This window comes from Nonomuraea pusilla, from assembly GCF_900109355.1.
Classification (GTDB): Bacteria; Actinomycetota; Actinomycetes; order Streptosporangiales; family Streptosporangiaceae; genus Nonomuraea; species Nonomuraea pusilla.
The window spans coordinates 221,436-277,786 of record NZ_FOBF01000011.1; the positions used below are offsets into that span (position 1 = coordinate 221,436).

The following is a 56,351-nucleotide window of genomic DNA, read 5'->3' on the forward strand; positions in this document are numbered from 1 at the left end:
CAGGGCTGCCCGATAGAGCTCATCGCGGCGGGCATCGCCGAGACGTACCGGCTCGCCGAGGAGATCAACGCCACGCTGGGCGTCAGGCAGGTGACGAGCATCGACATCGGCGGCGGCCTGCCCGTCAACTTCGACGGGGACGAGGTGCGGCCCACCTTCGCCGAGTACGCGCGGGCGCTGCGCGAGGCCGTCCCCGGGCTGTTCGACGGCTCGTACGCGCTGGTCACCGAGTTCGGCCGGTCGCTTCTCGCCAAGAACGGCTTCATCGCCGCGCTGGTCGAGTACACCAAGGACGCGGGCGGGCGGCGCGTCGCGATCACCCACGCGGGCGCGCAGGTCGCCACCAGGACCGTGCTCATGCCGGACGCCTGGCCGCTGCGCGTCGGCGCGTTCGACGCCGACGGCCTGCCCAAGGACGCGCCGGTGCTCCCGCAGGACGTCGCGGGGCCGTGCTGCTTCGCGGGCGACGTCGTGGCGCACGCGCGCGAGCTGCCCGAGCTGGAGGAGGGCGACATCGTCGTGCTGTACGACACGGGGGCCTACTACTTCTCCACCCCGTGGGCGTACAACAGCCTGCCCTACCCGGCGGTGCACGGCTACACGGTCTCCGGCGGCGGCGAGGTGCGGCTCGCGCCGGTGCGGCCCGCCCAGACGCTCGACGAGATCGCCGCCGCCAGCGGCCTGGCGCACGCGGGAGCGCTGACCGGTCTCCTCGCGCCCGCCTGACGTGCTCGGGAACGCGCGCCGGGGCCACCGGCGCGCGTCCTGTACAGGGGGCCGTCCGCGATGCTGTCGTGGGAGCGGCCGATCATGGCGCGAGCAGAGGAGGGACGACCCGTGCCGTACCCGAACCACGACGTCCTCATCAGGGGCGGCACCCTGGTGGACGGCACCGGCGGGCCGCCCCGCCGCGCGGACGTCGCCGTGCGGCAGGGCCGGGTCGTCGCGGTCGCCGAGGCGGACGCCCGCGGCTCCGGCGCGCTCCCGGGCGGCGACGGGAGGGTCGCATCCGGCGGGCGGGCCGCACCCGGCGACCAAGGCGGGCCCGACGGGCGGGCCGTGCTGGTGATCGACGCGGACGGGCTCGTGGTCGCGCCCGGCTTCGTGGACCTGCACTCGCACGCCGACTTCACCGTCCTCGACGCTCCGGAGGCGGAGGCGTGCCTGCGCCAGGGGGTCACCACCCTCGTCACCGGCAACTGCGGCATGTCGCCGTTCCCGGCGCACGGCCCCGCCTCCCAGGGGTCGCCCCTCGGGACCGGCAGGGACGCCTGCCTGCCCGGCATGGACGCGTTCGCGGCTGCCGTGGACGCGGCGCGGCCGGCCGTGAACATCGCGCCCCTGGTCGGGCACGGCGCGCTGCGGGCCGCGGTGCTCGGCCAGGACCGGCGCGCGGCGGGGCGGGACGAGCTGGCCCGCATGCTGCGGCTGCTCGCCGAGGCCGCGGAGCAGGGCGCGTTCGGCCTGTCCAGCGGCCTGATCTACGCCCCCGGGCGCTTCGCGGCCACCGGCGAGCTGGTGGCGCTCGCGGCAGAGGCGGCCCGCCGCGGCCTGCTGTACGCCACCCACCTGCGCGACGAGGGCGACCACCTGATCGAGGCGGTGGAGGAGGCGCTGAGCGTCGCCGCGCGGTCGGGAGCCCGCCTGCAGATCTCCCACCTGAAGGCGATGGGCCCGGCCAACCACGGCAGGGTGGCGTCCGCGCTCGGCCTGCTCGACGCCGCCCGCGCCGCCGGCGTGGACGTCGCCTGCGACGTCTACCCCTACGCGGCGTCGTCCACGACGCTGACCTCGCGGCTGCCGGCGTGGGCGCTCGACGGCGGCGTCCCCGCCCTGCTCGACCGGCTCGCCGACGCGGCCGTCAGGCGGCGCGTCCTGGACGGCCTGCGGCCCGCCGTGGGCCGCACGTTCCTGCCCGAGGGCGTGGTCATCGCCTCGCTTCCCCCGGGGCCGTACGCGGGGCGGGTGGGCGACAGCATCGCCGCCATCGCCGCCGACCTGGGCGTGGAGCCTGCCGCCGCCGTGCTGGAGGTGCTGGCCGCGCACCGCGGCCAGGTCATGATCGTCAACCACGCCATGGCGGAGCGGGACGTGGACGCCGTGCTCGCCCACCCATCGACGGCCGTGGCGAGCGACGGTTGGGTGCTGCGCGCCCCGGGCGACGGCCACCCGCACCCGCGCAGCTTCGGCACGTTCGCCCGGGTCCTCGGCCGCCACGTCCGTGAACGCCGCGTGCTCGGGCTGCCCGAGGCGGTGCGCAAGATGAGCGGGCTGCCCGCCGCCCGGCTGGGGCTGACCGGCCGCGGCACGGTCGCGCCCGGTCAGGTCGCCGACCTGTGCGTCTTCGACCAGGACGCCGTCACGGATCTCGCCACCTACGCCGACCCGTGGCGGTACGCGGACGGTGTGCGGCACGTTCTGGTGTCCGGCGAGCCGGTGCTCCTGGACGGCGAGCCCACCGGCCGCCGTCCGGGCCGCGTCCTGCGCCGCCCCGCCTGACCGGGGCGGCCCCGGCGGGCAGCCGTACGCTGCTGGTGAAGGACCCCCGGCGGCCGAGGAGTGGTCATGTGGCATGACATGCTGACGATGCAGGTGCCGATCCTGGAGAAGGTGGCGCGGACGGTCCTCGTCTACGCGCTGATCGTCGTGCTGTTCCGGCTCGCGGGCAAACGGGGCCTGGCCAACCTCAACACCTTCGACTTCGTCGTGATCTTCCTGCTGTCGAACGTCGTGCAGAACGCCGTCATCGGGCCGGACGACAGCCTCCTGGGCGGCGCGGTCGGCGCGGTGACCCTGGTCGTGGTCAACGCGGTGCTGACCCGCTGGCTGGCGCGCGACGAGCGCGCGGAGCGCATCCTCGAAGGCACGGCCACCGAGGTCATCAGGGACGGACGCGTCGTCGAGAGCGCGACCAGGCGGCTCTCCCTGCGCCGAGGGCAACTGGCGACGGCCGTCCGCCTGCAGAACGGCGAGACGATCGACGACGTCGCCGTGGGCAGGCTCGAACCCGACGGGCACCTCGTCATCGTCCTGAAGCCGGAGGAGACGGGCGCCACGCGGGCCGACGTCCACCGGCTGGAGGAGCGGCTGGCCGCGATCGAGGCGCTGCTGCGGGACCGTCACGCCGGTCACGGCCACGCCTCCTCCTGAGCCAGCCGCCGGCGCCGCCCGACCCCGGTCAGCCGGTGGCGGGGCGGCTCCAGACCTCGGCGTCGGCGAGGAAGGCGTGCGTCGCGTCCCCCGCCACCGGCGCGCCGCCCACGGTCAGCGTGCCCGAGGGGCACGGCATGTAGACGTTGGTCAGCAGGTGCGCGACGCCGCCGAGGTCGAAGTCCTCGACCCGGCAGGCGCGGCGCTCCAGCGGCGGCCCGTCGATCGTGACGGTCACGTCGGCGGCGGACGCCCGCAGGCCGGCGGTGAGGTCCAGCTCCATGTCCACCGGCGCGACCGTCACCTCGGGGTCCGGCCAGGGCAGGCCCGCCACCTCCGGGAAGTGCCTGGTGAACTCGCCGGCCAGCCAGCGGGCCAGCTCCGCGTCGGGGCCGACGGCCCTGGTGCGGCCCTCGTGCCACAGCACGACCGCCCTGCCGCTCCCGGCCTCCGACCAGTCGGCGCGCCAGACGGAGGCGAACGCCACGCGCCGCCCGCCGCCGGTCACCGTCAGGCCGGGGTTCGCGCCGATCAGCCGAATCGCCATCGCTGCTCCGTCCTCCCGCGTCGCCAGGCGGCCGCCGGGCCATGACCGGCCGGGCGGCCCCAAGGACGCTACAGCGCCCCGGCCTCACGGGGGAGGCCCAGCGCCCGGAACCTGCCCACGCCTGCGAGACCCCGAGGCCACGGCGGCAGAGACGTCCCCGGAGACCCCGGCCCCTCACGCGCCTTGCCGAGAGCGGCCGTGAGGCGGCCGGTTTGTTTCGTGATAACGGTGTTGATAATCGTTTTCATTAGTGTTAGACATGACATCGCCTGTTTGGTCGGCCCTCGCGTCGATTCCCCCGCCCACGTTCGTGGAGGTCTGGTGACCCCTTTTCCGCTGGCTGATTCGTCGTGCCCGTCCCTTGGCGAGGTCGTCTCGTGCGTGGCACAGGTGCTCGGTGTCGAGGAAGGGGAGGTGGACCCCGACGCCAGGCTCACGGAGCTGGGCCTGGAGTCGTTCACCGCGGTGCGCCTGCGCCGCAGACTGCGTGAGCGCGTCGGCGCGGACCTGCCCATCGCGTCCTTCCTGGGGGCGGCGTCCGCGCGTTCGATCGCGCGGCGGGTCACGCCGGAGGACGCCGCCTTCCCCCTGACCGCCGCCCAGTCCGCGTACTGGGTGGGCCGGGACCGGGCGTTCCCGCTGGGCGGCGTGGCGACGTTCTTCTTCCACGAGTACGACCGGCGCCCCGGCGACCCGGAGGCCGATCTCGACCGGCTGGAGCAGGCGTGGAACGTGCTGGTCGAGCACCATCCCATGCTGCGCATGGTGGTCGGCGACGACGGCAGGCAGCGCGTGCTCGCGTCGCAGGGGCCGTACCGTGTCGGGCGCACCGACCTGCGGGAGGCGTCCGCCGAGGAGGTCCGGCAGGCGCTCGACCGGCTGCGCGCGGAACGTTCGCACCAGCTCCGCCCGGCCGATGTCTGGCCGCTGTTCGACATCCACGCCGCGCTGCTGCCCGACGGCCGGACACGGCTGTTCGTCGGCATGGACATCCTGGCGCTCGACATGGCGAGCTGGCTGCTCCTGATGCGCCAGTGGGGCGAACTGGTCGCCGACCCCGCGGCCCGGCCCCGTCCGTGCGCGACCGACTTCCCCACCGTGGTCAGGGAGCGGGAGTCGGACCCGGAGGAACGCGAGCGCCGGGCGCTGGCCGCCGCGTACTGGGCCGAACGCGCGCCGGACCTGCCGCCCGGGCCCACGCTCCCGCTGGCCGCGCCGATCGAGGAGCTCGGCGTGCCCAGGTTCGCCCGGCACGAGGGCCGGCTCACCGCCGAGGAGTGGACGCTGCTGCGGGCCCGCGCGGCCGAGCACGGGCTCAGCCCGACGGGGGTGCTGCTCGCCGCCTTCGCGCTCACCCTGCACCGGCGAGGCGCGTCCGACCCCTTCTGCCTGAACGTCACGCTCTTCGACCGCCCCGACCGTGAGGAGCTGCGCGACGTGGTGGGCGACTTCACCACGACGGCCCTGGTCGGCGTCCCGGTCCCCGACTTCTCGCGCCCGTGGACCTTCTCCGCGTGGGCGGCCGAGGTGAACCAGCGGTTCTGGACCGATCTGGAGCACCGCGCCGTCTCCGGCGTCGAGGCGCTGCGGGCGGCGGGACGCACGAGCGGTGCGCCGACGCATCCGGTCGTCTTCACCAGCGGTGTCGGACTGGCCGACGAGGAGGCCACGGCCTGGCTGGGGGAGGAGGTGTTCGGGGTGTCGCAGACCCCGCAGGTGCTGCTCGACCACATCGTGCGCGACGACGGAGGCCCGCTGAGGATCGCCTGGGACGTGGTGGAGAGCGCGCTTCCCCAGGAGTGGGTCCAGGGATGTCTCGCCGCCGAGGTACGTCTCCTGCGCAGGCTGATCGACCCGGCCGCCTGGACGTCCGCGACCCTGGCCGCCGATCCGGGCTTCCACGCGGACGAGCCGCTGGAGTGCGTGCCGTTCCCCGACGCCGGGCCCCTGCTCGACGAACCGTGGGCCGAGGCGGCCCGCCGTGACCCCGGAGCCCGGGCCCTGCTGGGCCCCGGCGGCGCGATGACGCACGGCGAGCTGGCGGAGGCGGCCCGCGGGCTGGCGGCGGCGATCAGACCGGGGGAACCGGTCGCCGTCGCCCTCGACAAGGGGTTCGACCAGATCACCGCGGTGCTGGCCGTCGTCGCCGCCGGCGCCTGGTACGTGCCCGTCGAGCCGTCCTGGCCCGCCGCGCGGGTCGCCTCCGTGTGCCGGCAGGCGGGCGTCGCAGCCGCGATCGCCGCCGGCGGCAGCCCGGTCACCTGGCCCGAAGGCGTGACCGTCCATCAGGTCGGCGACCGCCCGTCCCCGGTCGACGGCTGGGTCCCGGAACGGCCCGCGCCGGACGAACTGGCGTACGCGATCTTCACCTCGGGCTCCACCGGAACGCCCAAGGGGGTGGCGATCGAGCACCGGGCGGCCCGCACCACCGTGGACGACATCGTCGACCGGTTCGGGATCGGCCACCACGACCGCGTGCTCGGGCTGTCGGCGCTCAGCTTCGACCTGTCGGTCTTCGACGTCTTCGGCGTGCTGGGCGCGGGCGGGGCGCTGGTGCTGCCGGAGCCGGCCCGCCAGCGCGACCCCGAGCACTGGCTGGAGCTGGCCGAGCGACACGGCGTCACGATCTGGAACACCGCGCCCGCGCTGCTGGAGATGCTCGTCGAGTACGCCGAGCTGGACCCGGACGCCGCCCGCCGCCAGTTGCGCTCGCTGCGCCTGGTGATGCTGTCCGGTGACTGGATCCCGGTCACCCTCCCCGAACGGCTGCGCGCGCTCGCGCCCCAGGCCCGGCTGTTCAGCCTGGGCGGGGCCACCGAGGCGTCGATCTGGTCGATCTGCCATCCGGTGGAGGAGGTGGACCCGGCGTGGAAGAGCATCCCGTACGGCCGGGCGCTGCGCGGGCAGAGCTTCCGCGTCCTCGACGAGGACGGCGTGCCGGTGCCGCTGGGCGAGCCAGGGGAGCTGTACATCGGCGGAGACGGGCTGGCCCGCGGCTATCTGGGGGATCCCGAGCAGACCGCGGCCAGGTTCTCCGTGCACCCGGGCCTGGGCGAGCGGCTGTACCGCACGGGCGATCTCGGCCGGTGGCGGCCCGACGGCACGATCGAGTTCCTCGGCCGGGTGGACCGGCAGGTCAAGATCCGCGGGCACCGGATCGAGCTGGGCGAGATCGAGGCCGTGCTCGCCCGCCAGCCCGGTGTCAGGGCGTGCGTCGCGGCCGCCGTCCCCGGGCCGGACGGGCGGCCGAGGCTGGTCGCGTACGTGGTGGGGAAGGAGCCGCTGTCCGAGGAGCCGCTGTCGGAGGAGCGGCTGACCGCGGCGCTGCGGGAGCGGCTGCCGTCGTCCATGGTGCCCGCGCGGCTGGTGATCCTGGACCGGTTGCCGGTCACGGCCAACGGCAAGGTGGACCACGCCGCCCTGCCCGGCCCGTACGCACGGACGGGCCACCCCGCCGCCGAGAAAGCCGCCGGGCAAGGCACTGGGAAAGCCGTTGAGCAAGCCGCTGACGAGCACGCGGACGTGCGGCCGGACGGCGGGCGCGACCTCGCGGACTGGGTGGCGCGGGTCCTCCGCGAGGCCCGGGAACGCGGCCTGGAGCTGGCCCTGACGATACGCCCCGGCGCGCCGGAGCCGTCCGCGGTGCTGCGCCCGCCGGGCCCGGAGCCCGCACAGAGCGCGCCGGGCGTGGAGCCTGCACCGAGCGCGCCGGGCCTGGAGTCCGTACCCACCGCGCCGGGCGTGGAGCCCGCACAGAGCGCGCCGGGCGTGGAGGCCGCACCCACCGCGCCGGGCGTCCCGCGCGCACCCGGCGCGCGGAGTGACGTCCCGGCTGATCCCGAGGTGCTGCGGTCCATCGCCTCTGTCTTCGAAGAACTGCTGGGGCACCACGTCGATCCCGACGCCACCTTCTTCGACCTCGGGGCCACGTCGATCACCCTCGTCCTGGCCCACCGCGAGCTGCGCCGCCTGGCTCCCGCGCTCTCCGTCGTGGACCTCTTCGACAGGCCCACGGCCCGTGCCCTGGCGGCCCACATCGCCCGCCGCGAGGCGCCACCGGAGCCTGCCCGCGTCGCCGGCTCCCAGCCTGCCCGCGACACGGGCCCGGTGGCGGGCCGGGCGGCGGGCCGGGTGGAGGGCCGCGGATCGCGGCTGCGGGCCCGCGCGCACGCCGAGGAGGTGTCCCGTTGAGCACCGCCATAGCGGTCGTCGGCCTCGACTGCCGCTTTCCCGGGGCGCCCGATCCGGAGTCGTTCTGGCGCATGCTGGTCGAGGGCAGGCAGGGCCTGACCCGTTTCGACAGGGGCGAGTTGCTGGCCAGGGGCGTGGACCCCGCTCTGCTGAGCAGGCCGGGATACGTCCCGGTCGGCGGGCTGATCGAGGGCCTGGACCTGTTCGACCCCGACCTGTTCGGCATGACCGAGGCCGAGGCCGCGGTCGCCGACCCGCAGCAGCGGCTCTTCCTGGAGTGCTGCTGGCGGGCGCTGGAGTCCTCCGGTCACGGGGGCGGCGCGGGCGCGGGCACGGTCGGCGTCTACGCCGGGGCCGCGCACAGCTCCTACCTCATGGCCAACCTGCACGATCGCTACGACCCCACGGGCGGCGGCGCCGACCCGGTCGGCAGCCTGCAGACGGCGATGGCCACCGTCGGCGACTACCTTCCGCTTCACGTCGCGTACCGGCTGGGGCTCACCGGGCCGGCGCTCGCGGTCAACACCACCTGTTCGACCTCCCTGGTCGCCGTGCACGTCGCCGCGCAGGCGCTGCTCAACGGCGAGTGCGACACCGCGCTCGCGGGCGGGGTGTCGCTGACGGTGCCGCAGGGGCACGGCTACCTGCACGTGCCCGACGCGATGTTCTCCGCCGACGGCCGGGTGCGGGCGTTCTCGGCGGAGGGCAGCGGCATCGTCTTCTCCCAGGGCGTGGGGGCCGTCGTGCTGCGCCGCCTGGACGACGCGCTCGCCGACGGTGACGAGGTGCTGGCCGTCCTGCTCGGCTCGGCGGTCAACAACGACGGCGCCGACAAGGTCGGCTTCACCGCCCCTTCGGTGCGCGGTCAGGCCAGGGTCGTCGCGGAGGCGCTGTCCGTCGCCGGGGTCGAACCCCGCGCCGTCGGGTACGTGGAGGCGCACGGCACCGCCACCCGCCTGGGCGACGCCGTCGAGGTGGCGGCGCTGCGCAAGGTGTTCGGCGCGGAGGGGCCGGCGTGGTGCGCGCTCGGCTCGGTCAAGGGCAACATCGGGCACGCCAACTCCGCGGCCGGCGTCGCGGGGTTCGTCAAGGCCGTGCTCGCTGTCCGCCACGGTGTCATACCGGCCTCGCTCGGCGCCGAGCCGCTCAATCCGGCGCTGGAACTGGACGGCTCGCCGTTCGAGGCGGCGGTGGCGACCCGGCCGTGGGAGGGGCCGCGGTACGCCGGCGTGAGCGCGTTCGGCATCGGCGGCACCAACTGCCACGTCGTGCTCGGAGAGGCTCCGGACCGTCCGCCGGCCCCGGCGGACGACCGTCCCCAGCTGCTGCTGGTCTCGGCTCGCTCCGCCCCGGCGCTCACGCGGGCCGTCGAGGGGCTCTCGGCGTCCGAGCTCAAGGATGTCGCCGACGCCGCGTACACGCTGCACACCGGGCGCGAAGCGTTCGCGCACCGCCTCGCAGCGGCCGTCACCGGTCCTTCCGACTTCGCGGGCGCGCTGCGCGCCGCGGTGCCCGTCACCGTGCCGGAGAGCCCGCCCCGGGTGGTGTTCGCCTTCCCCGGCGGGGGCGCGCAGTACGCGGGCATGGCCTCCGGCCTGTACGGCGACGAGCCGGTCTTCGCCGAGACCGTCGACCGGTGCGCCGAGGCGCTGGCGCCGCTCCTGGGCGCTGACGTGCGCGAGCTGATTCTCGCCCGCCGCGACGACCCGGCGGCACGGACCGCCGCCCGGGATCCCGGGGTCGGGCTGCCCGCGCTGTTCGCCGTCAGCGTGGCCACCGCGGCGCTGCTGGAGTCCTGGGGCGTCGTGCCGGACGCCGTGCTCGGCCACAGCCTCGGTGAGTACGCGGCGGCCGTGGTCTCGGGCGCGCTGTCGACGGAGGACGCGGCGTCCCTGGTGGCGGTCCGGTCGACCGGCATGGCGGCGGCCGCGGGAGCGATGCTCGCGGTGTCCCTGCCCGAGGAGGCGGTCGCCGAGCTGATCGGCCGCCACCCGGACCTCGACCTGGCCGTCGTCAACGCCCCCGGCTCGTGTGTGCTCTCGGGGCCGGCCGAGGCGGTGGAACGCCTCCACGAGGAGCTGCGGGCGGAAGGCGTCGACGCCACGCGGCTGCGTCTGGACGCCGCCGCCCATTCGCGGTTGATCGAGCCGGTCATGCCCGCGCTGCGCCGGGCCGCCGAGCGGCTCACCCCGCGCCGGTCGAGGGTGCCGCTGGTGACGACGCTCACCGGGGACTGGGCGGGCGACGCGCTGTCCGATCCCGAGCACTGGGTACGTCACCTGCGCTCCACCGTGCGCTTCTCCGGCGCCCTGCGGACCGCCGTGGGGGACTCGCCCACCGTCCTCGTCCAGGTCGGCCCCGGCAGCGGGCTGGTCAGCGCGGCCCGCCGCCACGGCCTGCCCGCGCTGCGCGCCGCCCTGGCCACCTTCCCGGCGCCCGGCGACGACCAGCGGGACAGGGCCACCGTGCTGTCGGCCGCAGGACACCTGTGGACGCAGGGCGTGCCGCTCGACGCCGCGGCCCTGCACCGGCCGGGGCGCCGCCGCGTCGCTCTGCCCGGCCACCCGTTCCGGCGCCGCCGCCTGTGGACCGGCCCGCCCGCTCGGACCGCGGCGCCAGTGCCGTACACCGGGGACCTGCTGCAGATCCCGGTGTGGCATCGGGCGGTCCCGGCTCCGGCTCCCCGGCTCCCGGCCGGGGAGCGGTGGCTGGTCGTCGGCGGGTCCGCCGAGCTGGCGGACGCCCTCGCGCGGGCCGGGGCCGAGCCCGTCACCGCCGCGGATTACCCCGGCGCGAGCTGTGCCGGAGCCCTCTACGTCCTCGATCACCAGGACCAGGGGGAGAGCCTGGACGGGCGGGTCCGCGACGCCGTCGCCGGCTTCGCGCGCTTCGCCGCCCTGCTCGCCTCCCACCCCGACCCGCCGCGACGCCTGCTGCTGGTGACCGCCGGGGGCGAACGGGTGGAGAGCTCCGACGTGCTCGACCCGGCAGCGGCGGCGGTGCGGGCGCTGCCACGCGTCCTCGCCCAGGAGAGCCCCGGCTTGACCTGGCGGTCCGTCGACCTTTCCCTCGGTCCCGTGGACGCGTGCGCCGTGGTCGCCGAGGCCGCCGACCTCGTCGCCGCCGAGACCCGGCAGGCCGGGGGCGCGGCCGAGCCCGGCCCCACAGCCGCGGAGATCGCCGTGCGGGGCGTGACCCGATGGCTGCGTTCCTTCGCGCCCTGGCGGCCCTCGACGGCCCCGGACGCGGCCCGCCAGGGTTCGGTGGCGGTCATCCTGGGCGGTCTGGGCGACGTCGGGTTCACGATGGCGGAGCACCTGGCCGGTCAGGGGGTCGAGGTGGTGCTGACGTCCCGTACCGGGGTGCCCGCGCAGGCCGCTCCCGGCAGCGGGGACGCGGGGCGGCTGGCCTGGCTCCGGCGGCTGGCCGGGCTCGGGCTGGAGGTGGAGATCGAGGTCGCGGACGCCGCCGACGCCGGGGCGACCCGCGCGCTCCTGGACGGCGTGGCGCGCCGGCACGGGCGGCTCGACCTCGTCGTGCAGGGCGCGGGCGTGGTCGCCTCGGCCGGGATCGGTCCGCTGCGAGAGGCCGACGCCGGCGTCGCCGACGCGCACGCCCGCGCCAAGATCGGCGCCGCGGTCGCGCTGCGGGAGGCCGTCGACGCGCTGCCCGAGCGGTTCAGGCCGCGCACCGTGCTGCTGATGTCGTCGGCCACCGCCGCGGTCGGCGGGCTCGGCCTCGGCCCGTACGCGGCGGCCAACCGCGCGCTCGACGCCGTCGCCGAGCAGACGGGAGCCGGTGCCGGCACCCGGTGGGTCAGCGTGGCCTGGGACGGCTGGCGGGTCGGCCCGGCCGGGCGGGAGCGCACGGTCGCCTCGGCGCACTCCATCGGCGCCGCCGACGGCATGCGTGCCCTCGACCGGATCCTCGCCGCCGTCGCGGACGGCAGCGCGCCGCCCGTGGTGGCCGTGTCACCCGCCGACCTGGCCGCCCGCCTGGCTTTCGACGCCGCGGCCGTCCCCGGGGAAGCGCCTTCGGAGGAGGAGACCGGTGACTGGCGCCCGGCGGAGCGGCTCGTGGCCGCCCTCTGGTCCGAGCTGCTCGGCTTCCCCGTGAACGACCGCGACGCGGACTTCTTCGCGCTGGGCGGGCACTCCCTGCTGGCCACCCGCATGCTGGCCAGGCTGGCCGACGACCACGGCGTGCCTCTGCGGCTGAGCGACCTGCTGGCCAGGCCGACGGTGGCCGCGCTCGCCCAGCTGCTGCCGGACAGCGTGTCCGGCGGCCCGGTCCAGGTCTCGGAACCCGCCTCGACGGGGGAGACCGACTTCCCGCTGACCCGGGTGCAGCACGCGTACTGGGTCGGCGGCGGAGGCGGATACCGCCACGGCGGCACGGCCTGCCACTTCTCCCTCGAGTACGACTGCCCCGATCTCGACATCCCGCGATATCAGCGGGCGTGGAACCGGGTCATCGCCCGTCACCCGATGCTGCGCGCCGTCATCACCCCCGAGGGCCGCAACCGGATCCTGGACCGGGTGCCCGAGTACCGCATCCGCGTGCACGACCTGCGCGAGGAGGCCGATCCGGCGGCCCGGCTGGCGGCGCTCAGGGAGCAGCTGTCGCACCGGGCGCCGCGTCCCGACCGCTGGCCCCTGGTCGAGCTGCGCGCCGCCCTGCTGCCTGAGGGCACCGTCCGCCTGTTCGTCGGCGTGGACGTGCTGATCTGCGACACCGCCAGCTACCTGCTGCTCGACCGGGAACTGAAGCACTTCTACGAGCACGACGGCGGCCCCGACCTGCCCCCGATCGGCACGGATTTCGCGGCCTGCGTGCGCGCGATGCAGGAGAGAGCGTCCGGACCGGCGGCCGGGTACTGGCGGGCCAGGCTCGACGACCTGCCGGGCCCGCCCGCGCTCCCCGTGCGGGACGGCGACGCGGCGACCCCGAGGTTCGCCAGGCGCAGCGCCACGCTGCCCGCCGAGGCCTGGGAGCGGCTCAGGCGGCGGGCCGCCGGCCACGCGGTCACCCCCACCGCCGTCCTGCTCGCCGCGTACGGCGACGCGCTGCACGCCTGGTCGGGCAGCGACCGGTTCTGCGTCAACCTCACCCTGTTCGACCGGCCGCGCATCCATCCCGACGTCGGCAAGGTCGTCGGCGACTTCACCTCACTGCTGCTGCACGAGGTGGACCGGAGGACACCGGCCACGTTCGCCGAGCGCGCGAGGACGGCTCAGCGCAGACTGTTCCAGGACCTCGACCACCGCGACTTCTCCGCCCTGGACGTGCTGGCCGAGCAGTCGGCCCGCACCGGAAGGCTGGCCCAGGCGCCCGTCGTCTTCACGAGCGCACTCGGCCTGGACGACACCCACGACCTGGACTGGGTCGGCACCCCCGTCCACGGGGTCAGCCAGACGCCGCAGGTCGTGCTGGACCACCAGGCGTTCGTCCAGCACGGAGAGCTGCTCCTGCAGTGGGACGTGGCCGAGACCGCGCTCCCCGCGGACGAGGCCGACGCCGCCTTCGAACGCTACGTGGCCGAGGTGCGCCGCCTGGCCGACGACGCCTCGGCATGGGAGAGCACGTACGGCGACCTGACCCTGCTGCTGCGCGAGGGCGCCCACCCGCGCCCGCTGTTCCTCGTCCATCCGTCCGGCGGCGACGTGCTCTGCTACGCGGAGCTGGCCCGCCTGCTCGACACCGACCGTGCGGTCGTCGGCCTGATCGACCCCGTCTTCGCCGGAGTCTCGCCGCCCGGCGACATGGAGGCCCTCGCCGACCTGTACGTGCGGGCGGTGCGCGCCTGGCAGCCCGCCGGTCCGTACGCGCTCGGCGGCTGGTCCATGGGCGGCACCCTGGCCCAGCTCATGGCCTGCCGCCTGGCGGAGGCGGGCGAGCGGGTCGAGCTGCTGGCGATGCTGGACTCGAACGTTCCCGACCGGATCCGCCCGCTCCCCGCCGAGAGACCCGACGCGCACGCGGCCGCCCGCTACGTGCGTTCCCTGGAGGCGTTCCACGGCGCGGACCTCGACCTGTCCCCGCCGGACCTGGAGACGCGCCTGGCGGCGCTGCCCGAGGCCGACCTGCCGGACGAGGTCTCCGGGATGCTGCGGCGGGCCGGACTGCTCGGCGCCCGTGACTCGATGGCGGAACGGCTGGAGGTCTTCACCCGCCACCTGCGCGTCCTCGGCGAGCACCGGGCCCGCCGCCTCGGCGGCGACACCCGGGCCCTCCTCGTCCGCGCCGCGCTGCCGTCCCCGCTCAACGGCGGGATCGGCATGGGCGTCGACGACGTGCCCGGCCACCACGACCTCGGCTGGGGCCCGTTCCTGCCCGGGCTCCGGACGGAGCCGGTCGACGCGCACCACTACTCCCTGCTCCGCGGGCCCGCCGTACGCCGGGTCGCGGAACAGCTCGACGAGCTCCTTCGCGAGCCCTGACCCTTCAGAAGAGGAATCCATGACCCTCAAGCAGCGACGCCCCGTCCTGCTGATCGCTCTCGCGGCGCTCGCCGCCGGTTGCTCGGCCCCGCCGCCGCCCACCTCGGGCAGCACCAGCACGCTGCGGTACGTGGCCGCGGGCAGCCCCGCCGCCGCCAGTGACGACCCGCACGGCGGGCTGGCCAACGAGTCGGACGCGCTGCGCTTCTCCCTGCTCTACGACGTCCTGACCGTGCCCGGGGACGACGGCACGGCCAAGCCCCGCCTGGCCGCCTCCTGGGAGCCGGACCGGACTCTCACCCGGTGGACGTTCCGGCTGCGCCCGGAGGCCACGTTCACCGACGGCCGCCCCGTACGGGCCGCCGACGTGCTCTACTCCCTGCGGCGCATCGAGCGCAAGGCGGCCGAGAACTACGGCAGGCTCGCGTCGTTCGACACCCAGGCCTCCACCGCGCCCGACGACCACACCGTCGTCCTGGTCAGCAGGACCCCGAACGCTCTGGCGCCGGAGGCGCTGGAATCGGTCACGTTCGTCGTCCCCGAGGGCAGCGAGGACTTCGGCAGGCCCGTGCCGGGCTCAGGGCCGTACCGGATGGCGGGCGGGGACGCGCGGACCGCCGTGCTGATGCGCAACCCCGCATGGTGGGGCCCCCGCCCGAGCCTGGACGGCGTCGAGATCCGGGCCATGGCCGACCCGCAGGCCAGAGCCGCCGCCGTCACCTCCGGCCAGGCGGACGTGGCGGGCAGCGTGAGCCCCGCCGCCGCGAAGGCCGCCGGCACGGGCGTCCGGGTGGTGCGCCGCGCACCCGTGACCGAGTACCCGTTCGTGATGCGCCTGGACCGCGAACCCTTCGACGACCCCCGCGTCCGCGAGGCGTTCAAGCTGGCCGCCGACCGCCAGGCCCTGGTCGACACCGTCTTCCTCGGGTACGGGAAGGTCGCCAACGACCTGCCGACGCCGTACGACGCCTCCTATCCCGAGGACCTGGCGCAGCGGCCCCGCGACGTGGCGCGGGCCAAGAAGCTCCTGGCCGCCGCCGGACACGCGGACGGGCTCGAGGTGACGCTGCGCACCACCACGTCCTACCCCGGCATGGACGGCGCCGCCGCCTTGTACGCGCGTCAGCTCGCCGACATCGGCGTCACCGCCACCGTCCGCAACGAGCCCCCGGACACCTACTGGACCGACGTGTGGGGCAAGGCCGACTTCTACACCGGCTACTTCGGGGGCATCCCCTTCACCGACGTGGCCAGGGTCGCGCTCCTCTCGGCGTCCCCGGCGAACGAGACCGCCTGGAAGCGGCCCGCGTGGGACGAGGCGTTCGCCGCGGCGCTCGCCGTCCGCGACGCCGCCGGCCGCAACGGCCGCCTCGGGGCGCTGCAGAAGGAGCTGTGGAAGGACGGCGGCTACGTCGTGTGGGGCCTCGGCGAGGGACTCGAACTGACCTCGCCCGCCGTCCACGGCCTGCCCACCGGCCCCGGGTTCCAGCGCTTCCTCCTCGACGGCGTCCGGCTCGGCGACGCGGGCTGAACCGGTGATGCGTCTCTCCGCGCCGGCGGGGCTGTCCCGCGCCGTCCTGGCGCCGTTAAGGGCGGTCGTCCTCCTGGCCGTGGTCTCGGTCGCGGTGTTCGCCGCCACCGAGCTGCTGCCGGGGGACGCCGCCGACGCCGTGGGCGCCGGCCGGGCCTCGGCGGCGCAGCTCGCCGGCCTACGCGCCGAGCGCGGTCTCGACCGGCCCGGCTGGGAGCGCTGGGCGAGCTGGGCCTCGGCGCTGCTCCACGGTGACGCGGGCCGGTCCCTGCTGACCGGCCGCCCTGTCGTGGACGTGATCGGCGGGCGGCTGCCCGCCACGGCCGTGCTGGCCGGGTCGGCGTTCGCGCTGACCGCGCCGCTCGTCCTGCTGGGCTGCGTCCTCGCCGGCCGCCGGGCGCTGCGCCGTCCGGGTGACGCCGGCGGCGGCCTGGCGACGGCGCTCACCGCGGTGCCTCAGGTGGTCGTGGCGGCAGCGCTCGCGGCCCTGCTCAGCGGGGTCCTGCGATGGGTGCCGCCGGTGTCCCTGCTGCCTCCGGGCGGCGGCCCGCCGGATCCGTCGATCCTGGTCCTTCCCGTCCTGACGCTGGCCCTGCCCTCGGCCGCGTTCGGCGTGGCGCTGCTCGGCGGCGTCGTGGCCGACGCGCTGCGCAGGCCCTACGTGACGGACGCGCTCGTCCGCGGCGTGCCGGCCGGCCGCGTCCTGCGGCGTCACGTCCTGCCCGTGCTCGCCGCGCCCGCGCTGCGGGTGCTGGCCGTCGTGGTCGGCGGCCTCGCCGCGGGCGGCGCCCTGGTCGAGACGGTCTTCGGCTACGCGGGAGCGGGCGAGCTGCTCGTCAGCTCGGTGGCAGCCCGGGACACGCCCGTGGTGCAGCTCCTGGGGCTCGGCTCGGCCACGGCCGTCCTGGCGGTGCTGCTGCTCGCCGACCTGGTCCCGGTGCGGTCGTGAACAGGGTCTCCCTCGCGTTCGCGTTCGTCGTCGTCGCGGTGACCCTGCTGGGACCGGCCCTCGCCCCGTACGACCCGGCCGCACCCGTGACCGCGCCGTGGCAGGCGAGCTCCGTCGGCCACCCCCTCGGAGGCGACGTGCTCGGCAGGGACGTGCTCTCGCGCCTTCTGGCGGGCGGGCGGCGCCTCCTGGTCCTCTCGCTCGTGGCGGCGGCGGCCGCCACCCTCGTCGGCACGCTCGGCGGGCTCGCGGCCGGGTGGGGCGGGTCCCGCGTGCTCGCGGCCGGTGCCGACCTGCTGCTCGCCGTCCCGGTGCTGCTGCCCGCGCTGGTGCTGGCCGTGTCCCTGCCGGGGGACGCGGCCGTCGTGGCCGCCACCGTCGTGGCGGGAGCGCCGCTGACGCTGGGCGTGGTCAGGGACGCCACCGCGGGCGCACGGGAACGCGGGTACGTCCGCGCGGCGCGGCTGCGCGGCGAGCGCACCCTCGCGGTGCTGCTGCGCGAGGTGCTCCCGGCCGTGGCCGGAGTGCCGGCCGCCGACCTCGGGCTGCGCTTCGTCACCGCACTGCAACTGGCCTCGGCGCTCGCCGTGCTCGGCCTCACCGACGCCCCCGCCACGGGGGACTGGGCCGCGATGCTCCGCGAGAACCTGGCGGGCGCCGCGCTCAACCCCGCCGCCCTCGCGGCTCCCGCGCTGCTGCTCGCCATGCTCTCCCTGTCCGTCGCCGCCGCCGCGCACGCGGGGCTCCGCCACGCGTTCGGAACGGGAGACGCCTCGTGACGGCGCACGAGGGGGCGCACGAGGGACTGCGCGCCGACCGGGTCCGCGTCACCGGCCCTTCGGGCCGCGTCGTCCTCGACGGTCCTGGCGTGCACGCCGCGCCCGGCCGCGTCCTCGCGCTGACGGGACCCTCGGGCAGCGGGAAGACCACCCTGCTGAGGGCCCTGCTCGGCTGCCTGCCGCCGGGGCTGCGGCGCACGGCCGGCGCGGTGCGCTGGCGCGGCCGCCCGGTGCCCACCGGGCGGGCCGGTCGCCGCTGGCGTCTCACCCAGGTCGGCTGGCTGGCCCAGGACCCCGCCTCCACCCTCGACCCCTGGCGGTCCGTCCTCGACCAGGTCGCCGAGGCCCTCACCGACCGCGGCGCCACGGGAACCGCCGCACGCGCCGGCGCCGCCGCGCTGCTCGAACGCCTCGGCCTCGATCCCGCGCTGCACGCGAGGACGCCGGGTCGGCTCTCCGGCGGGCAGGCCCAGCGGGCCGCACTGGCCCGCGCCCTCGCCGGCGACCCGCCCCTCCTGGTGCTGGACGAGCCCACCAGCGGCCTGGACCCGGACTCCGCCGGGCTCGCCGCCGAGGCCGTGCGCCGGCGGCGGGGCGACCCGTCGCGGGTCACGGTGCTGGTCTCACACGACCTGCGGCTGGTGGAGGACCTCGCCGACGACGTGACGCAGATCGGCGCCGTGGCCCCGCCCCCCGTCCCGGCGACGGCACCCCGGCCGGCGGGCACGCCGGCGGTCCTGACCGTGCGCGGGCTCGTCCTGGACCATCCGGCGGGCGGCCCGCCGCTCCTCACGGCCGACCTGACCGTGCACGCCGGAGAGCTCGTCGCGCTGCTCGGGCCGTCCGGCAGCGGCAAGAGCACCCTGCTGCGCGCCCTCGCCGGGCTGCACCCGCCCGCCGCGGGAACCATGGTCCTCTCGGCGGCCGGCACCACGGGACCCCTTCCGCACCTGGCGAGCGAACGCGGCCACGCCCAGCTGCGCCGCGTCCAGCTCGTCGGCCAGAACCCCCGCGACGAGCTCAATCCCGCCCACCGGGCCGTGACCGCGGTCGCCCGCCCGCTGCGCACGCTCGCGGGCCTGGGCCGCGCCCCGGCGCGGGCGCGGGCCCTCCGCCTCCTGGCGGACCTCGGCGTGGACGCCGAACACGCCGAGCGCCGCCCGGGACGGCTCTCCGGCGGCCAGCGGCAGCGCGTCGCCGTGGCGCGCGCGGTGGCCCCGGGCGCCGCCGTCCTGCTCGCCGACGAGATCACCTCGGCCCTGGACGCGGCCACCGCGACGCGGCTGCTCGACGTCCTCGACCGGCTCCGCGCCGACGGTCTCGCCGTGCTCCTGTCGACGCACGACCCGGGCGTGGCGGCCCGCGCCGACCGGGTCCTGCGCCTGAGCGCCGGAGCCCTGCACGAGCAGGACGTGAGCGCGCATCCATGAACACCATCCGGACGGAGGACCGGCCTTGACCGACGAAGCCATCCTTGACCTGCTGCGCGACCACCCGTGGGTGGCCACCGCGCGCCGCACGCCCCAGGGCGTCCTGGTGCGCCCGCGACCCGAGACGCTCGCCGTACGCCCCCGCCCCGGAGCGCTGCTGCGCGAGTTCCTGGAGCACTGGGGAGACGTCTACGACTGGGTGTACGAAGCGTCTCCCGAGCCCGGCGAGCCGGACTTCTCCGGCTGGCGCGCCTCCGACACCGGCCGGCCGTTGCCGGAGGAGCACATGGCCGACTGGCTCCGGTGCACCGTGGACCTGGTGCTGAGCCGCCGCCCGTCACGCGTGCTCGAACTCGGCTGCGGCAGCGGCCTGCTGTTGCACGCCCTGAGAGAGCGACTGACCGCCTACGTCGGCACCGACGTCTCCGCGGCCGCCGTCGAGCGGCTCGGCCCGATGACCACAGCCGGCATCGCGGTCGTCAGGGCCGCCGCCCACGAAGCCCGGTCGGACCAGGTGACGAGGGCGCTGGCCGACACCATGGGACCGCGGGCCCGGCCCGACTGCGTCCTGCTGAACTCCGTCACCCAGTGCTTCCCCCACCTCGGCTACCTGCGCGCCGTGCTGCTCGACGCCCTCGACCTGGTCGCCCCCGGTGGCACCGTGATCGTCGGCGACGTCCGGCACGCCGGGCTCCTCGGCCACTACTGCCGCTGGGTCGAACGTGCCAAGGACCCCGAGGCCGACCCGGCCGAGATCGAGCGGCGGGCGGCGCGACGGGCGGCCCAGGAGGAGGAGATGCTGCTCGACCCGCGTGCGATCGCGCGCGTCGCGCTGGAGGCGGGCCGTCCCGTCGCGGTGTCGGCCCACGCCCGCACCATGGCCGCCGACACCGAGCTCACCCGCTACCGCTACGACCTCGTCCTGCACGCCGACGCCGACGAGGCCCCCGCCTGGCCGGGCTCCGGACCGCGCGACGGCATCCCGAACGCGCTCCTGGACGACTCCCCGGACGCGAGCACCCCCCACGCCCTGCGCCCGCGAGGACCGGTCCTGCTCGATCTCGCCGATCCGACCCGCCTCGCCGTGGCACGACCCCCATCGACGGGGCGGTTCACGGCGAAGAGCGTCGCCCTCCTGGCCGAGGGCGTCGAACCCGGCCTGCTCGCGCACGAACCCATGACCGCGTTCGTGGCCCGGCGGCTGCCCGAGGTGCTGCACGACCACCTGCGCGCGGCCCTGCCCGGGACGCCGCTTCCCGTCATCGGCGTGGAGGAGGCGGCAGGCGATGCCCGTTGAGCCGCCCTCGCGCGACGATCTCCGCCTGGTCCGCCGCACCCTCGAAGCGCTGCCCGGCGTGGCGGAGGCGGAGGTCCTGCTCATCGGCGACGGCCCCGGGGCGGCCGTGTCGGCCCTGGTCTCCGACGGGCGCCCGCTGCCGGAACCCTCGGTCGCCGCCCCGCCTTCGGCCCGGCTCGACGACGGCGAGACCCGCGTCGTGCCAGGCTGCCTGGCGGCCATGGAACGGGCGGCCGTGCTGGCCATCGCGCACACCGTGCACACCGTGCAGACCACCGGCCTGTTCCGCCACGGCGCGGAGGAGGTCGCGGACGCGCTCCGGGCCGCCCCACGCCACCGGTGGATCGTCCGCCGCTGGCTGGCCGCGCTCGCCTCCGAGAACCTGCCGGCGCCTCCGTCCCGCCAGGAGCTGGCCCGCGCCATGCGGGACCTCGACGCCGCCCGGCAGGAGCTGGGCTACCCCGCCGAGATGGGCCGCTTCTTCCAGACGGCGCTGCGCAGCCTGCCGCGGCTCGTACGCGACGAGATCAGCCTGCAGTCCCTGCTCTTCGCGGGCGGAGGCATGACCGCCGCCCGGGGCAACTACCGCGACAACCTGATCAGCCGCCGGCTCAACAGGGCGGCGGCCGAGGCCGTCGCGGCACGCGCCCCCGCCAGGGTGCTGGAGATCGGCGCGGGGGTCGGCGCCACCACCGACGCCGTCCTCGCCGCCGTGGGCGAGGTGGACTACCTGTTCACCGACGTCTCCGCCTTCTTCCTGGACGCCGCCCGCGAACGCTTCGCGCACCGGACGGGGCTGCGCTACGCCCACCTGGACGTCAACGCCCCGATGGCGCTCGACGAGCAGCCGTTCGACGTCGTCCTGGCCGCCAACGTCCTGCACAACGCCCGCCACGCCGGCCGCACCCTGGCCGCGATCCGCGAGCTGCTGGCACCCGGCGGCACGCTCGTGCTGATCGAGTCGTGCGTCGAACACCACCTGGTGTCGGCCTCGATGCACTTCCTCATGTCGCCGCGGGCCGACGCGCTCCTGCCCGGCTTCGCCGACGTCCGGCAGGGTCAGGACCGCGTGTTCCTGACCCGGACCGAATGGATCCTGCAGCTCGCGGCGGCCGGATACCGGGACCTGCGCGTCGAGCCCGCTCCCGACGGCCCGCTCGCCGCCGCCGGACAGCACGTCTTCACCGCCGTCCGCGGCGAGCGCCACCCGGCCCCCGCCCCGCTGCCGCCCGAGGCGGCGGAGGCGCTGCCCCCACACCTCGTCCCCCGCGAGATCCACACCGTCGACGCCCTCATCACCGATCGGAGCCACCGCCCGTGACCGTAGACCCCGAACCCACGCTGCGCCGGATCTGGGCGGACATCCTCGACCTGCCCGAGAGCGACATCTCTCCGGGCGACAGCTTCCTCTCCCTGGGCGGCGACTCCGTGCTCGCCGTCCGCACCGCCGCCCTCGTCCGCAGGCGGCTGGGGGTGGTGCTGGCGATGTCCGACCTCCCGGTGCAGCACACGCTCGCCGACCTCGCCGCCGTCGTCCGGGAGCGCGGCACCGTGCGCGCCGCCGACGTGCCCGACCTCAAGGTGACCCGCCGGGACGACCCGCTCGCGCCGTTCCCCCTGCTGCCGCTCCAGCAGGGCTACTTCGTCGGCCAGCAGGACGGCTGGGAGCTGTCGTACGAGTCCGCGCACCACTACGCGGACCTCGGCCTGACCGGCGTGGACGGCGACGAGGCCCCCGAGGCGTTGAGCGACGCCCTGCACCGGCTCGCCGCCCACCAGCCCGCGCTGCGGGCGCGCGTCCTGCCCGACGGCAGCCAGCGGATCCTCGACCTGGACGCGCCCGGCGCGATCCCGTCCCTCACCGTCCACGACTGGCGCGCGCTCGACCCCGAGGAGGCCGCCCGGCGACTGGCCGGGCTGCGCGCCGACATGCGCGCGCACGGCCCTGACCCCGCCGCCGGACCAGGCGTCGACCTGCGCCTCAGCCTCCTGCCGGGCGGGCGCGGCAGGCTGCATTCCTCCATGAGCCTGCTCCTGGTGGACGGATGGTCGTCCGGCGTCTTCCACCGCGACCTCTTCGCGTTCGCCGCCGACTGGAACGCCGTGCTCGCGCCCCTGGACATCGACTTCGGCGACTACGTCACCGCCGTCCAGCGGCTGCCGGAGACCCCGCAGTGGCAGGCTGACCGCGACTGGTGGTGGCAGCGGCTCGACGCCTTCCCCCAGCCGCCCGCGCTGCCGCTCGCAGCCGAGCCGGACGCCGTACGGGCCGACGTGATGCGCAGCCTCGAAGCGCGGCTGGCTCCCGAGCGCTGGGCCCGCGTCCAGGAGCTGTGCCGCGCGCACGGGGTGACGCCGTCCGCCGCGGCGCTGGCCGCCTACGCCGTCGCGCTCGCGCGTACCGCGGGGCACCGGCGCTTCCTGCTCAACAGCCTCCAGCTCAACCGGCTGCCGCTGCATCCCGACGTGCACCGCATGGTGGGCGCCTTCTCCTCCACCGTGCTGCTGCCGGTCGAACTGCCGGGGCAGGCCTCGTTCGCCGCCCTCGCCCGCGACCTTCAGACCCTCACCGGCGAGGCGCTCGCGCACAGCCTCGTCTCAGGCGTGGAGGTGTCCAGGGAACTCGCCCGCCGATGGGGCACGACCCGGCCGGTCGCGCCCGTCGTCTTCCAGAGCACGCTCGGGGTGGACGCGGCCATGGGCAGCTCGATCCCGGAGGAGGCCGGGCCACTGGGCCGCATCGACCTGGCGGACCACCGGCAGGAGCTGCGCACCCCGCAGGTGGCCGTGGAGGGGCGCCTGTACGAGGCCAGGGACGAGCTGGTGATCGTGCTGTCGCTGGTGGAGGAGCTCTTCCAGGCAGAGGACGTGGAGCGGCTGTTCGCCACCTGGACGACGCTCCTGCGATCACTGGAGACCCGGGAGGGCTGGGAGAGCGCCTGCGACCTGCCGGGGGCGCTGGACCCGGACGGCGGCCTCCGGCTCGGCGCCCGGCCCCGCGCGACCACGGGGCAGGACGGCGGGGCGCCGCGCGACGAGCTGGAACAGGCGGTGGCCGGCTGCTGGCGCGAGCTGCTCGGCCTGCCGGAGCACCATCCACTCGACCGGGCGGCGGAGTTCTTCGCGCTCGGCGGGGATTCGCTCGTCGCCATCAGGATGCTCACCCGCCTGGCCCGCTCAGGACTTCCGCAGGTCACGCCCCGGGCCTTCCTCACCGCGCCCACGGTCGCGGGGCTGGCCGCGGCCATCCGCGCGAAGCGCTGACCTGACGGCCCCGGCGGCCGCGCGCCGCCGGGGCCGTGTCGTGCTCCGGTCCGCGCCCGGGGCGGCCGGGAGCCGGGCGAGCGTGCTCCTGCCGGAGCCGCGTGCTTCAGCCGGCGGCCAGTCCGGCGTCCTCGCGGAACAGCTCCTGGTCCACCCAGATCGCGGCCCTGGCGCCGTCCGCCGCCCCCGTGACCACGAACGTCATCGCGTCCGGCAGCGCCTCCAGCCGGGCCATGTCGCCCGCCGCGTACACCCCGCGCACCGAGGTCTGCTGGAACTCGTTGACCCGCACGCACCCGTCCGGCAGCAGCTCACACCCCAGCCGCTCGGCGAGGTCGGAGTGCTGCCTGGTGCGCGTCCGGTGGAACACCGCCCCGCGGAGGAGCGGCGTGCCGCCTTCGAGGCGCAGCTCAAGGGCGCCCGGCTCGCCGCGCAGCTCCGTGACCCGTTCCTCACGCACCCCCACCCCGGCCTTCTCCAGCCGTTCCCGGTGCTCGTCCGGCGGTGCCTCGCCGTTGCCGCACAGGACGACGTCGTCGCTGAAGCGGTCGGCGACGTACAGGGCGAGCATGACACTTGGGAAGTCGGAGCCCAGAACGGCGATCGGCTGCTCCCTCGCCTCGTAGCCGTGGCAGAAGGGGCAGTGGAACACGCCGCGGCCGAACCGCTCGGCCAGGCCGGGGACGTCGGCGAGGACGTCGGTCTGACCGGTGGCGAGGACCACTTTCCGCGCGTGTTCCCGGCCGCCGTCCGCCAGGGTCAGCTCGAAGCCCGAGGCGTTGCCCGACGTGAGGGCCGACGCGTCGACGACCTCGGCGGAGCGGGTCTCGACCGTGGGATAGGCCCGCAGGTCCGCCTGCCCCGCCTCCCTGAGCGCCGTGGGTGAGAGACCGTCGCGGGACAGCAGCATGTGCGTCTCCTGCGCGGGGGCGTTGCGCGGCGCGCCGCTGTCCACCAGCAGCACGCGCCGCCGCTGCCGCCCCGACACCAGCGCCGCGTTCAGCCCCGCGGGTCCTCCGCCCACCACGACGACATCGAACATCGCGTACGCATCCCTTCTGTCACGATGATCAGTTTCATGTTTGCGTTGACCGCGCGCGACTTGTCAGGCGGGCGATCGGGTGATGCACCACAGCCCGAGGCCGGCTGGGCCGGTGGGGCGCAGGTGCAGGCCGTGTTCGGCGAGTTCGGCCCTGAGCCCGTCATGGCCGAGGACCCACCAGGTGTACTCGACCTCCACTTCCTCGGTCGGTTCGCCGTCCTGGAAGGCGCGGTAGGTCATGCGCCAGGTGACCTGCTCGGGTCCGGCGGGTTCGGCCCGGCCCCAGCCCTCGTACCGGCGCCGCCCGATGCGCAGTTCGGAGAAGCGGGTGCGCGGCACGGCGACGGGTTCGGCCGGGGGCTGGAGGTTGAGGACGGCCCGGCCGCCGGGCAGCAGGCGTTCCGTCAGCAGCTGCCAGGTCATGCGGCGCTCGGCGGGGTCGAGGTGGCCGATGACGTTCATCATGACGAGCGTGCCCAGGCGGGGCGGGAGCGCGGCGCGGCGCAGCTCGCCGGGCAGCACGGTCACGCGGTCACGCAGGTCCGGGTCCTCGCTGACCCTGGCGAGCAGGACCGCGCGCAGACCTGGCGACGGCTCCACGGCGAAGATCTCGGCCTGGGGCACGGCCCGCGCGATCACCCGGGTGCCGTGGCCGCCTCCGGCCCCGACGTCCACGACGGGTCCGGGGGCTCCGCGCAGCGCCTCGGCCAGCACCGGCTCCAGCGCCGTCCAGGCCGGGGCGAGCATCACGTCCACGTACTCGGCGGAGCGTTCGTACGGGTCCGTCCCGGTGGGGAGTCGCCGCTGCCGCCGTGCGTGGTGAGGCTTCACGCGCTCTCCTCCGTGTTCACGCGCTCGGGCGCGAGGCGTAGGGGAGCAGGGCCATCTCGCGGGCGTTCTTGACGGCCCTGGCGATCAGGCGCTGCTGCCGTACGGTGACGCCGGTGACCCGGCGGCTGCGGATCTTGCCGCGGTCGGAGATGAACTTGCGCAGCAGGGCGGTGTCCTTGTAGTCGACGTGGTCGACGTGCAGGAGCGGGTTGGGCTTCTTGCGCGGGGCGCGGCGGGTCTTCATGCGCTCTCCTTGACGAGGATGGGGGCGAACGGGTCGTCGTAGCGGCTCCAGGCGTCCTGCCCGGCCTGTTCCTCCTCCTCTCTGAGCAGGCAGGAGTCGAGGAGCGTGCGGAAGCGGGCGGCGTCGAGATCGGGACCGGTGAAGACCAGGTGCTGGACGCGGTCGCCGCGGGCGGGGTGCCAGTCCAGGTCGGCGGCCAGACGGCGGGCCGGGGACACCAGGTCCCAGGCGGCTCGGGGCAGTGCGGCCAGCCAGGGGCCCGCGGCCTCGACCGAGACGACGCCGGCCACCGCGTCCCAGGCCAGCAGCTCGTCCGGGCGGTTGGCCAGCCAGAAGCGGCCGCGCGAGCGCACCGACTCGGTCACCAGCTCGTCGACGGCCTCGAACAGGCGGGCCGGGTGCAGCGGGCGGCGGCTGCGCCAGACGGCGGTGACGATCTCGTCGGTCTGGAGGTCGCCGGGCAGCTGGGCGGTGGCGGGGTCCACGCGTTCGGCCAGTTCGCCGGCGCACACCCGTGCCCCCATGACGGGAGGCAGGGACTCGACGGTGTGGACGGAGGCGAAGGGGGCGAGGTGGGCGAGCACCGCGCGGGACAGCTCCCGGTCGTCCTCGTCACCGCCGTGCAGCACGAGGGTGGCCGGGTATTCGAACTGCCGCGCCAGCACCTCGGCCAGGTGACGCCGGTCACCGGCGGCCGCGGCCCTGCCGACCTCGCTGAGGCGTTCGCCGCGGGTGATGTCGTCGGGCAGGGCCGCGGCGTCCAGCGCGGTGAGTACGGCGGTGAGCCGCAGGGTCTCCCGGGCCTCGGCGCAGTCGATCGCCTCGGCCACCGAGCGGGGCTCCACCGAGTCCCACAGGTCCACGATCAGGAGTGCCGCACCGGGCGCCAGCATGACGAGCTGGGGGAGGAGGTCCTCTCGCACGGTGCAGGTGACGCAGCCGTGCGCGAGCCGCACCTCGGCCGTGTCGAGGACGCCCGTCCTGTCCCGGACGCCGCGGCGGACGCGCCCGTGGGTGACCTGGCTCAGGTCGTGGTGGATGGCGAGTGAGCCGGGATGCGCGGCGAGCAACCGTTCGACGGCGGCGGTGCGAGCCGTGGCGTGCAGGCCCGCGACGAGGACGACCGGGGTTGGCACGAAACCTCCAGAAGTTGGTATGAAAACCGTTTTCGTTATCATGGCATACTGCCGCAAGTGGAAAGGAACTGTTTTGGCCAGAGATGAGGTGCGCCCCGTGATCAAGCTCAGATCCACGGCCGGCACCGGCTACACCTACGTGACCAGGAAGAACCGTCGGAACACCCCCGACAGGCTCACCCTCCGCAAGTACGACCCGACCATCCGCCGGCACGTGCTCTTCAGGGAGGAGCGATGAAGAAGGGCGTCCACCCCGACCACCGCCCGGTCGTCCTCCACGATCGCGTCGAGCGGTTCGACCAGCGTCACGGGAGGCTCTGATGTCCACGCACTGCCAGCTCACCGGGGTCAAACCCGCCTTCGGCAACAACGTCTCCCACTCCCACCGCCGCACCCGGCGGCGCTGGAACCCCAACATCCAGCGGCGCCGCTACTGGCTGGAGAGCGAAGGCCGCCACGTCCGGCTCACGCTCAGCGCCCGTGCGATCAAGACCATCGACAGGATCGGCATCGACAAGGCCGTCGCCCAGATCCGTGCGAGAGGAGAGCGGGTCTGATGGCCAAGAAGAGCAAGATCGCCGCTAACGAGCGGCGCAAGGCCGTGGTCCGGCGCTACGCCGAGCGGCGGGCCGAGCTGAAGGAGGTCGTCCGCACCGGCACGTCCCAGGAGCGGGCGGAAGCCGTTCGGGCGCTGGCTCGCCAGCCGCGCGACGCCGGCGCCACCCGCGTCCGCAACCGTGACTCCGTCGACGGCCGTCCTCGCGGGCACCTGACCAGGTTCGGGCTCTCCCGGGTGCGCTTCCGGGAGATGGCCCACCGCGGTGAGCTGCCCGGCGTCAGGAAGGCGAGCTGGTAGCCATGGCCGTCCCCAAGCGGAGAACCTCCCGCGGCAACACCCGGCACCGCCGCAGCCAGTGGAAGGCGACGGCGCCCGACCTCGTCCCGGTCACCGTGAACGGACGGCGGCTGCTCGTGCCCCGCCGCCTCGTCCGCGCCTACCAGCGGGGTCTGATCGCCGTCGAGTGAGCCGGCCCGGCCGCCGGGCTCCTGCCTGCCCCGCGTGGCGAGCCCCGCGCGATGGCACGGCGGGATGCCCGGTGGCCGGGAGACCGCCGATTCGCAGGCGCGGGGTCAGGCGGGGGCAGGGGCGGGGCGGGGCTCGCCGAGGCGGGCACGGCGGTCCAGGCGGCGGAGCGCCGCCGCCGAGGCCAGGCCCGCGCCCGAGAGGAGCAGCCACGGCAGGCTCGCCCACCCCGACGCCCTGGCCGCGTCCAGCGTCACCCCCGCCAGCAGGTTGCCCGCCAGGATGCCCACCCCTGACAGCAGGTTGTACAGCCCGTAGTAGGTGCCGATCAGCCGGTCGCCCGCCATGTCGGCGATCGTGGCCATCTCGAACGGGAAGGCCACCAGCGTGCCCGCCGTGAGCAGCACGACGCACGCGGCCACCGGCAGCAGGCCCCACGGGGGCGGGAGCGCGAGGTGCGCCGCCGCCGCGACCGGCAGGAAGGACAGCCCCATGAGCGCCATGCCACGGGTGACGGCCCGCCCGCGGCTCCAGCGCGCCGAGCACCAGGACGTCACGCGGACCTGCCCCGCGATGCCGAGCAGGGCCGAGACGACGTACAGCGCCGTCACGCCCGCGTCGCCGCCGCCGAGCCGCTGCACCTCCAGCGGCAGGCCCAGGTACATCTGGTACGACAGCGCGTACGAGGCGGCCATGGCGGCGGCGAACGAGACGAAGGCGCGGTCGCCGAACGCCTGCCGCCAGTCGCGCAGCACCGGCGGCGCGGCGTCCTCCGCCGGGGCGCGCCGCGCCGGCAGGTGGACCGCCTGCAGGACGGTCAGCGCGGCGAAGATCCCGGCGGCGGCCAGGCACACGGCGGTGAAGCCGGCGTCGAGCAGCGCCACGCCGACGACCGGACCGAGCAGGATGCCGCCCTGGTAGAACACGTTGAACACGGCGAACGCCTCGACCTTGCGCTCGCCCGCCTCGGCGGCGAGGTAGGCGCGGGCCGCCGGGTTGAACAGGGCCCCGGCGAACCCGGTCACGACGGCGGCCACGACGAGCAGCGGCAGCGACGTCGTCAGCCCGAACAGCGCGAAGCCGAGCGTCCGCAGGGCGCAGCCCGCCATGATGAGCGGCTTGGGCCCCAGCCGGTCGGACAGGGTGCCACCGATGAGGAACAGCCCCTGCTGGCTCATGTTCCGCAGGCCCAGCACCAGCCCGATGGCCCACGCGGCCAGCCCCGCCCCGGCCGACAGGTGGTGGGCGAGGTACGGCATCAGCATGTAGAAGCCCAGGTTGATGCCGGCCTGGTTGACCTGCAGGACCTGGATCGGGCGGCCGAAGGAGCGGAACTGCCGCAGCGCGCCGGTCATCGACCGGCCGCCGGGGTCGCGATCAGCGGGTCGACGACGGTGCGGCAGCGCGTCCAGCGGAGCACCTCGCGCTCCCCCGGGTGCTCCAGGACGTCGGGCTCGTCGGCAGGGACGGCGTCGAGCAGCCCGTGCGCGTGGCAGTAGTCGTCGTCGAAGACGGTGTTCCAGTACCTCCACGGGCCGTCGGGGAACACCGCGACGACGGTGTGCCCGGGGCCCCGCACGCGCGCCAGCCAGCGGGCCACGAGCGCGACGGCGCCGGTGCTCCAGCCGCCGGAGACGTAGTGCCTGGCCGCCAGGTCCCTGCACGCCCACACCGCCTCGGCGGGCGCCACCCAGTGCACCTCGCTGAACGACCCGTACGCCACGTTGCGCGGATGGATGCTGCTGCCCAGCCCCCGCATCAGCCGGGGCCTGGCGGGCTGGCCGAAGATGGTGGACCCGACGGTGTCGACGCCGACGAGCTCCATGTCCGGGAAGTGGCGGCGCAGCTCGCCCGAGATGCCGGCGCTGTGGCCGCCGGTGCCGACCGAGCAGACCAGCGCGTCGATGTGCGGCACCTGGGCGAGCAGCTCGTGCGCCAGCCCGGCGTAGGCGCCCGCGTTGTCGGGGTTGTGGTACTGGTCCGGCCAGTACGCCCCCGGGATGCGCGCAACGAGCTCGGCGACCCGGCGGCGGCGCGCCTCCTGCCACCCGCCGACCGGGTCGGGCTCGGTCACCAGGTCGAGACGCACCCCGTACGAGACGAGCAGGCTGCGCATGAGCGGCTCCATGCCGGGGTCGCCGACCAGGACGACGGGGTGGCCGAACACGATGCCGGCCAGGGCCAGGCCGAGCCCGAGCGTGCCGCTGGTCGACTCGACCACGGTCGCGCCCGGCTTGAGCTCCCCTCTGGCCCTGGCCCGCCTGAGCATGTGCAGGGCGGGCCTGTCCTTGATCCCGCCCGGGTTGAAGCCCTCCAGCTTGGCCCAGAAGCCGGTGCCGCCGGGCTCGGCGACGAACGTCAGCGGCGTGTTCCCGACGGCCAGGGAAAGGGAGGGCCGCCCGGCGGGAGGAGCGCCGCGAAGGCGTGTGGAAATGGTGTGCGATGACATGAGGAATCTCCGATGTGAATGCTTTTGCGGGCGCGGCGGAACGGCTCGCCCCGCGCCGGGAAAAAGGGACGTCGATCTCGCTTGTCGTCCTATATGCGAATCACACAGAGAAGGGCGCGGACGGGCCCGGAGAAAAGGATCGCGGAGGGAAATTCCAGCGGGGCGGCGCCGGCCGTCACGGCGGGAACGACCCGTGCGGCGGCGGGCGTGCCGGCCTCGGGGCGCGGCGCCTGACCGGCGTCCGAGCCGCCGGGCTCGGTGCCGTGGTGGTGCAGTTCGGGCAGGTCGCGGTGCGAGCAGTGCCCGTAAGCGGCGGTGAGCGGCCCGCTCACCGGCCCGCTCACCGGGGCGTTCACCGGCGCCTTCATCGGCGCGGTCGTCGGCGCTGCCTGCGACTTCGTGCCGGCGTGCGCGGCGTGGCCGGGGTGGACGGGGTGGGCGGGGTGGGCGGGGTGGGCGGCGGCCATGTGGGCGCGGTGCGCGCCCGCCTCCGACAGCACCACCGCCGCGCACGCGCCGCCGTGGGCGAACACCGCTCCGGCGAGCAGGGCGAGCGCGAGCGCCGCGTTCACCGCCCACCCGTGTCCCGGGAAAGGGGCCGGAACGCGGAATCGCATCCGTCCTGTCGCGCGCATCACCGCCGATGATGCCCGGCGAAAAGCAGGACGCGCCCAGCGAAACTGCAGTTCTTTGCAAAACGCGCCGCCTGCCGCCCGCGCGGCGCGGGCCCGGGGCGGAATGCTTGGCCTTCGGCCGGGCGCGGAATGCCCGGCCCTCCGGCCGGGACGGACGGCCGGAAAGAGTAATCGGAGACGTACGGGGGAACTTGCCATGGCCCTGCCCAGGCGCATGATGCTCACGGGATTCGGCGGCCTGGCCGCGGCGCTCGCCGGCGCGGCGGCCAGACCCGCGGCGGCCTGGCCGGGCGAGGAGGAGCCGCCGCGCCGGGCGCCCGCGGCGCCTCCCGGCGTCACACCCGGCGAGCTCGCCCGCGACGAGCGCTTCTGGTCGTCGGTCGCCCGGCAGTTCCGCGTGACCGACGAGTTCGTCAACCTGGAGAACGGCTACTACGGCATCATGCCGGAGCCGGTCAGGCTCGCCTACCACCGCAACGTCGACCACCTCAACGCCTGCAACTCCTACCTGCTGCGCACCTCGTACAAGGAGCGCGCCGACCGGGTGCGCGACAGGATCGCGGCGCTGCTCGGGGCCTCCGCGGACGAGATCGCGCTCACGCGGGGCGGCACCGAGGCGCTGCAGAACCTCATCTCCTGCTACCGGCGCCTGCGCCCCGGCGACACCGTCATGTACGCCGACCTCGACTACCCGACCGGCCGGCAGACCATGGACTGGCTGCGCGGGCGGCGCGGCGTGGACGTCGCCCAGGTCGTGATCCCCGAGCCCGCCCACCGGCAGGCGGTGCTCGACGCCTACGAGCGGGCGCTGCGCGCGCACCCGAGGGTCCGGCTGCTCCTGCTCAGCCACATGAACAACGTGACGGGCCTGGTCACCCCGGTGCGCGAGATCGTCGCCATGGCGCGCGAGCGCGGCGCCGACGTCATCGTCGACGCCGCCCACTCCTGGGGCCACCTCGACTTCACGATCGGCGACCTCGGCGCCGACTTCGGGGTGTTCTCGCTGCACAAGTGGATGGGGGCGCCGCTCGGCTCCGGGTTCCTCTACGTCAGACGAGGGCGGCTGGACGACGTCGAGCCGGTGTTCGGCGACGCCTCCACCCCGGATCCTGACATCCGCACCCGCGTCCACTCCGGCACCATGGACGTCGCCCCGATCCTCACCGTGGACACCGCGCTCGACTTCCACGAGGCGCTCGGCGGCGCCGTCAAGCAGGCCCGCCTGCGGTACCTGCGCGACCGGTGGGTGGGGCGGGTGCGCGACATCCCCGGCACGGCGATCCTCACCCCCGACGACCCCGCCGCGTACGGCGCGATCACCGCGTTCCGGCTGCCCGGCCGCACGTCACAGGCCGACAACCTCGCCGTCGCGAGGACCCTCATGGACAGGTACCGCATCTTCACCGTGCAGCGCAGCGGGCCGGTGGGCGGCGACTGCGTCCGCGTGACCCCGGCCCTGTTCACGTCGTCGGCCGACGTCGACCGCCTGGCCTCCGCGCTCCGCGACCTGTCCCGCACCTCCTGACCCCCGCGGACAGGAGGCCTTCCCCGGGCGGGGGGCTCGCCGGGCGGCCCTCCTGCCTTCCCCGGGCGGGGCTTGCCGGGCGAGCGAGAATGTGTCATCAATGGGTAATCAATCACATACGAAGCGTAAACATCGCAGGTCCTGCCCCCCGCCCTCGGGTCCCGTAACGGAACGAAGGAGAGGCCCATGCCGATCGCCGAGCTCCGCGGGCGCGCCGCCCCCGCCGCCCGTCCCGGGGACACCCGCCGGGCCCCGGCGGGGAGGTGACGTCCGTGACCTCCCCCGCCCCGGCGGCCCGCACGCGGCGGCGCATCGTACGGGGCACGCTGGCGGGCTCGCTGCTCATCGTCCTGTCGCCGGTCGGGGTCGCGAGCCGTCCCGCTCCCGCGGGCGCGGCGCCGAAGCCGGGGGCGGGCCGCTGCCTCCTCCCGGCGCCCGTGTCGCACCGGGGCTACGACAGGGGGATGTCCGAGAACACGCTGGGCGCGTTCCGCCAGGCCCTCGCGGCCGGCTCGCGGCGCGTCGAGTTCGACGTCCGCTTCACCAGGGACCACCATCCGGTGCTCATGCACGACGCCACCGTGGGACGCACCACCACCGGCTCCGGCGCGGTCGCGGGCATGAGCCTGGCCCGCTTCCTCTCCCTGCGCACCGAGGACGGCCAGCGTCCTCCGACCCTGCTCCAGGCGCTGTCCATGCTGCGCGGCAAGGTGGCGGAGGCCCTGGTGGAGCTGAAGGTCGTCCCCGGCCCCGCCGACCTGCGCGCCCTGAAGGACGCCTACCGGCGCGCCGACGCCTACCGCTGGGCGAGCCTGACCTCGTTCTCCCCGGCCGCGCTGCAGGCCGCCCGGTCCGTCCCGGCCCGCAAGGGGCTGCTGTCGGCCACGCCGCCGCCGAACGCGCTCGCCCGGCGGTTCGGCTTCGTCGCCGTCCGGTACGACCACCTGAGCGGGGCGCGGCTGCGCGCCTACCGGGTCGCCGGCCTGCCGGTCTACGCGTGGACGCCCGACGACCCCGCCGACTGGCGCCGCCTCGCCGACGCGGGGGTGACCCGCATCGTCACCGACAGGACCCCCGCGTACCTGGCCTGGGCCAGGCGCACCTGCGCCCGCGGCGCCCCGGACACCTGACCCGCCCGGCGCTCAGCGCGGCACGGGTGAGAAGAGCCGGTCGAGGTGGGCGGTGAGCAGGGCGACGGCGGTGGGGCCGCTGTGGCGGCCGGCCAGCACCGCCGACTGCAGCCCGGTGACCAGGGCCAGCGCGACGGAGGCGGACGTCCGGGGGTCCTCGTCCACGGCCAGCTGACCGGCCTCGCGCGCCTCGCGGAACCGCTCGGCGAGGAAGTCCAGCAGGGCGTTGGCGTACGCCAGGCCTTCGGGCGCGAGGTGGGGCTCGGTCAGGGTGAGCGTGTGGTGCGCGGTGTAGGCGAGCACGACGCGGTGGCTGTCCTCGTCCACGGGGATGAGGGCGGTGAGGGCCGCGTACAGGACCTCGCGGGGGCCGGCGGGGCGGGGGAGCGACTCCACGCCCCGCGCGACGCGCGCGGCGATCCGCCCGCCGAGGTGCTTCAGCACGCCCCGCAGCAGGTCCTCCTTGGAGTCGAAGTAGTACTGCACCAGCCGGAGCGACACCCCGGCCTCGGCCGCCACCTCGCGCATGCTGGCGGCCCGCAGGCCGCGTGAGGCGGCGACGCGCGCCGCCGCCTCGGCGATCTGCCGCCTCCGCTCTTCATGATCGACGGTCTTGGGCATGGTTCGACCATACGCATCCGCCGGGACGGCGGCAGGGCGACCGGCGGGTCGCGGGGCGGGTCAGGGGGCGGTGGTGGTGTCCTGCCCGGCGATCCAGCGGTCGAGTTCGGCGTTCTCGGCCCGCAGGCGGGCCTCCAGGACCGCGAGCCAGGCGTCCACCTCGCGGGGATCGTGCCCCCGCAGCTCGCGCACGGTCTCGTCCCACTCCTGGACGGCCCGCCGGACCGCCTTCCCGAACGCGTCCTCCAGCCTGCGGCGGGCGGCCGGCAGGGCGGCGGCCGCCACCGGACGGGCCCAGCCGCGCCCCCGGACGGTCAGGGTGACGACCACCCGCCACCGCCCGTCAGGCGCGGCCGCCGGGGAGAGCCGCAGCACGCCCTCGCCCAGAGGATGGCGCAGCGCCGCCGTGAACGCCTCCGCCCGGCGCCGCCCGCGGCCGTTCGCGGATCGGCCGAGCCGCCCCGGGCCCTTCGCCCAGGACGGCCAGGACCAGCCGAGCCGCCCCCGGCCCTTCGCCCAGGACGGCCAGGACCGGCCGAGCCGTTCCCGGCCCTCCGTCGCGGTCCACCACCGGCCGGCGTCCAGCCGCGCCGCCCAGGAGAGCCGCTGCCACCGCTCGACGCCCCGGTACGAGCCGCCCGCCCGGACGGTCTCCGCCCTGGCCGGGCTGTGCAGGTGCGCCGTCCAGGTGGCCAGGCCGCCGTCGTCGAGCCAGGTCTCGCCCTCGGCGCTCACCGGTCCGTGCCGCTCCCAGGACCTCAGCACGACCTCCGTCGTCGTGCCTCCACGGTCCTGCGGCTCGCCGTCCTCGCCCACCCGGTCCACGTGCCACTGGTAGCGCGCGCCGGCGGTCAGGTGCTCGCCCTCGACCAGAGCGACGTCCGCGTGCCGCTCGATGTCCCGGATCCAGCCGTCGCCGTCCAGCTCCAGCCGCCCGGCCCGCTCGTACAGCGCGTCGACGCACTCCTCGAACCACCGGCGCGGCAGCGCCTCGACCACGACCTCGCACCGGAATCGCGCCACATCGTGATGATCCACGAGAAGACCGAGGGGGTCCAGTCCTGCCCCGGACCACCCCCGTACGGTGTATCGTACGTCGTACGGACCAGAGGAGGGGCGTGATGGAGGTCATCCGGATTCGCGGCGCGCGGGAGAACACGCTGAAGAACGTGGATCTCGACCTGCCGAAGCGGCAGCTCACCGTCGTCACCGGGGTGTCGGGCTCGGGCAAGTCGTCCCTGGTCTTCGACACGCTCGCCGCCGAGTCCGGGCGGCAGCTCAACGAGACGTTCTCCGCCTTCGCCCAGAGCCGCCTGCCCACCTACGGGCAGCCCGATGTCGACCACCTGGAGAACCTGCCCGCCGTGATCGTCGTCGACCAGAACCGGCTGTCGGGCGGTCCGCGCTCCACCATCGGCACGGTCACCGACATCGGGGCGCGCCTGCGGCTGCTGTTCTCCCGCGCGGGCACGCCGTCCGCCGGGCCGTCCAACGCCTACAGCTTCAACGACCCCGCCGGCATGTGCCCCACCTGCCAGGGCCTCGGCGTCGCCGCCACCGTGGACGTGGCCGCACTGGTGGACGACGACAGGTCCCTGGCCGAGGGGGCGATCACCTTCCCGCCGTTCGCCCCCGGCCAGTGGATGTGGAAGGCGTACGCGCGGTCGGGCTTCTTCGACGTCGAGAAGAAGATCCGTGACTACGGCCCGCGGGAGCGCGACATCCTGCTGAACGCCCCCGCGGGCAGCCTCAAGCCGCCCGCGGGCGTCGACGCCGCGGGCAGCGCGTACGAGGGCCTGCTGCCCCGCTTCACCCGCCTCTACCTGCACCGCGAGCCCGAGTCGTTCAAGGGCGCGCAGCGGGAGGCGTTCGAGCGGATCGTCGTACGACGCCGCTGCCCCGACTGCGACGGCACCCGGCTGGCGGCGCCCGCCCGCGCCTGCCTGGTGGAGGGCCGCTCCATCGCCGACTGCAACGCGATGCAGGCCGACGAGCTGCTCGCCTTCCTGGAAGCTCTCGACCGGCCCGAGGTCGCCCCGCTGCTGGCCGTGCTGCGCGGCCAGCTGCGCCGGCTGGCCGCCCTCGGCCTGGGCTACCTCAGCCTCGACCGGGCGACGTCCACGCTGTCCGGCGGCGAGTCGCAGCGCGTCAAGATGGTGCGCCACCTCGGCAGCGCCCTCACCGACCTGCTGTACGTCTTCGACGAGCCCACCGCCGGCCTGCACCCGCGCGACGTGCGCGCGCTCGGCGCGATGCTGCTCGACCTGCGCGACCGCGGCAACACCGTCATCGTCGTCGAGCACGACCCGGAGATCATGTCCATCGCCGACCACTGCGTCGACATGGGGCCGGGGGCGGGCGCGGCGGGCGGCCAGGTGGTCTACAGCGGCGACTACGCCGGGCTGCGCCGCGCCCCGACCCCCACGGGCAGGGGCCTGCGGGCCGTCAGGGCCGAACGCCCCGCGCCGAGGCGCCCCGCCGGCTGGCTCGTCATCGAGCACGCCCGCACCCACAACCTGCGCGACGTCACCGTACGCATCCCGCGCGGCGTCATGACGGCCGTCACCGGCGTGGCGGGATCGGGCAAGAGCAGCCTCGTCCTCGGCCACCTGCCCGCCGCCGAGCCAGGCGCCGTCGTCATCGACCAGAAGCCGCTGCGCGGCTCCCGCCGGTCCAACCCCGCCACCTTCACCGGCCTGCTCGACTCCGTCAGGCAGGTCTTCGCCAAGGCGACCGGGCAGCCGCCCGGCCTGTTCACCCCGAACTCGTCCGGCGGCTGCCCCGGCTGCGAGGGCGCGGGCGTCGTCTACACCGACCTGGCGTTCATGGAGGGCGTCACCACCCGCTGCGAGACCTGCGAGGGCAGGCGCTTCACCGCCGAGGCGCGGCGCCACACGGTCGGCGGCCGCAGCATCGCCGACGTCTTCGAGATGAGCGTGGACGAGGCGCTGCGCTTCTTCACCCAGCGGCCCATCCTGGCCACGCTCGGCCGCCTCGCCGACGTCGGCCTCGGCTACCTCACCCTCGGCCAGCCGCTCAGCTCCCTGTCGGGCGGCGAGCGGCAGCGGCTCAAGCTCGCCGCCGAACTCGCCTCGCCCGGCCGCACGATCGTCCTGGACGAGCCCACCACCGGCCTGCACCTCGCCGACGTGGACCACCTCGTCGGGCTGATCGACCGGCTCGTCGACTCCGGCTCCACGGTCGTCGTCATCGAGCACAACCTCGACGTCGTCCTCGCGGCCGACTGGATCGTCGACCTCGGGCCGGAGGCGGGACGGGACGGCGGCAGGGTCGTCTTCGAGGGCACCCCGCACGAGATGATCAAGAACGCCTCCACCCACACCGCCGTCCACCTGCGCGGATACGTGTCAGCGAGCGCGGAGGCGTCCGGGGCGGCGTCCAGGGACGAAGGGGCACCGGCCAGGGACCTTCGGCCCTGACGGGCGGCCCGCGCCGCGCCGCACGATGGAGGGTGGCGTCCAGGTGCCGAGGATCCGTCCACGGAGGAGGCGTATGCGGCTCGTCCAAGAGACCCCTTACCGGTTCCGCCTCGACAGGACCGGCCCCATGCGGGTGCCCGGGGTCGTGTTCGCCTCCGCCACGCTGCTCCTCGAGGACGAGGCGCTGCGGCAGGTGGCGAACGTGGCCACGCTGCCCGGCATCGTCCGCGCCTCCTACGGCATGCCCGACCTGCACTGGGGCTACGGCTTCCCCATCGGCGGCGTCGCGGCCACCGACGTGGAGCAGGGCGGCGTCGTCTCGCCCGGAGGCGTCGGCTTCGACATCTCGTGCGGCGTCCGGCTGCTCGCCTCCGACACGCGCCGCGACGGCCTGCCGCTCCACCGGCTCATGGACCTGCTCGGCGACACCGTCCCGCGCGGCGCGGCCACCGGCGCCCTCTGGACGCTGTCCGGCCGTCCCGAACTGGAGGCCATCCTGCGCGACGGCGCCCGCCACGCCGTCGGACAGGGCAGAGGCGTGCCCCGCGACCTGGAACGGTGCGAGGACTTCGGCGCCCTGCCGGGAGCCGACCCCGCCCAGGTCGGCGCCCGCGCGATGGAGCGCGGGCTCGGCCAGGTGGGCAGCCTCGGCTCCGGCAACCACTTCCTGGAGCTGCAGACCGTCGAGCAGGTCTACGACGAGGCCGTGGCCGCCGCGTTCGGGCTGCGTGCCGGGCAGGTGTGCGTGATGATCCACTGCGGGTCACGGGGGCTCGGGCACCAGATCTGCACCGACCACGTCCGCGCCATGGACAAGGCGATGGCCGGGTACGGCATCGACGTGCCCGACCGGCAGCTCGCCTGCGCGCCCGTCGAGTCGCCCGAGGGGCGGGCGTACCTGGGGGCGATGGCGGCGGCGGCCAACTACGGCCGCGCCAACCGCCAGGCCCTCGGCCAGGCCGCCAGGGACGCCTTCTCCTCCATCGCCGGGGCCCGGCTCGACCTCGTGTACGACGTCTCCCACAACCTGGCCAAGATCGAGGAGCACGACGGCAGGCTCCTGTGCGTCCACCGCAAGGGCGCCACCCTGGCGCTGCCCCCCGGGCATCCCGGCCTGCCCGGCGACCTGCGACTCGTCGGGCAGCCCGTCCTCATCCCCGGCACCATGGGCACCGCCTCGTACGTGCTGGCCGGCGTCGCGGGCGGGGAGGCGTTCCACTCCACCTGCCACGGCGCGGGCCGCACCCAGAGCAGGCACCAGGCCGCCCGCGCGATCAGCGGCAAGGAGCTGCGCGCCCGGCTGGAGTCGCGCGGCATCGCCGTACGCGGCCTGGGCTGGCGCGGCCTGGCGGAGGAGGCGCCGAGCGCGTACAAGGACGTGGACGCCGTGGTCGCCGCCAGCGAGGGCGCCGGACTGTGCCGCAGGGTCGCCAGGCTGGTGCCCATCGGCGTGGTGAAGGGCTGAGCCGGTGCGCGGGCACCGCACCCTCCCGCACACGGCCGACAGCCGCGTCCAGGCGTGGGCGCCGACGCGGGACGAGTGCGTGGCCGAGGCCCTGCTCGCCGTGACGGACAGCTTCCTCGACACCGCCGGCGCCGTCCCCGTCGCCGGGCACCTGCTGCGCCTCGAACCGGCCGAGCCCGAGGACCGCCTGGTCGCCGCCCTGGAGGAGATCATCTACCTCATGGACACGACCGGCCGTGTCCCCGTCCGCGCCGCCGCCGAGGATGACGTCCTGCGGCTCGGCATGGCCGACACCGGCGCGCTGCCCCAGATCGGCGCGGTGCCCAAGGCGGTCGCGCTGAGCGGGCTGTCCTTCACCGAGGGACCGAACGGCTGGACCTGCGAAGCCACCCTCGACGTCTGAACCCACCCTCCGGAGTCACCGCGGCAGGCGGTAGGCGCGGCCCTCCACGCCCCACTCGCCGAACGGCAGCGGCTCGCCCGCGTCGATCGCCCGGATCGACGGCCTGCCGACGTGCGCGAACACCAGGCGTCCCACGCCGAGGGCGCGCGCCCGCGCCGCGGTGTCTAGGACCGCCGCGTGCCCGCCCACGCCGCCCGCGAACCTGATGGGCCTCCGCCACCCGGCCGCGTCGGCGAACATCACGTCCACGCCCGCCGCCCAGCCGGGGAACTCCCAGAACTCCGGCGCCCACGCCGCCGTCCCGCCGCCGTACTCCAGCAGGTAGCCGTACGCCGGATGCGAGGTGTGCGCCACCGGCAGCGGCGTGACCGTCAGGGCGCCCAGGCGCAGCGCCTCCACCGCCGGACGCAGCCCCAGCGCGCCGGCGCGCCGCCGGATGTCGGCGATCAGCTCGCACCGCGGGTCGCACACGAGCCAGGCCGCCACCGGGCCGGACGGGCTCGCGTCACCGCCGCCGTCGAGCATCACCGCCCGGCCGCCGGCTTCGACCAGCAGCCCGGCGGGCCTGAACCGCGGCGACGCCGCCGCCCCGACCCCCAGCAACGTCATCCGCACGCCACCACCCCCCGCACGGGCCACCACCGGCCTGCGCGCACCGGCGAAGGGCTCGCACGCATCGCCGGCGCATCGTCAACGTATCAACGGCCGGTCCCAGACTCCGGAGACATGAGGGACGCACGCGAAGGAAAGTTCCGCGCCGGCGTCCCTGTCCGCGAATGATCAGGAGGAATCGCCATGTTCACCGCTCACGTCGTCATCACCGTCGTGGCCGCCGTCTGGGTCGGCTTCTCCGGCTTCTCGCTGCTGCGCAGGGCCGACTTCGTCGCCAAGCCACTGATCGAGTACGGCGTGCCGCAGTCGTGGTGGCTCTGGCTGGGTGCGGCCAAGGCCGCCGGAGCGATCGGGCTGCTGGCCGGTCTGGCGGTTCCCGCGATCGGCGTCGCCGCGGGGATCGGCCTGGTCCTGTACTTCGCCGGAGCGGTCGTCACCGTGCTGCGGGCCCGGTCGTACAGGACCGTCGTGTTCCCGCTGCTGTACCTGGCACCCGTCATCGCCGCCCTGGCCGTGGGCGCGGCGGCATAGGGCGAGGACGTCACCTGGTCCAGACGGCACGGGCCCCCGCCGCTCCGACACGGGTGCGGAGGGCGGGGCCGCCGCCGGGTCAGGTGCGCCGGCAGCCGGGGAGCGTCGTCATGCCGCTCTCCGTGTGGTGGATGGCAGTGGATCGTCCACAGGCCCGGGTTGTCCGCGTCGATCTCGACGCGGACCCGGCCCGAGCGGCACCGCGAGGACCCTCATGCCCGCCGCCCGCCGTCGACCGACATCGCGATCCCGGTGACGTAGGACGCGGCGTCCGAGCAGAGCCAGACCGCCGCCGCCGCGACCTCCTCCGGCGTGGCCAACCGGCCGAGCGGCGTGATCCGCCGGCTCTCCTGACCAGCTCGGTGGTCTCGGCCGCCGTGCTCGCGTCGATGTCGAGCACGGCCACCGCGGCGTCGCCGCGGGCGCACTCCAGCGCCGTCGCGCGGCCGATCCCACTGCCGGCGCCCGTGACCAGCCCGACCTTTCCGGAAAGGTCGCTCATGCCAGCGGCTCATGGTTCGCCCAGGCGACCCTGTACGGGTGCCGCGACTGCCAGTGGTCGATGACCTCGTGCAGGCCGGGCGCCGTGAACGCCTTCGCCAGCGCCTCGATGTCGGCCACGGCCACCTGCACGATCGCGGTCGCGATCAGCGCCGGGATGGCCTCCTCTCCGGGGACGGGGATGTGGCGCCGGGCCGCGACCGACTGCGCGAAACCGGTGTCGAGCATGACCCGTTCGATGTCTGCAAGGTACTGATCGAGCTCACTCGCGGGCAGCGGACGCTCGAAGGAGACCATCATCGTGTGCGTAATCATGCAGCAATTCTCGATGGCGTACGCCGCTGAAGTCCAAGACCCGCTCACTCTTCGGCGATAACCTGGAGGCATGGTTGAACTGGAGACCAGAGAGCTCGCGTACTTCATCGCGGTCGCCGACGAGCTGCACTTCGGCCGGGCCGCCGCCCGGCTCTCGATCGCCCAGCCGGCACTGTCGAAGGCGATCCGGCGCATCGAGACCCGGCTCGGCGTCCCGCTGTTCATCCGCTCCAGCCGGCACGTCGAGCTCACCCCGGCAGGGGAGGCGCTGCGCGAACACGGGCGGCACGCGCTCAACGCGGTGAGCGTCGCCGTCCGGAATGCCCGGCGCGCCGGCGACCCCCAGGCCCACCTGCGGCTGGTGATCAAGCCCGGCGGCGACGCCGGCCTGTTGTCCGGGATCCTGGCCGCATACGCCCACCAGCCCGACGCCCGCCAGGTGGACATCCTGTTCAGCGGCCCCGCCGACCGCGCCGACATCCTGCGCGACGGACGGGCCGACGCCGGCCTGCTGTACGCGCCGTTCGACGACCTCGACGGCCTGGCCCACGAGACACTGCTCGTGGAGGACCGCGTGGTCGTCGTCCCGTCCGGTCACCGGCTGGCCGGTCACGCTTCGGCGCGCATGTCCGACCTGGAGGGTGAGACGCTGCCCCGCTGGAAGGGGATACCCGGGGGCGACGGCAGCGGTCCCGAGGTCGCCGACGTGGTCCAGATGCTCCAACTCATCACGGTGGGCCGGATGGTCGGGGTGCTGCCCCGCTCGCTGGTCGAGCCGGTCCCGGCCGGCCTGGTCTGCGTCCCGGTGACCGACGCGCCGCCCAGCCGCCTGGTGCTCGCCTGGAACGAGCAGGACCGCCGGCCGCTGGTCGCCTCGTTCGTGGCCGCCGCGCTCAGGCCGCGCCGGCACGCGACCCGATCAGACCTCGACGGACCCGACGCGCCACCCGGTTCGGACGGCGAGCGGCTCGTGCCGGAGGGCGAACGCCGGGAACCTTCGTGAGGTTCTGGGCGTCCTACGTGTCATGCGTATGATCGTTACTGCGGCCGTCACCGGGGCCGGCATCCTCGTCTTCCCGTCCGCCTCGGCCGCGACCGCCGTATCGGCTCCGCAGAAGGCGTGTACGTTCACCTGGTTCAACATCGACGACCGTGACGTGCTCACCGCGGTCTCCGAGGCGAAGACGTTGGCCAAGGGCGAGACGTGGGTGCCGTCCATGCAGGTGTTGCGGTCGGGCGTCGCGCAGGTGACCGGGGTGAAGCTCGACCAGCCGCAGGCGGCGATCACGTCGTTGGGCGAGCAGATCCGCCGGCCGTTGGCGCCGATCGGCGGGACGTACCCGTCCAGGGGGCGTCACGGTGAGAACTCCTTCGGCGGCGCCGGCCGGTATGTCGTCTACCAGATGGTGTCCCGCCTGGTGGACGCCGACTTCGTGGTGGAGTGCGGCGGTAAGCGGCTCGGCGCGGGACACGCCACCTCCTGGCAGCCGGGCGACGCCGGCGGGACGGCCCAGTGCGGCGTCAAGACGGGGGACAAGACGCGCATCGCGGACCTGGCGCTCCGGCTGGCCTGCTAGCAGCCAGAGCCGATCCCCGCGAAGCAGGTGACGTTCGTCGCGCCGGCTGTCGCTCGGCGGCGTCTGTCAGCTTGGGGCGGCGGCCTCGGCCGTGACGGCGGCCATCCGAGGTCGGCATGATCGGCCCTTCTCGTAGGGCCTGGAGATCATATGGAAGGGCCGGGCGTCCTCGGCGAGCATGCCAGGACGGGTCGGTCACCCGGGTGCCTGATCGTCCTGCGCCGGGACCGGCAGGACGTTCTCGGCGCGGCAGGACCGGCCGGTGAGCAGGTTGGTGGTGGCGCCGGTGATGACCGAGTCGAGCCGGTCACGGGTCTCGGTCAGATCGGCGATCCGCTTGTCGATGTTGTCACGCTGAGTCGCCGGCCGGGCGAGCGGCTCGGGCGTGGCGCGACCGTCGGCGACGCACGGCATGAGCTCGACGATGACCGCGGCGACCGGCATCATCAGCGGCCTCGCCGCAACGCCGGTCGTCTCGGCCGAGCCGATCGTGCTGCCTGCCCGCGAGCGCGGCGACGACCTGCGCGTACGCGTGTCCGCGCCGGTCACAGGACACGACCTGCTGATCATCTGGTTCGCGCACGGGTTCGGCTCGAACCCGGACGGTTACGCGCCCCTGACCGACTACTGGGCCGCCCACGGCTTCGTGATGATCCAGGCCACCCACCTGGCCCCAGAAGGCTGAACCTCGCCGCGGACGACCCGCAAGCCCCGGCTGTGGCGGTTCCGCGTCGCCGACATGAAGCGCGTTCCTCGACGACCTCGACGTGCTGGAAGCAGCCGTCCCAGGCCCGGCCGGGCAGCGTGGACCGCGGTCGCGTCGCCGCGGCCGGGCACTCCTTCGCCGGCCAGACCGCCGCGGTCCTGCTGGGCCTGCGCGTCGCCGACCCGCGCACCGGAGTCGCGGAAGACCTGTCCGACCCGCGGATCACCGCCGGCCTCCTCCTGGCCACGGCCGGAAAGGGCGGCGACCATCTGTCGCCCTTCGCCGCCGAGAACCTCCCCTGGCTGCGGGAGATGGACTTCTCCCACGTCACCGCGCCGGCGCTCGTGGTAGCCGGCGACAAGGACGCCCTCCCGCCGACCACCCAGGGACCGGAATGGACCATCGAGCCCTACGCCCTCAGCCCTGGCCCCAAGAGCCTGCTCACCCTCTTCGACGCCCAGCACTCCCTCGGCGGCATCTCCAGGTACGAGGCCGCTGAGACCACCGATGAGAACCCGGCACGCGTCGCCCTCGTCCAGCAGGTCACCCTCGCCTGCCTGCGCCACGTCCTCGGCATCGACGGCTCCGCCTGGGCCGCCGCGCAGGCGGCCCTCGCCGGCACCCGCCATCCGACGGGACGACTCGAATCCAAGTGAGGCCTGCACCCGTACGACGGCAGCCTGCCAGGGACGGCCACCCAGGCGAGCACCGGCCGGTTCCGTCGGTAGGGGGCGACGAACGTGGAAGAAAAACTTCAGTCGCCACAGTAGATATTCGTGCCGCGGGCGGCTAGAGTTCCTGTCATCGCAAGGAACGGATCCACGAGGGCAGCGCAGGACTAGCACCACGACGGGGCTGCCCGGACGGACGTGGACAGCAGTACGGAACACCGCAGTACAGAACGGAGTGAAGGCAGAAGGTCGGACTGCCGGGGCCGGCGTAGTGGAACAGGGCCCGGGCGGTGGACGCGCTGCCTGTCGCACGAAGCCGGCACCACATGTCGAGGTGCCGGGGTATCAGGTAACCGGAAGGGAGTGTTGAACGCCATCGGGATCGCCCGTCGCCGGCCGCACTGGGCCGCACGGGTACCGCAGCTCCATGAACAGGATGGTGGTCTACGGTCACGCTTACGCGATCCCCGCATCCTGCCCCAGGCGGCAGGTGTATGCGGAACAAGTGAACCGGCCTTCAGAGCCGGTGGATGGTGTTGAACCTCATTCGGGCCCCGGCGCATCATGGCGCCGGGGCCCCTGTCCGCATTCAGGAAGGTTGTATGGATCAAACACATCAGGCTCCGGCATCGAGCACCGTCAAGCGACACCTGCCGAACCACAGCCCAACGGAACCGGCCAACGCCTCTGCCCTCTCCGGCGGCAGCCCCGAGCAGCGGCTCGATGACGAGGACTACCCCGCCTACAGCATGGGCCGGGCCGCGGAGATCCTCGGCGTCACCCCGGCCTTCCTGCGCAGTCTCGGCGCCGCCAAGCTGATCGAGCCGCTGCGCTCGGAGGGCGGTCATCGCCGTTTCTCCCGCTACCAGCTACGCCTGGCCGCCCGCGCCCGCGAACTCGTCGACGCCGGCACGCAGCTGGAGGCCGCCTGCCGCATCATCATCTTGGAAGACCAGCTCGCCGAGGCCCTGCGCATCAACGAGGAACTGCGCCGGCGCGACTGACCGCCGCATCGCGGCCCCGGCCATGCTCCGGCCATGCCCCGGCCATGCCCCGGTCACGGGGACCGGCCCGCACCAGGGGAGGTCATGACGGCGAGGGCTACCTGGCACTCTCCTTCGCAGGCCGGCCACCTGCCTCCAGGATGGAAGCCCCCTGATGGAGGACAGTCGCCGCGCGACCTGGTCACCATGGTCGCCGAGCTACGGCGGCGGGAGGCGGCCCCCGCGAGAACCTCGACGCCACCATCCCGGCGGCGCCCCGGATGCGGAGGACGGTCGCCGGGTCAGGCCGCCGCGCGTTCGCCGGCCGGCCGCCGGCGCAGCGACGCGCGGGTGACGGGCGGCGGGTCGTAGGACACGTCGAGCGGGCCGATGTCGGCGCCCGGAGGCACGATCTCGTCGATCCTGTCGAGGAGGTCGTCGCCGAGCACGGTGCCGGCGCCGGCCAGCAGGTCGTCGAGGTGCTCCATGGTGCGTGGCCCGATGATCGCCGAGCTCACGCCCGGGTGGGCGACCGTGAACGCCGTCGCCATGTGGGCCAGCGGGATCCCTGCCTCCTCGGCCAGCAGGGCGAGCCGCTCCACGGTGTCGAGGGTGCGTTCGTCGGTCATGTGCCGGGGCACCCAGGCCATCCGGCGCTCGGGGACCTCGGCCGCGCGGCCCTTGCGGTAGCGGCCGCCCAGCAGGCCCATGCCGAGCGGGCCCCACACGAGCGCGCCCATCCCGTAGCGCTCGCAGACGGGCAGGACCTCACGTTCGACGCCGCGGTTGAGCAGCGAGTACGGGGGTTGCTCGGTGCGGAAGCGCGCCAGGCCGCGTCGCTCGGCCACCCACTGGGCCTCGACGATGTCGGAGGCGGGGAAGTTGGAGGTGCCGATGGCGCGTACCTTGCCGGCGGCCATCAGGTCGGTCAGCGCGGCGAGGGTCTCCTCGATGTCGGTCAGGGGGTCGGGGTGATGGATCTGGTAGAGGTCGATGTGGTCGGTCCGGAGGCGGCGCAGGGAGTGCTCGACCTCGGTGACGATCCAGCGCCGGGAGTTGCCCGCGCGGTTGGGGTCGTCGCCCATCGGCCCGTTCACCTTGGTGGCGAGGACGACGTCGTCGCGGCGGCCCTTGAGCGCCTTGCCGACGATCTCCTCGGTCTCGCTGTACGAGTACACGTCGGCGGTGTCGATGACGTTGATGCCGGCGTCGAGGGCCCGGTGGATGATGCGCACGCACTCGTCGTGGTCGGGGTTGCCGGCCCGCCCGAACATCATGGTGCCCAGGCAGTAGGGGCTGACGTGGATACCGGTCCGCCCCAGGGGTCGCGTCCTCATGCTGGTCGTTCCCTTCGATGCTGTCGGTGGTCCTGGGGGCGTGGCGCGGGAGGCGCGCTCCCGCACCACGCGTGAGGGTCAGCCGTTGTACTCGCTGGCGACGTCCACGACCCAGACGACGCCGAAGCGGTCCTTGAGCATGCCGTAGAGCGGGGCCCACTGCGCCGGGGCCAGCGGCTGCACGACGGTGGCGCCCTCGGAGAGCTTCTCCCAGTACGCGGTGATCTCCTGCGTGGTCTCGCCGCGCAGGGAGAGGAAGAACGCGTTCTCGCCCGGGTTCCACGGCATCCGCGAAGGCACGTCGTACGCCATCACGTGGAAGCCGTCGTCGGCGAGCACCTGGCCCCACATCACCTGGTCCGCCTCGGCGGGTTCCTGCACGTTCCCGGCGTCCTTGTACGTGACGACGGCGAGGGCGCCACCGAAGACGGACCGGTAGAACTCGAGCGCCGCGCGGGCATCCCCACGGAAGTTCAGATGAGTCACGGACTTGACGGCCATATCGGCTCCTGACCATTGGTTGTCGTTTCTACGCGCCGTTGTCCGGCGCGAGACGACAGTCTCAGGGGAACAGGTCAGGTTGTGGCCGCTTCTCACGGCGACATGGACTCATGCCCGAGAGCCTCGGGGCGCGCGGGCGTTCAGTCCAGGGAGACGACCGTTCCCGTCAGGCGGGAGTGTTCGGCGGCCCACACCACGCGGTGCGTCATGAGGCTCTCGGTCGCGTCGGAGCGCAGCAGGGCCGGGTCGCCCGAGGCCACGGCGGCGAGGAAGGCGTCGGTCAGCCCCTCGTCGCCGCCGCCGTGCCCGTCGGCGGCCGACGGCCCCGCGAGGCCGCCGGTGGCGACGATCTCCTCCTGACCGGTGCGGAAGTCCACCACCCGCAGGTCGCGGCCGTCGCCGTCGATGTAGCCGTGGGTGCCGAACAGGCGGGTGCGCCGGTGCTCCATCGGTGTGAACGCGCTCATGGTGAACGAGCACGTCGCGCCGTCGTCGAACTCCATCAGCAGCTCCTGGTGGTCGACGACGTCGTTGTCGCACGCGTAGACGCACCTGCCGTACGGGCCGGTGCGCAGGGCGTCCAGCACCTCCTCCTCGGTGCGCCCGGGGGTGACCGCCGACAGCGGCCAGAACTCGCTGTCGGGGTCGCCGAGACAGCCCAGGTAGAGCCGGGGCGCCGAGTACGGGCACGACGGCTCCAGCGGGCAGTCCAGGCACCGGTCGGCGGCGGCGGGGGGCCGGTCGGCGGCGCGGAAGTGCGACAGCGAGCCGAACGACGACACCCGGGTCGGTGGCCGGCCGAACAGGTGCACGAGCCAGTCCACGTCGTGGCACGCCTTCGCGAGGAGCATCGGCGCGGAGGTGTCCTGCCGCCGCCAGTGCCCGCGCACGAACGAGTGCGCCTGGTGCCACCAGCCGACCGGCTCCAGGTGCTGGACGCTGACCAGCCGCCCGATCCGCCCTCCGTCCAGCAGCTCCTTGACCACGCGGGTGTACGGCGTGTACCGCAGCACGTGGCAGACCGCCAGCATGATGCCGTTGCGCCGGGCCGCGGCGGCGATCATGGCCGCCTCCGGCTCGCTGGTGGCCATCGGCTTCTCCAGGAGAATGTGGTAACCGAGGTCCGCCAGCGTCACGGCCGGATCGGTGTGCAGCTGGTCGTGCGTGGCGATGACCGCGGCGTCCGCCACGCGGCCGGCCGCCGCCAGCTCCTTCCAGTCCGCGTGTGCCCGGTCCGGCGCGATCCCGAACTCGGCCACGAACGCCGCCCGCCGCCGCGGGTCGGGCTCGGCCACCGCCACCACGCGCCCCGCGCCCGTGGCGTGCGCGCGGCGCGCGTAGGTCAGGCCTCGCAGGCCGCCGCCGACGACGGCTAGAGTCACCTCAGTCATGGAACCTTCCCCGATAAATATCATGGAGAGCATCATTATTCGGTCTTGGGAAGCTGGCAGCAAGGGGGTCCGATGACGGGGGAACCGGCCGGGGGCGACCTGTCGCGGTTGCGTCAGCTCAACGCGCTCGCCGTGATCAGGGTCCTGCAGGGCCAGGAGTCGCTCACGCTGACCGAGGTCGCCAGGCGCACGGGCCTGTCGCGCGCCTCCGCCGAGGACGTGGTGCGCGAACTGCTGCGGATGGGCTGGGTCGCCGAGGCAGGGGCGACCGCGGGCGGTGTGGGCCGCCCGGCCAGGCGCTACCGGTTCAGGGCCGACGCCGGCCGGGTGCTCGGCGTCGACATCGGCGGACACAAGGTGCTGGCCGTGGTCGCCGACCTCGACGGCGACGTGCTGCACAGCGCCCGCCTCCCGGTCACGCCGGAGATGGGCCGGCTGGAACGCCTGGAGGCCGTCGACCGCGCCGTCGCCGAGTGCCTGGAAGGCGCGGGAATGTCCGGGGGAGAGGTGTGGGCCTCCGGCGTCGGCACGACGGGCCTGGTGGACGGCGTCGGCAAGGTGCTGCTGTCCGAGGCGCTGCCCGAGTGGACGGGCGTCGACCTGGCCGCCCACGTACGCCGTCTGGCCCCGGCCCCCGTGCTGGTCGAGAACGACAGCAAGCTGGCCGCCCTGGCCGAGCGCTGGCGTGGCGTGGCCCGTTACGCCAAGGACATGGTGTTCCTGCTGGCCGGGCTGCGTACCGGCGCGGGCCTGGTCATCGACGGCAAGCTGCACCGCGGCTTCGCCAACGCCGCGGGCGAGATCGGCGCGCTGCCGGCACTCGGCTGGATCCGCGCCCAGGAGCACCTGAGCGCCGCCAGCGGCGAGGCGGGCGACGTGTTCGCCGCCGCGCGGGCGGGCGACAGGGCGGCGGCGACGGCGGTGCGGCGCTACGTCAAGGACCTGGCCCTGGGCGCGTCCGCGCTGGTCCTGGCGCTGGACCCGCAGATGGTCGTGGTCGGCGGCGGCTTCTCGCGCTCCGCGGACGTGCTCATCGAGCCGCTCAGGCGGGAGCTGGACCGCTGGTGCATCCGCACGCCCGAGGTCCGCATGTCGGCGCTCGGCGACGAGGCCGTGGTGCTCGGCGCCGTACGGCTGGCGCTCGACGACGTCGAGGAGCGGGTGCTCGACGGCCGCACACCCCTCGTGAGCCATCTGTAACACGTCCACTCTTGCCAACAATTTCACTGGACTCCATGATTACTCCCACGTTCTAGGAGAGGACATGGGAGATGTGGAAGTCGGTACGGAGCGGTGCGGCCGTCCTGTGCGCGGCACTGCTCGCCTCCGCGTGCGGCGGCGGTGAGCAGTCCGGCACCGGCGCGCGGCCGCAGGAGAAGGTGCAGCTGTCCTACGGCGTCTGGGACGCCACCCAGCAGGCCGTCATGCAGGAACTGGCCGCGGAGTTCACCAGGACGCACCCGAACATCGCCGTCGACGTCCAGCTCACCCCGTGGGCCGACTACTGGACCAAGCTCAAGGCCGCGGTCAGCGGCGGCGCGGCGCCCGACGTCTTCTGGATGAACGGCCCCAACTTCCAGCTCTACGCCTCCAACGGCGTGATCAGGCCGATCGAGGAGCAGGTCGACACCTCGGTCTACCCCAAGGCCCTGGTCGACCTCTACACCTTCGACGGCAAGCTGTACGGCCTGCCCAAGGACATGGACACGGTCGGCGTGTGGTACAACAAGACGCTCTTCGACGCCGCGAAGGTGAAGTACCCGGCGGACGACTGGACCTGGGCCGACTTCAAACAGGCCGCCGCCAGGCTCACCGACGCGGGGAAGGGCGTCCACGCCGTCGGCGCGCAGCTGACGAGTTTCCAGGAATACCAGTACAACACCATCTACCAGGCCGGCGGCTACGTGATCTCCCCGGACGGCAGGAAGTCCGGGTACGACGACCCCAGGACGATCGAGGGCCTGAAGTTCTGGACCGACCTCATCGCCGCCAAGCAGTCGCCCGACCTCAAGACCATGACCGACACCGCCCCCATCCAGCTCTTCGAGGCCGGCAAGCTGGCGATGTACTGGGGCGGCTCCTGGGACGTGGCCGAGTTCACCAAGAACGACTACACCAAGGACAAGGTGGACGTCGCCCCGCTGCCCAAGGGCGAGAAGCAGGCCACGATCATCCACGGGGTGGCCAACGTCATGTCGGCCAAGACCGAGCACCCGGCGCAGGCGTGGGAGTTCGTCAAGTTCCTCGGCTCCAAGCAGGCCGCCGACATCCTCGGCAAGAAGGGGCCGATCCCGGCCTACAACGGCACGCAGGCCGACTGGGTGGCCGCCCACCCCGAGCTGAGGCTGCAGACGTTCCTCGACTCCGTCGCCTACGCGGTGCCGTACCCGGTCAGCAAGAACACCGCCGCCTGGCAGGAGGCCGAGCTGACCCACCTGACCAAGGCCTGGACCGGCGAGGTGCCGGTGGACAAGGCCGCCGCCGGCCTCGCCGCCGCGATGAACGACCTGCTCGCCAAGGAGTGACGTGACGACCACCGCCGAAAGGAGGCCCGCCCTGGCGGGCCGCACGGCGAAGCGGCGCCGTCCCCGCACCGAGGCCCTGTGGGGATACGCGTTCATCGCCCCCACCGGGCTCGGCCTGACGATCTTCTACCTGTGGCCCGTCCTGCAGACCGCCTACTTCTCCTTCACCGAGTGGGGGGCCTTCGGCGGGCACACCTGGACGGGCCTGGACAACTACGCCAGGCTGCTCGGCGACCCCGAGGTCGGGCAGGCCATGCTCAACACGCTGATGTACACCGTGCTCGGCCTGGCCGGGATCCCGCTCGCCATCGTCTTCGCCGCGCTGCTCAACCGGCCGGGGCTACGCGGGGTGAGCGTCTACCGGACGGCGTTCTTCCTGCCCGTGGTCACCATGCCGGTCGCGGTCGCGATGCTGTGGCGCTGGCTCTACAACGGCGACTACGGCCTGGTCAACCAGATGCTCGCGACCGTCGGCGTCGACGGGCCCAACTGGATCGCCGACCCGGCCACCGCCATGTACGCGCTCGTCGTGGTCGGCATCTGGTCCAGCGTCGGCTACAACCTGATCATCTTCCTGGCGGGCATGCAGGCCATCCCCAAGGAGCTGTACGAGGCGGCGGCCATGGACGGCGCGGGCCGCGTCCGGCAGTTCTTCCGGATCACGCTGCCGATGCTGTCGCCGACGGCGTTCTTCATCTCGATCGTCTCGGTGATCGGCTCGCTGCAGCTGTTCGACCTGGTCTTCGTGATGACCGGGTCGGGGCAGTCGGCGCGGGCCAACCCGGCGTACTCGCGGCTGCAGACCGTGGTGCAGCTCTTCTACGAGCGCGCCTTCGTCACCGACGACCGCGGCTACGCCGCCGCCATCGTGATCGCGCTGCTCGTGCTCATCGCGGCGCTGACGATCGCGCAGTTCAGGCTCCAGCGGAGGTGGGTGCACTATGTCTGAGCGCCGGCCGATCGGCGTGCACGCGGTGCTCGTCGCCTCGTCCCTCGCGATGGTGGCGCCGTTCGCCTGGCAGGTGATCACCTCGCTCAAGACGCTGAGCGGCGCGACCGCGGTGCCGCCGTCGCCGCTGCCCGAGTGGCGCTGGGACAACTACGCGAAGGTGTTCGAGCTGCTGCCGTTCGGCGACCAGTTCCTCAACACCGTGCTGATGGCCGCCGGGCGGGTGGCCGGGCAGGTGCTGTTCTGCTCGATGGCCGCCTACGCCTTCGCCCGGCTGCGCTTCCCCGGCAAGAACGTGCTGTTCGGCGTGTTCCTGTCGGTGCTGATGGTGCCGCCGCAGCTCTTCGTGATCCCGCAGTACCAGATCATGTCCTCGCTCGGCTGGCTCAACAGCCTGCAGGCCATCATCGTGCCGGGGCTGTTCAGCGCGTTCGGGGTGTTCCTGCTGCGGCAGTTCTTCCTGGGGCTGCCGCGCGAGATCGAGGAGGCCGCGCGGCTCGACGGCGCGGGGCCGGTGCGCGTCTACTGGTCGATCATGCTGCCGCTGGCCCGGCCGGGGCTGGTGGCGCTGTCCGTCCTCGTCCTGCTGTGGGCGTGGAACGACCTTTTCTGGCCGCTCGTCGTCAACACCGACCCGGACAAGATGACCCTGTCCGCGGGGCTGGCCGCCTTGCAGGGCCAGTACCAGACCGACTACCCGGTGCTGATGGCCGGCTCGCTGATCGCCTCGCTCCCGGTGATCGCCGTGTTCGTGTTCCTGCAACGCCAGTTCATCCAGGGCATCGCCCACACAGGCAGCAAAGGCTGACCATGCCGCACCGCGTCCCTGCGCTTCGCCTACGGCACCTACGAGAACGCCGCCGTCGAGTACCCCTACCTCCGGTCGCCCGGCGGCGCGTTCCCGGTGAGCGTCACGATCAGGAACGACGGCTGGGCCGCCCCCGTCGACCCGCGCGGGCTCGCACTGGTCTGCGGAACACCGCCACCCTCCGCCGGCCCGCAGCTCGCCGGCCGCGCCGAGTACTCGATCCGGCTGGCCAACCAGGGCACCTGGGAGGCCGCGACCGGCATGAACGACCTCCTGCACACCGTGACGGTGAACTGACAGCCCCCTAGGAGGCGCCGGCTCGCCCGCGGCCGGCGCCCTGGCCCTGGACGGCCCCCAGCTCCACGACCAGGTCGTGGTCCTCAGGGCTGACCGACGCGCCCAGCCGGGCGCAGGCCGCCGTGAACCTGTCGCGCACCCACCGCCACTCGTCGTCCCTGGCCGCCTCCGTGCGGCAGTAGCCGAGCTTCAGCGGCAGGGCGCGCAGCCGGCGCGGGCCCCGCTCGTCCAGGGTGACCTGCCACAGCAGGCCCAGGTCGTTGCGCAGCAGCGGATGGGTCGCGTAGTCGTCGATGAAGTCGCCCAGGTCGTACAGGACGGGCGGCGCGACGCCGTGGAAGACGTGCGCCGAGTGGCCCGCGACCAGCGTCGCCCCGCACGCCACCAGCTCCTCGGCCGCCCTGCGCACGTACGGCAGCGGCTCCTCCACCATGTTGGGCCCCCAGTGCGGGGTCACCAGCACCACGTCGGCCTGCTCCCCGGCGTCGGCGACCGCCTCCCGCACCCACGAGGGGAGCCCGGCGTTCAGGTCGGCGTAGGCGATGCCGGGGCGCCTGGCGGTGGCGGCGAAGTCGCTCGGATGGTCGCTGAGCGCCACCACGGCCAGCCGCAGGCCGCCCGCCCGCAGCACGACGGGCGTGCGCGCCTCGGGCAGCCGGTCGCCGGCCCCGACGCAGCGGACGCCGGCCCGCGCCAGGTGGTCCAGCGTGTCGTGCAGCGCCTCGTAGCCGTAGTCGAGCGCGTGGTTGTTGGCCAGCGTCACGCAGTCGACGCCCAGCTCGGCCAGCAGGCCCGCGGCGCGCGGCGGCGCGCGGAAGTGGAACGGCTTGCCGGGAGCCGTCCAGCGGGCGCCGCGCGACGAGACGCAGCACTCCAGGTTCAGCAGGACGAGGTCGGCCTCCGCCAGGCGGGCGCGTACCTCGGCGGAGAAGAGGTCCTCCACCGTGGACGGGCGGTCGAGCCGCTCGGCCACGCCGCGCCCGAGCATGGTGTCACCGGCCAGCGCCATCGTGACGGACATGCCCATCACCCCCTGACCTGGCCCTACCCACGCAGAGCCCCGCCACCGGGCGCACGCCAGGGCCCGCCGTCAGGCCCGCCACCGGGGACCTGGCGGCCTGGTCACTCGCTCACGGCCACGTAGTGCCACTCCACGCCGCCGGCCCCGTGGCGCCGGGCCTGATCGGACAGGTCGAGCTCCACCCCGGGCAGGGCGTCGGTGAGGCGCCGCGTCATCGGGTCCGACAGGAAGTGGTGGTGCAGGTCGAGCCGGCGCAGATGGGTGAGCGGCTGCCCGGCGAGCAGCGCCTCGGCCCCGGCGTCGCCGAGCGTGCCCATCGACAGGCTCAGCGACTCGAGGCGCGCCACCACGGGCGCGTACGCCACCGCGGCGGCGATCTCGTCCTGGATCTCGCTGTCCTGCAGCCCGAGGTGGCGCAGCCGGGGCAGCCGCGCCCCGGACAGGATCGGCTCCAGGTCGGCGACGGTGGTGGTGCCGCCGTAGTTCTCGACGCCCAGCCACAGCTCCAGGTGCTCCAGCTCGGGCAGCGTGGACGCCCCCACCGCGCGGGTCACCTCGCCCGGCAGGCCGCCGGTCTCCAGGCGCAGCACCCGCAGCGCCTCGTGCGTGACCGGGCTCAGCCGCAGCCCGCCGCCGCCGCGCACCTCCAGCCGCTCCAGCCTCGGGTACGCCTCCAGCAGCGGCGTGACGTCGGACTGCTCGATCCACGAGATCTCGGCCTCCTCGGCGTGGATCGCGCCGAGGAAGAGACTGCGCAGCGCGGGCAGCCGGCCGGCGTTGTCGGCGAGGATCCGCACGATCTGCTCGGAGGGGGTCTCGTAGGGCTCCTCCCACGCGCCGACGACGATCGCCCGCACCCGCTCGGTGTCGACGTCGGCGAAGAACTCCTCGAACGACTCGGCGATGGAGTCGTGGTCGTCGCCGTCCTCGGAGGCGGACAGCCGCCAGGCGACGGCCGCGTGGTCGGCGGGGAGGGGCTCCCTCACGTCCTCGGGCAGCAGCTGCGTGACGGGCAGGCCGGCGTACTCGCGCAGGTAGGGGTTCCTGTAGCCGTACCAGTCGTGGTCGGTGGTCACGATGCGGGTCCTCGGGGTCGGTCGGTCGTGGCGCGTCCTGTCCTACCAGAGCCGGCCGACAGTTCCACGATCATCACCTGCCGGACGACGATCTCGGCCCGGTCAGCGGGCGATCTCGGCGACGTTGCGCAGGAGGAGGGCCTCGGCCAGGCAGACCCGGGCGAACTCGCCCAGGTGCAGGCTCTCGTTCGGGCCGTGCGCCCTGGCGTGGGGGTCCTCGACGCCGGTCACCAGGATCGCGGCGTCAGGGAACACCTCCTGGAAGGTGGCGATGAACGGGATGGACCCGCCGAGGCCCACCTCGACCGGCTCCACGCCGTCCCAGGCCGCCTGGTACGCCGCCCGCGCCGCGTCGCCGTACGGGCCGGACGCGTCGATCACGCTCGGGCTGCCGCTGAGCTCCAGCTCCACCGACACCCTCGCGCCCCACGGCGCGTGCTTGTCCAGATGCGCCACCAGCGCCTGGTACGCCAGGTCGGGCGCGTCGCCGGGCGCGATGCGCATGCTCAGCTTCGCCCTGGCCCTGGGGACGAGCGCGTTCGGCGCCTCGGACGTCCGCGGCGCGTCGATGCCGAGCACCGACAGCGACGGCTTGGCCCAGATCCGGTCCACGAGGCGGCCGGTGCCGATCAGCCCGACCCCGTCCAGCAGGCCCGCCTCCGCCCTGAACCGGTCCTCCGGGTAGTCGAGCGGCGCCGCCCGCCCGCTCACCAGGCCGTCCACGGCGACGTCGCCCTCGGCGTCGTGCAGGGTGGCGAGCAGCCGGCACAGCACGGTCAGCGCGTCGGGCACCGCGCCGCCGAACATGCCGCTGTGCGCGGCCGACTCCAGCACCTCGACCGTGACGAAGCAGTTCACGATGCCCCTGAGCGACGTGGTCAGCGCGGGGACGCCCACGTCCCAGTTGCCCGCGTCGGCCAGGACGATCACGTCGGCGGCGAGCTCCTCGCGGTGCGCGGCGAGCAGCGCGGGCAGCGACGCCGACCCGTACTCCTCCTCACCCTCGACGAACACGGCCACGCCGACC

At 74.5% G+C, this 56,351-nt stretch carries 52 protein-coding genes and 1 pseudogene (2 of these 53 cut by a window edge); 32 read left to right on the forward strand and 21 right to left on the reverse strand.

Annotated features, from left to right (window positions below; genetic code table 11):
* From BMX74_RS23705 to BMX74_RS23715, 3 genes are all read left to right on the forward strand, one after another.
* On the forward strand, positions 1-726 hold the 3' portion of the coding sequence (locus tag BMX74_RS23705) for a type III PLP-dependent enzyme domain-containing protein (RefSeq protein WP_218154020.1). The gene continues 651 nt to the left of window position 1, outside the view; the window shows 726 of its 1,377 coding nt (coding positions 652-1,377); the start codon falls outside the window, past its left edge; the stop codon is at positions 724-726.
* An 84-nt stretch (positions 727-810) separates the two neighbouring features.
* Positions 811-2,499 carry an N-acyl-D-amino-acid deacylase family protein gene (locus tag BMX74_RS23710; protein WP_091102929.1) on the forward strand — a complete coding sequence of 563 codons (1,689 nt, stop codon included), beginning with the start codon at positions 811-813 and terminating at the stop codon, positions 2,497-2,499.
* 66 nt (positions 2,500-2,565) lie between these two features.
* A complete protein-coding gene (locus tag BMX74_RS23715) occupies positions 2,566-3,150 on the forward strand; it encodes a DUF421 domain-containing protein (protein ID WP_091102851.1) in 585 nt (194 codons plus the stop codon).
* Between the two features lie 28 nt (positions 3,151-3,178).
* On the opposite strand, the gene BMX74_RS23720 is transcribed toward BMX74_RS23715, so the two are convergent.
* Entirely contained in the window at positions 3,179-3,697 is a 519-nt protein-coding gene (locus BMX74_RS23720; protein WP_091102853.1) for a hypothetical protein, read from the reverse strand.
* A gap of 381 nt (positions 3,698-4,078) precedes the next feature.
* On the opposite strand from BMX74_RS23720, the gene BMX74_RS23725 reads away from it, so the two are divergent.
* From BMX74_RS23725 to BMX74_RS23765, 9 genes are read left to right on the forward strand one after another with little or no spacing between them, the layout of a single operon-like run.
* Positions 4,079-7,888: a non-ribosomal peptide synthetase gene (locus BMX74_RS23725; RefSeq protein ID WP_218154021.1), complete on the forward strand. Its 3,810-nt coding sequence runs from the start codon at positions 4,079-4,081 to the stop codon at positions 7,886-7,888.
* The gene (locus BMX74_RS23730; protein ID WP_218154022.1) at positions 7,885-14,328 is read left to right on the forward strand and encodes a type I polyketide synthase; all 6,444 of its coding nucleotides are present in this window, start codon (positions 7,885-7,887) and stop codon (positions 14,326-14,328) included. The genes BMX74_RS23725 and BMX74_RS23730 overlap by 4 nt, the downstream gene beginning before the upstream one ends.
* Positions 14,329-14,347: 19 nt before the next feature.
* Positions 14,348-15,859, forward strand: coding sequence for an ABC transporter substrate-binding protein (locus BMX74_RS23735; protein WP_091102855.1), 1,512 nt, complete (start codon positions 14,348-14,350; stop codon positions 15,857-15,859).
* Positions 15,860-15,866: 7 nt separating this feature from the next.
* The gene (locus BMX74_RS23740) at positions 15,867-16,808 is read left to right on the forward strand and encodes an ABC transporter permease (protein WP_091102857.1); all 942 of its coding nucleotides are present in this window, start codon (positions 15,867-15,869) and stop codon (positions 16,806-16,808) included.
* On the forward strand, positions 16,805-17,587 hold the full coding sequence (locus BMX74_RS23745) for an ABC transporter permease subunit (RefSeq protein ID WP_091102859.1): 783 nt from the start codon (positions 16,805-16,807) through the stop codon (positions 17,585-17,587). The genes BMX74_RS23740 and BMX74_RS23745 overlap by 4 nt, the downstream gene beginning before the upstream one ends.
* Positions 17,584-19,017: an ABC transporter ATP-binding protein gene (locus BMX74_RS23750; RefSeq protein WP_091102862.1), complete on the forward strand. Its 1,434-nt coding sequence runs from the start codon at positions 17,584-17,586 to the stop codon at positions 19,015-19,017. Before BMX74_RS23745 ends, BMX74_RS23750 begins: the two co-directional genes overlap by 4 nt.
* Positions 19,018-19,042: 25 nt before the next feature.
* A complete protein-coding gene (locus BMX74_RS23755) occupies positions 19,043-20,314 on the forward strand; it encodes a methyltransferase domain-containing protein (protein ID WP_091102865.1) in 1,272 nt (423 codons plus the stop codon).
* Positions 20,304-21,635, forward strand: a complete 1,332-nt coding sequence (locus BMX74_RS45760) for a class I SAM-dependent methyltransferase (protein ID WP_091102866.1) — start codon at positions 20,304-20,306, stop codon at positions 21,633-21,635. Before BMX74_RS23755 ends, BMX74_RS45760 begins: the two co-directional genes overlap by 11 nt.
* A complete protein-coding gene (locus BMX74_RS23765; protein ID WP_091102869.1) occupies positions 21,632-23,578 on the forward strand; it encodes a phosphopantetheine-binding protein in 1,947 nt (648 codons plus the stop codon). The genes BMX74_RS45760 and BMX74_RS23765 overlap by 4 nt, the downstream gene beginning before the upstream one ends.
* 106 nt (positions 23,579-23,684) lie before the next feature.
* Here BMX74_RS23765 and BMX74_RS23770 read toward each other — a convergent pair whose 3' ends face one another.
* From BMX74_RS23770 to BMX74_RS23785, 4 genes are all read right to left on the reverse strand, one after another.
* Positions 23,685-24,620: an NAD(P)/FAD-dependent oxidoreductase gene (locus BMX74_RS23770; protein ID WP_055501424.1), complete on the reverse strand. Its 936-nt coding sequence runs from the start codon at positions 24,618-24,620 to the stop codon at positions 23,685-23,687.
* A gap of 63 nt (positions 24,621-24,683) precedes the next feature.
* Complete coding sequence (locus tag BMX74_RS23775; RefSeq protein WP_236714561.1) at positions 24,684-25,451, reverse strand: class I SAM-dependent methyltransferase; 768 nt, start codon at positions 25,449-25,451, stop codon at positions 24,684-24,686.
* Positions 25,452-25,467: 16 nt separating this feature from the next.
* Positions 25,468-25,695 carry a 30S ribosomal protein S18 gene (gene rpsR, locus BMX74_RS23780; RefSeq protein ID WP_055501425.1) on the reverse strand — a complete coding sequence of 76 codons (228 nt, stop codon included), beginning with the start codon at positions 25,693-25,695 and terminating at the stop codon, positions 25,468-25,470.
* On the reverse strand, positions 25,692-26,831 hold the full coding sequence (locus tag BMX74_RS23785; RefSeq protein ID WP_236714562.1) for a CobW family GTP-binding protein: 1,140 nt from the start codon (positions 26,829-26,831) through the stop codon (positions 25,692-25,694). The genes rpsR and BMX74_RS23785 overlap by 4 nt, the downstream gene beginning before the upstream one ends.
* A gap of 73 nt (positions 26,832-26,904) precedes the next feature.
* Between BMX74_RS23785 and rpmG the strand changes: the two genes are divergently transcribed.
* The 4 genes from rpmG to rpmF all read left to right on the forward strand — a co-directional run bounded on the left by rpmG (position 26,905) and on the right by rpmF (position 27,857).
* Complete coding sequence (gene rpmG, locus BMX74_RS23790) at positions 26,905-27,069, forward strand: 50S ribosomal protein L33 (RefSeq protein WP_055501427.1); 165 nt, start codon at positions 26,905-26,907, stop codon at positions 27,067-27,069.
* An 82-nt stretch (positions 27,070-27,151) separates the two neighbouring features.
* Positions 27,152-27,388 (forward strand): 50S ribosomal protein L28, encoded by a 237-nt coding sequence (gene rpmB / locus BMX74_RS23795; RefSeq protein WP_055501428.1) that lies wholly within the window; start codon positions 27,152-27,154, stop codon positions 27,386-27,388.
* Positions 27,388-27,687 carry a 30S ribosomal protein S14 gene (rpsN, locus tag BMX74_RS23800; RefSeq protein ID WP_055501429.1) on the forward strand — a complete coding sequence of 100 codons (300 nt, stop codon included), beginning with the start codon at positions 27,388-27,390 and terminating at the stop codon, positions 27,685-27,687. The genes rpmB and rpsN overlap by 1 nt, the downstream gene beginning before the upstream one ends.
* Before the next feature lie 2 nt (positions 27,688-27,689).
* The gene (gene rpmF / locus BMX74_RS23805) at positions 27,690-27,857 is read left to right on the forward strand and encodes a 50S ribosomal protein L32 (protein WP_055501430.1); all 168 of its coding nucleotides are present in this window, start codon (positions 27,690-27,692) and stop codon (positions 27,855-27,857) included.
* A gap of 105 nt (positions 27,858-27,962) precedes the next feature.
* On the opposite strand, the gene BMX74_RS23810 is transcribed toward rpmF, so the two are convergent.
* The 3 genes from BMX74_RS23810 to BMX74_RS23820 all read right to left on the reverse strand — a co-directional run bounded on the left by BMX74_RS23810 (position 27,963) and on the right by BMX74_RS23820 (position 30,876).
* Complete coding sequence (locus tag BMX74_RS23810) at positions 27,963-29,210, reverse strand: MFS transporter (protein ID WP_091102871.1); 1,248 nt, start codon at positions 29,208-29,210, stop codon at positions 27,963-27,965.
* A complete protein-coding gene (locus BMX74_RS23815; protein WP_091102873.1) occupies positions 29,207-30,304 on the reverse strand; it encodes a PLP-dependent cysteine synthase family protein in 1,098 nt (365 codons plus the stop codon). Before BMX74_RS23815 ends, BMX74_RS23810 begins: the two co-directional genes overlap by 4 nt.
* A gap of 89 nt (positions 30,305-30,393) precedes the next feature.
* The gene (locus BMX74_RS23820) at positions 30,394-30,876 is read right to left on the reverse strand and encodes a hypothetical protein (RefSeq protein ID WP_091102876.1); all 483 of its coding nucleotides are present in this window, start codon (positions 30,874-30,876) and stop codon (positions 30,394-30,396) included.
* A 259-nt stretch (positions 30,877-31,135) separates the two neighbouring features.
* Here BMX74_RS23820 and BMX74_RS23825 point away from each other — a divergent pair, with 259 nt between their 5' ends.
* Together BMX74_RS23825 and BMX74_RS23830 are read left to right on the forward strand one after the other, a co-directional pair.
* Positions 31,136-32,464: an aminotransferase class V-fold PLP-dependent enzyme gene (locus tag BMX74_RS23825; protein WP_055501434.1), complete on the forward strand. Its 1,329-nt coding sequence runs from the start codon at positions 31,136-31,138 to the stop codon at positions 32,462-32,464.
* Positions 32,465-32,736: 272 nt separating this feature from the next.
* Positions 32,737-33,594, forward strand: coding sequence for a glycerophosphodiester phosphodiesterase (locus tag BMX74_RS23830; protein WP_143078742.1), 858 nt, complete (start codon positions 32,737-32,739; stop codon positions 33,592-33,594).
* 12 nt (positions 33,595-33,606) lie between these two features.
* Here the strand turns inward: BMX74_RS23830 and BMX74_RS23835 are convergent, their stop codons facing one another.
* Together BMX74_RS23835 and BMX74_RS23840 are read right to left on the reverse strand one after the other, a co-directional pair.
* Positions 33,607-34,215: a TetR/AcrR family transcriptional regulator gene (locus BMX74_RS23835; RefSeq protein WP_091102881.1), complete on the reverse strand. Its 609-nt coding sequence runs from the start codon at positions 34,213-34,215 to the stop codon at positions 33,607-33,609.
* A 60-nt stretch (positions 34,216-34,275) separates the two neighbouring features.
* A complete protein-coding gene (locus tag BMX74_RS23840) occupies positions 34,276-35,238 on the reverse strand; it encodes a hypothetical protein (RefSeq protein ID WP_091102882.1) in 963 nt (320 codons plus the stop codon).
* 98 nt (positions 35,239-35,336) lie between these two features.
* On the opposite strand from BMX74_RS23840, the gene BMX74_RS23845 reads away from it, so the two are divergent.
* The 3 genes from BMX74_RS23845 to BMX74_RS23855 all read left to right on the forward strand — a co-directional run bounded on the left by BMX74_RS23845 (position 35,337) and on the right by BMX74_RS23855 (position 39,523).
* On the forward strand, positions 35,337-37,655 hold the full coding sequence (locus tag BMX74_RS23845) for an ATP-binding cassette domain-containing protein (protein WP_091102885.1): 2,319 nt from the start codon (positions 35,337-35,339) through the stop codon (positions 37,653-37,655).
* 73 nt (positions 37,656-37,728) lie between these two features.
* Complete coding sequence (locus BMX74_RS23850; RefSeq protein WP_091102887.1) at positions 37,729-39,120, forward strand: RtcB family protein; 1,392 nt, start codon at positions 37,729-37,731, stop codon at positions 39,118-39,120.
* 4 nt (positions 39,121-39,124) lie between these two features.
* Positions 39,125-39,523: an archease gene (locus BMX74_RS23855; protein ID WP_055501440.1), complete on the forward strand. Its 399-nt coding sequence runs from the start codon at positions 39,125-39,127 to the stop codon at positions 39,521-39,523.
* 15 nt (positions 39,524-39,538) lie between these two features.
* Here the strand turns inward: BMX74_RS23855 and BMX74_RS23860 are convergent, their stop codons facing one another.
* Positions 39,539-40,132, reverse strand: coding sequence for an MBL fold metallo-hydrolase (locus tag BMX74_RS23860; protein WP_055501441.1), 594 nt, complete (start codon positions 40,130-40,132; stop codon positions 39,539-39,541).
* 186 nt (positions 40,133-40,318) lie between these two features.
* Here BMX74_RS23860 and BMX74_RS23865 point away from each other — a divergent pair, with 186 nt between their 5' ends.
* A complete protein-coding gene (locus tag BMX74_RS23865; RefSeq protein WP_055501442.1) occupies positions 40,319-40,666 on the forward strand; it encodes a DoxX family protein in 348 nt (115 codons plus the stop codon).
* A 212-nt stretch (positions 40,667-40,878) separates the two neighbouring features.
* Here BMX74_RS23865 and BMX74_RS45765 read toward each other — a convergent pair whose 3' ends face one another.
* The 3 genes and pseudogenes from BMX74_RS45765 to BMX74_RS23875 form a co-directional block, all read right to left on the reverse strand.
* Entirely contained in the window at positions 40,879-40,986 is a 108-nt protein-coding gene (locus BMX74_RS45765) for an SDR family oxidoreductase (protein WP_256257239.1), read from the reverse strand.
* 35 nt (positions 40,987-41,021) lie between these two features.
* Positions 41,022-41,168 (reverse strand): annotated as a pseudogene (locus BMX74_RS45770) (SDR family NAD(P)-dependent oxidoreductase); the annotation flags it as partial.
* The gene (locus BMX74_RS23875; protein WP_055501443.1) at positions 41,165-41,482 is read right to left on the reverse strand and encodes a hypothetical protein; all 318 of its coding nucleotides are present in this window, start codon (positions 41,480-41,482) and stop codon (positions 41,165-41,167) included. The gene BMX74_RS23875 and the pseudogene BMX74_RS45770, both read right to left, overlap by 4 nt.
* A 70-nt stretch (positions 41,483-41,552) precedes the next feature.
* Here BMX74_RS23875 and BMX74_RS23880 point away from each other — a divergent pair, with 70 nt between their 5' ends.
* Together BMX74_RS23880 and BMX74_RS23885 are read left to right on the forward strand one after the other, a co-directional pair.
* Positions 41,553-42,485, forward strand: coding sequence for a LysR family transcriptional regulator (locus BMX74_RS23880; RefSeq protein WP_055501444.1), 933 nt, complete (start codon positions 41,553-41,555; stop codon positions 42,483-42,485).
* A 22-nt stretch (positions 42,486-42,507) separates the two neighbouring features.
* Entirely contained in the window at positions 42,508-43,059 is a 552-nt protein-coding gene (locus tag BMX74_RS23885) for a hypothetical protein (protein WP_143078743.1), read from the forward strand.
* Between the two features lie 195 nt (positions 43,060-43,254).
* Here BMX74_RS23885 and BMX74_RS23890 read toward each other — a convergent pair whose 3' ends face one another.
* Complete coding sequence (locus BMX74_RS23890; protein WP_176573267.1) at positions 43,255-43,473, reverse strand: hypothetical protein; 219 nt, start codon at positions 43,471-43,473, stop codon at positions 43,255-43,257.
* A 10-nt stretch (positions 43,474-43,483) separates the two neighbouring features.
* Between BMX74_RS23890 and BMX74_RS45775 the strand changes: the two genes are divergently transcribed.
* The 3 genes from BMX74_RS45775 to BMX74_RS45785 all read left to right on the forward strand — a co-directional run bounded on the left by BMX74_RS45775 (position 43,484) and on the right by BMX74_RS45785 (position 45,440).
* Positions 43,484-43,744: an alpha/beta hydrolase gene (locus BMX74_RS45775; RefSeq protein WP_256257240.1), complete on the forward strand. Its 261-nt coding sequence runs from the start codon at positions 43,484-43,486 to the stop codon at positions 43,742-43,744.
* 119 nt (positions 43,745-43,863) lie between these two features.
* Complete coding sequence (locus tag BMX74_RS45780) at positions 43,864-44,421, forward strand: alpha/beta hydrolase (protein WP_256257241.1); 558 nt, start codon at positions 43,864-43,866, stop codon at positions 44,419-44,421.
* A gap of 764 nt (positions 44,422-45,185) precedes the next feature.
* Positions 45,186-45,440, forward strand: a complete 255-nt coding sequence (locus BMX74_RS45785; protein ID WP_055501446.1) for a MerR family transcriptional regulator — start codon at positions 45,186-45,188, stop codon at positions 45,438-45,440.
* Positions 45,441-45,721: 281 nt separating this feature from the next.
* Here BMX74_RS45785 and BMX74_RS23905 read toward each other — a convergent pair whose 3' ends face one another.
* The 3 genes from BMX74_RS23905 to BMX74_RS23915 form a co-directional block, all read right to left on the reverse strand.
* Positions 45,722-46,756: an aldo/keto reductase gene (locus tag BMX74_RS23905; protein WP_091102892.1), complete on the reverse strand. Its 1,035-nt coding sequence runs from the start codon at positions 46,754-46,756 to the stop codon at positions 45,722-45,724.
* Between the two features lie 78 nt (positions 46,757-46,834).
* A complete protein-coding gene (locus BMX74_RS23910; RefSeq protein ID WP_055501448.1) occupies positions 46,835-47,257 on the reverse strand; it encodes a VOC family protein in 423 nt (140 codons plus the stop codon).
* A 140-nt stretch (positions 47,258-47,397) separates the two neighbouring features.
* A complete protein-coding gene (locus tag BMX74_RS23915; protein ID WP_091102894.1) occupies positions 47,398-48,648 on the reverse strand; it encodes a Gfo/Idh/MocA family protein in 1,251 nt (416 codons plus the stop codon).
* 72 nt (positions 48,649-48,720) lie between these two features.
* Here BMX74_RS23915 and BMX74_RS23920 point away from each other — a divergent pair, with 72 nt between their 5' ends.
* The 5 genes from BMX74_RS23920 (at position 48,721) to BMX74_RS23940 (ending at position 53,227) form a co-directional block, all read left to right on the forward strand.
* A complete protein-coding gene (locus BMX74_RS23920; RefSeq protein ID WP_055501450.1) occupies positions 48,721-49,848 on the forward strand; it encodes an ROK family transcriptional regulator in 1,128 nt (375 codons plus the stop codon).
* A 71-nt stretch (positions 49,849-49,919) separates the two neighbouring features.
* Complete coding sequence (locus BMX74_RS23925; protein WP_091102896.1) at positions 49,920-51,173, forward strand: ABC transporter substrate-binding protein; 1,254 nt, start codon at positions 49,920-49,922, stop codon at positions 51,171-51,173.
* A gap of 1 nt (position 51,174) precedes the next feature.
* Positions 51,175-52,122, forward strand: a complete 948-nt coding sequence (locus BMX74_RS23930) for a carbohydrate ABC transporter permease (protein WP_256257242.1) — start codon at positions 51,175-51,177, stop codon at positions 52,120-52,122.
* Positions 52,115-52,930, forward strand: a complete 816-nt coding sequence (locus tag BMX74_RS23935; protein WP_055501453.1) for a carbohydrate ABC transporter permease — start codon at positions 52,115-52,117, stop codon at positions 52,928-52,930. The genes BMX74_RS23930 and BMX74_RS23935 overlap by 8 nt, the downstream gene beginning before the upstream one ends.
* Positions 52,931-53,026: 96 nt before the next feature.
* On the forward strand, positions 53,027-53,227 hold the full coding sequence (locus BMX74_RS23940) for a hypothetical protein (RefSeq protein ID WP_091102898.1): 201 nt from the start codon (positions 53,027-53,029) through the stop codon (positions 53,225-53,227).
* A gap of 7 nt (positions 53,228-53,234) precedes the next feature.
* Here BMX74_RS23940 and BMX74_RS23945 read toward each other — a convergent pair whose 3' ends face one another.
* The 3 genes from BMX74_RS23945 to BMX74_RS23955 form a co-directional block, all read right to left on the reverse strand.
* On the reverse strand, positions 53,235-54,248 hold the full coding sequence (locus tag BMX74_RS23945) for a CapA family protein (RefSeq protein ID WP_055501455.1): 1,014 nt from the start codon (positions 54,246-54,248) through the stop codon (positions 53,235-53,237).
* A 101-nt stretch (positions 54,249-54,349) separates the two neighbouring features.
* A complete protein-coding gene (locus tag BMX74_RS23950; protein ID WP_091102900.1) occupies positions 54,350-55,324 on the reverse strand; it encodes an STM4015 family protein in 975 nt (324 codons plus the stop codon).
* Between the two features lie 102 nt (positions 55,325-55,426).
* A protein-coding gene (locus BMX74_RS23955) for a dipeptidase (protein WP_055501456.1) crosses the window boundary here: on the reverse strand, positions 55,427-56,351 show its 3' portion. The gene runs 446 nt beyond the window's last position; 925 of the gene's 1,371 nt are visible here — the last part of the coding sequence; the start codon falls outside the window, past its right edge — the gene reads right to left on this strand; it ends in the stop codon at positions 55,427-55,429.

Coding starts and splice junctions, on each gene's coding strand:
- rpmB (WP_055501428.1), top strand. CDS start 27,152: ATGTCCACGCACTGCCAGCTCACCGGGGTCAAACCCGCCTTCGGCAAC.
- BMX74_RS23720 (WP_091102853.1), bottom strand. CDS start 3,697: ATGGCGATTCGGCTGATCGGCGCGAACCCCGGCCTGACGGTGACCGGC.
- BMX74_RS23740 (WP_091102857.1), top strand. CDS start 15,867: ATGCGTCTCTCCGCGCCGGCGGGGCTGTCCCGCGCCGTCCTGGCGCCG.
- BMX74_RS45785 (WP_055501446.1), top strand. CDS start 45,186: ATGGGCCGGGCCGCGGAGATCCTCGGCGTCACCCCGGCCTTCCTGCGC.
- BMX74_RS23885 (WP_143078743.1), top strand. CDS start 42,508: ATGCGTATGATCGTTACTGCGGCCGTCACCGGGGCCGGCATCCTCGTC.
- BMX74_RS23880 (WP_055501444.1), top strand. CDS start 41,553: ATGGTTGAACTGGAGACCAGAGAGCTCGCGTACTTCATCGCGGTCGCC.
- BMX74_RS23865 (WP_055501442.1), top strand. CDS start 40,319: ATGTTCACCGCTCACGTCGTCATCACCGTCGTGGCCGCCGTCTGGGTC.
- BMX74_RS23910 (WP_055501448.1), bottom strand. CDS start 47,257: ATGGCCGTCAAGTCCGTGACTCATCTGAACTTCCGTGGGGATGCCCGC.
- rpmF (WP_055501430.1), top strand. CDS start 27,690: ATGGCCGTCCCCAAGCGGAGAACCTCCCGCGGCAACACCCGGCACCGC.
- BMX74_RS23825 (WP_055501434.1), top strand. CDS start 31,136: ATGGCCCTGCCCAGGCGCATGATGCTCACGGGATTCGGCGGCCTGGCC.
- rpsN (WP_055501429.1), top strand. CDS start 27,388: ATGGCCAAGAAGAGCAAGATCGCCGCTAACGAGCGGCGCAAGGCCGTG.
- BMX74_RS45760 (WP_091102866.1), top strand. CDS start 20,304: ATGCCCGTTGAGCCGCCCTCGCGCGACGATCTCCGCCTGGTCCGCCGC.
- BMX74_RS23935 (WP_055501453.1), top strand. CDS start 52,115: ATGTCTGAGCGCCGGCCGATCGGCGTGCACGCGGTGCTCGTCGCCTCG.
- BMX74_RS23890 (WP_176573267.1), bottom strand. CDS start 43,473: ATGCCGTGCGTCGCCGACGGTCGCGCCACGCCCGAGCCGCTCGCCCGG.
- BMX74_RS23715 (WP_091102851.1), top strand. CDS start 2,566: ATGTGGCATGACATGCTGACGATGCAGGTGCCGATCCTGGAGAAGGTG.
- BMX74_RS23815 (WP_091102873.1), bottom strand. CDS start 30,304: ATGTCATCGCACACCATTTCCACACGCCTTCGCGGCGCTCCTCCCGCC.
- BMX74_RS23920 (WP_055501450.1), top strand. CDS start 48,721: ATGACGGGGGAACCGGCCGGGGGCGACCTGTCGCGGTTGCGTCAGCTC.
- rpsR (WP_055501425.1), bottom strand. CDS start 25,695: ATGAAGACCCGCCGCGCCCCGCGCAAGAAGCCCAACCCGCTCCTGCAC.
- BMX74_RS23945 (WP_055501455.1), bottom strand. CDS start 54,248: ATGTCCGTCACGATGGCGCTGGCCGGTGACACCATGCTCGGGCGCGGC.
- BMX74_RS23875 (WP_055501443.1), bottom strand. CDS start 41,482: ATGATTACGCACACGATGATGGTCTCCTTCGAGCGTCCGCTGCCCGCG.
- BMX74_RS23925 (WP_091102896.1), top strand. CDS start 49,920: ATGTGGAAGTCGGTACGGAGCGGTGCGGCCGTCCTGTGCGCGGCACTG.
- BMX74_RS23915 (WP_091102894.1), bottom strand. CDS start 48,648: ATGACTGAGGTGACTCTAGCCGTCGTCGGCGGCGGCCTGCGAGGCCTG.
- BMX74_RS23845 (WP_091102885.1), top strand. CDS start 35,337: ATGGAGGTCATCCGGATTCGCGGCGCGCGGGAGAACACGCTGAAGAAC.
- BMX74_RS23810 (WP_091102871.1), bottom strand. CDS start 29,210: ATGACCGGCGCGCTGCGGCAGTTCCGCTCCTTCGGCCGCCCGATCCAG.
- BMX74_RS23710 (WP_091102929.1), top strand. CDS start 811: ATGGCGCGAGCAGAGGAGGGACGACCCGTGCCGTACCCGAACCACGAC.
- BMX74_RS45775 (WP_256257240.1), top strand. CDS start 43,484: ATGACCGCGGCGACCGGCATCATCAGCGGCCTCGCCGCAACGCCGGTC.
- BMX74_RS23770 (WP_055501424.1), bottom strand. CDS start 24,620: ATGTTCGATGTCGTCGTGGTGGGCGGAGGACCCGCGGGGCTGAACGCG.
- BMX74_RS23735 (WP_091102855.1), top strand. CDS start 14,348: ATGACCCTCAAGCAGCGACGCCCCGTCCTGCTGATCGCTCTCGCGGCG.
- BMX74_RS23905 (WP_091102892.1), bottom strand. CDS start 46,756: ATGAGGACGCGACCCCTGGGGCGGACCGGTATCCACGTCAGCCCCTAC.
- BMX74_RS23835 (WP_091102881.1), bottom strand. CDS start 34,215: ATGCCCAAGACCGTCGATCATGAAGAGCGGAGGCGGCAGATCGCCGAG.
- BMX74_RS23850 (WP_091102887.1), top strand. CDS start 37,729: ATGCGGCTCGTCCAAGAGACCCCTTACCGGTTCCGCCTCGACAGGACC.
- BMX74_RS23860 (WP_055501441.1), bottom strand. CDS start 40,132: ATGACGTTGCTGGGGGTCGGGGCGGCGGCGTCGCCGCGGTTCAGGCCC.